At 46.6% G+C, this 40714-nt stretch carries 30 protein-coding genes (1 of these 30 running past the window's edge); 7 read left to right on the plus strand and 23 right to left on the minus strand.

Going from position 1 to position 40714, the window contains the following annotated elements; all coding sequences use genetic code 11:
* From IC230_RS21850 to IC230_RS21875, 6 genes are all read right to left on the minus strand, one after another.
* Positions 1 to 2804, minus strand: the 5' portion of a protein-coding gene (locus tag IC230_RS21850; protein WP_191041172.1) for a M14 family metallopeptidase. It extends 37 nt beyond the left edge of the window; 2804 of the gene's 2841 nt are visible here — the first part of the coding sequence; it begins with the start codon at positions 2802 to 2804; the stop codon falls past the left edge of the window.
* A 105-nt stretch (positions 2805 to 2909) separates the two neighbouring features.
* Complete coding sequence (locus tag IC230_RS21855; protein WP_191041173.1) at positions 2910 to 3536, minus strand: hypothetical protein; 627 nt, start codon at positions 3534 to 3536, stop codon at positions 2910 to 2912.
* 33 nt (positions 3537 to 3569) lie between these two features.
* Positions 3570 to 5168 (minus strand): SusD/RagB family nutrient-binding outer membrane lipoprotein, encoded by a 1599-nt coding sequence (locus tag IC230_RS21860; RefSeq protein WP_191041174.1) that lies wholly within the window; start codon positions 5166 to 5168, stop codon positions 3570 to 3572.
* Positions 5169 to 5199: 31 nt separating this feature from the next.
* Positions 5200 to 8445 (minus strand): SusC/RagA family TonB-linked outer membrane protein, encoded by a 3246-nt coding sequence (locus IC230_RS21865; protein ID WP_191041175.1) that lies wholly within the window; start codon positions 8443 to 8445, stop codon positions 5200 to 5202.
* 390 nt (positions 8446 to 8835) lie between these two features.
* Positions 8836 to 10119, minus strand: a complete 1284-nt coding sequence (locus IC230_RS21870) for an AGE family epimerase/isomerase (RefSeq protein ID WP_191041176.1) — start codon at positions 10117 to 10119, stop codon at positions 8836 to 8838.
* On the minus strand, positions 10112 to 11125 hold the full coding sequence (locus tag IC230_RS21875) for a bifunctional heptose 7-phosphate kinase/heptose 1-phosphate adenyltransferase (protein ID WP_191041177.1): 1014 nt from the start codon (positions 11123 to 11125) through the stop codon (positions 10112 to 10114). Before IC230_RS21875 ends, IC230_RS21870 begins: the two co-directional genes overlap by 8 nt.
* 121 nt (positions 11126 to 11246) lie before the next feature.
* Between IC230_RS21875 and IC230_RS21880 the strand changes: the two genes are divergently transcribed.
* The 4 genes from IC230_RS21880 (at position 11247) to IC230_RS21895 (ending at position 18582) form a co-directional block, all read left to right on the plus strand.
* Entirely contained in the window at positions 11247 to 12320 is a 1074-nt protein-coding gene (locus IC230_RS21880; RefSeq protein ID WP_191041178.1) for a phosphotransferase family protein, read from the plus strand.
* A gap of 1466 nt (positions 12321 to 13786) precedes the next feature.
* A complete protein-coding gene (locus IC230_RS21885) occupies positions 13787 to 16684 on the plus strand; it encodes an Ig-like domain-containing protein (RefSeq protein WP_191041179.1) in 2898 nt (965 codons plus the stop codon).
* A 739-nt stretch (positions 16685 to 17423) separates the two neighbouring features.
* On the plus strand, positions 17424 to 18371 hold the full coding sequence (locus tag IC230_RS21890; protein ID WP_191041180.1) for a T9SS type A sorting domain-containing protein: 948 nt from the start codon (positions 17424 to 17426) through the stop codon (positions 18369 to 18371).
* Between the two features lie 64 nt (positions 18372 to 18435).
* Positions 18436 to 18582: a hypothetical protein gene (locus IC230_RS21895; RefSeq protein ID WP_191041181.1), complete on the plus strand. Its 147-nt coding sequence runs from the start codon at positions 18436 to 18438 to the stop codon at positions 18580 to 18582.
* A gap of 148 nt (positions 18583 to 18730) precedes the next feature.
* Here IC230_RS21895 and IC230_RS21900 read toward each other — a convergent pair whose 3' ends face one another.
* From IC230_RS21900 to IC230_RS21910, 3 genes are all read right to left on the minus strand, one after another.
* Complete coding sequence (locus IC230_RS21900) at positions 18731 to 19684, minus strand: L-threonylcarbamoyladenylate synthase (protein WP_191041182.1); 954 nt, start codon at positions 19682 to 19684, stop codon at positions 18731 to 18733.
* Between the two features lie 93 nt (positions 19685 to 19777).
* Positions 19778 to 20245, minus strand: coding sequence for an FKBP-type peptidyl-prolyl cis-trans isomerase (locus tag IC230_RS21905; protein WP_191041183.1), 468 nt, complete (start codon positions 20243 to 20245; stop codon positions 19778 to 19780).
* Positions 20246 to 20829: 584 nt separating this feature from the next.
* The gene (locus tag IC230_RS21910) at positions 20830 to 21774 is read right to left on the minus strand and encodes a hypothetical protein (protein WP_223860759.1); all 945 of its coding nucleotides are present in this window, start codon (positions 21772 to 21774) and stop codon (positions 20830 to 20832) included.
* A 167-nt stretch (positions 21775 to 21941) separates the two neighbouring features.
* Between IC230_RS21910 and IC230_RS21915 the strand changes: the two genes are divergently transcribed.
* A complete protein-coding gene (locus IC230_RS21915; RefSeq protein ID WP_191041184.1) occupies positions 21942 to 22187 on the plus strand; it encodes a hypothetical protein in 246 nt (81 codons plus the stop codon).
* Positions 22188 to 22246: 59 nt separating this feature from the next.
* On the opposite strand, the gene IC230_RS21920 is transcribed toward IC230_RS21915, so the two are convergent.
* From IC230_RS21920 to IC230_RS21930, 3 genes are all read right to left on the minus strand, one after another.
* Complete coding sequence (locus IC230_RS21920) at positions 22247 to 24778, minus strand: DUF5686 family protein (RefSeq protein WP_191041185.1); 2532 nt, start codon at positions 24776 to 24778, stop codon at positions 22247 to 22249.
* A 517-nt stretch (positions 24779 to 25295) separates the two neighbouring features.
* Entirely contained in the window at positions 25296 to 26012 is a 717-nt protein-coding gene (locus tag IC230_RS21925; protein ID WP_191041186.1) for a DUF4405 domain-containing protein, read from the minus strand.
* Between the two features lie 181 nt (positions 26013 to 26193).
* Entirely contained in the window at positions 26194 to 29010 is a 2817-nt protein-coding gene (locus IC230_RS21930) for a TonB-dependent receptor domain-containing protein (RefSeq protein ID WP_191041187.1), read from the minus strand.
* 272 nt (positions 29011 to 29282) lie between these two features.
* Between IC230_RS21930 and IC230_RS21935 the strand changes: the two genes are divergently transcribed.
* Complete coding sequence (locus IC230_RS21935) at positions 29283 to 30743, plus strand: ArnT family glycosyltransferase (RefSeq protein ID WP_191041188.1); 1461 nt, start codon at positions 29283 to 29285, stop codon at positions 30741 to 30743.
* A gap of 41 nt (positions 30744 to 30784) precedes the next feature.
* On the plus strand, positions 30785 to 31468 hold the full coding sequence (locus IC230_RS21940; RefSeq protein WP_191041189.1) for a glycosyltransferase family 2 protein: 684 nt from the start codon (positions 30785 to 30787) through the stop codon (positions 31466 to 31468).
* A gap of 110 nt (positions 31469 to 31578) precedes the next feature.
* Here the strand turns inward: IC230_RS21940 and IC230_RS21945 are convergent, their stop codons facing one another.
* From IC230_RS21945 to IC230_RS21995, 11 genes are all read right to left on the minus strand, one after another.
* A complete protein-coding gene (locus IC230_RS21945) occupies positions 31579 to 32493 on the minus strand; it encodes an RluA family pseudouridine synthase (protein ID WP_191041190.1) in 915 nt (304 codons plus the stop codon).
* Between the two features lie 318 nt (positions 32494 to 32811).
* Positions 32812 to 33123, minus strand: a complete 312-nt coding sequence (locus IC230_RS21950) for a hypothetical protein (protein ID WP_191041191.1) — start codon at positions 33121 to 33123, stop codon at positions 32812 to 32814.
* Positions 33124 to 33359: 236 nt separating this feature from the next.
* A complete protein-coding gene (locus IC230_RS21955) occupies positions 33360 to 34151 on the minus strand; it encodes a LytR/AlgR family response regulator transcription factor (RefSeq protein ID WP_191041192.1) in 792 nt (263 codons plus the stop codon).
* A gap of 25 nt (positions 34152 to 34176) precedes the next feature.
* Complete coding sequence (locus tag IC230_RS21960; RefSeq protein WP_191041193.1) at positions 34177 to 34776, minus strand: 4'-phosphopantetheinyl transferase family protein; 600 nt, start codon at positions 34774 to 34776, stop codon at positions 34177 to 34179.
* Positions 34773 to 35030, minus strand: coding sequence for an acyl carrier protein (locus tag IC230_RS21965; RefSeq protein ID WP_191041194.1), 258 nt, complete (start codon positions 35028 to 35030; stop codon positions 34773 to 34775). The genes IC230_RS21960 and IC230_RS21965 overlap by 4 nt, the downstream gene beginning before the upstream one ends.
* A gap of 8 nt (positions 35031 to 35038) precedes the next feature.
* Positions 35039 to 36310, minus strand: a complete 1272-nt coding sequence (locus tag IC230_RS21970; protein ID WP_191041195.1) for a beta-ketoacyl-[acyl-carrier-protein] synthase family protein — start codon at positions 36308 to 36310, stop codon at positions 35039 to 35041.
* Positions 36303 to 36776, minus strand: a complete 474-nt coding sequence (locus IC230_RS21975) for a 3-hydroxyacyl-ACP dehydratase FabZ family protein (protein ID WP_191041196.1) — start codon at positions 36774 to 36776, stop codon at positions 36303 to 36305. The genes IC230_RS21970 and IC230_RS21975 overlap by 8 nt, the downstream gene beginning before the upstream one ends.
* Entirely contained in the window at positions 36754 to 37551 is a 798-nt protein-coding gene (locus tag IC230_RS21980; protein WP_191041197.1) for an SDR family oxidoreductase, read from the minus strand. The genes IC230_RS21975 and IC230_RS21980 overlap by 23 nt, the downstream gene beginning before the upstream one ends.
* Complete coding sequence (locus tag IC230_RS21985; RefSeq protein WP_191041198.1) at positions 37545 to 38597, minus strand: type III polyketide synthase; 1053 nt, start codon at positions 38595 to 38597, stop codon at positions 37545 to 37547. Before IC230_RS21985 ends, IC230_RS21980 begins: the two co-directional genes overlap by 7 nt.
* A complete protein-coding gene (locus IC230_RS21990) occupies positions 38588 to 39307 on the minus strand; it encodes a methyltransferase domain-containing protein (protein ID WP_191041199.1) in 720 nt (239 codons plus the stop codon). The genes IC230_RS21985 and IC230_RS21990 overlap by 10 nt, the downstream gene beginning before the upstream one ends.
* A 34-nt stretch (positions 39308 to 39341) precedes the next feature.
* Positions 39342 to 40484, minus strand: coding sequence for an NAD(P)/FAD-dependent oxidoreductase (locus IC230_RS21995; protein ID WP_191041200.1), 1143 nt, complete (start codon positions 40482 to 40484; stop codon positions 39342 to 39344).
* Positions 40485 to 40714 lie beyond the last annotated feature (230 nt).

The following is a 40714-nucleotide window of genomic DNA, read 5'->3' on the forward strand; positions in this document are numbered from 1 at the left end:
CTCTTACCTGTGTTATAGAGCTGATTGAAGAGGAACTTAAAGGTCCCCTGCGCCTGCGCCCGGAACGTAATTTCGGGTCCGAACGCGTAGAACTTACCGGAACCAACGGGGGCCATGAACGCAGCAACACCATCCTGCAAATACGATTGTCCCCAGGCCCAGCCACTACGTAGTGGTTTGTTCGTGTCGAACCAGGCGAGTGGTACTACGGTGCCTTTGGCAATCGCTTCGGGAGCCAGTTTGAAGACCGGGCTTGCGTCGAAATAAACGTCTGTCTGTTGGCCAAGACCCCAGGTTGCGTGCTGCGTAGAATCCAGGCTCACGCGCAAGACACTGCCAGGGATATAATATTTCTCACCAGGTAACGGTCTTTCAGTTCCCGTATTTGTCATTTCTGTCAGAGCATTCTTAACGGGTAAACCCAGGTGATACGCCAGATTTGTGCTGGTTCCGATCGTTACGACCGTTCCACCGGCTTCCATGAACGTTTTCAACTGCGGGATCGACTTGGCTGCGGTAATTTTGCCCAATCGTGACTTGTATTCGGCAGGCGTCGTTTCTTCTTTCGGTTCGCGTTCGAGGGCGCTGAAAATATCCTCTTCTCTGCCGCCAACGGCTGGGATCGCGCGGGTTACAAACACGATCACATCGTATTTCTTCCGCAAGTCACCGGCATCAATATCGCCAGGATAAATAACCTTCATTGGGAAGTGATACTGTTCCATCAACCAACGTACCCAGCCCGATGGCATCGAACCACCGTACGTGTCCCACAGCGCAATTTTCATTGGCGACACTTTGATCATGGATGCGGTGGGCTTCTTCGAAATCCCCGTTACTTCCAGGCCAAGGTCTTTCGCTGATTTGTCGAGCAGAGATTTCGCTTTTGCCGAAGCAGGAACGAAGAATGCACCTGATTCAACCGTCGATTTACCACCCGTTCCATTCGGTAAACGGAATACGTCAACACCTGATGCCAACAAATCGTTGACCGCAATAAATGAGTTATTAGCTTTGGCGCTCAATACGTAGCCAGCGCTCGGAGCACCATTAACATGACCCTCAGGAGACTGAAGTTCACCGTACGGCAGTTTCTTGAACGGACCATCGAAATTGTCTAAAATACGATCAAATTTCACATTCATCAGATAGGCCAGTGTCCAGCCAGCAGCATCGTAAGGACGTACGGGTGGGCCACCTGGATACTGGAAATCGTTCGGGTGATCCTGTGGTTCAAACATATCCAGCACGTGCGGACGGAATGCCTGATCGGTTTTCACGACGTAGGAACCGGCTGGATATTTTTTGCCTGCCACCGTGAAGTCGGCCGTAGCCTGCTGAATCTGAATACCCGTCCGGACCAGCGCATTGATAAACTTAGCGGCCGTCGCAAAATCAGGTTGGTTTGCCGGAATGATGAACCCACGCGGATCACGTAGCGTCGGCGCTTTCATGATCGTGTCGTAATATTTGGTTGGTATGCCACCTCCCCGCGGAACAAAGCCATATTGAGCCAAAGCGGCATTCGTGGGTACCGCAGGCTTTTTAGGGTCCGTCTGGAACGTATGCGTAATTGCGTCGATCTTCTTCGGCGACAGACCCCAGGTGTCTTTGCTGCCGCGTTCGATGGAGTTTTTACCCATCCGGTAGATATTGAACAGCACTTCATCGCGGTAACGGGCTGCATACCCCATTACGGCGTAGTTCAGCGAGACCGAATAATCAATGGATTGCTTGAAATGCCACTTTTGCGGTAGCACCGGGAAAGGCGTGTTGCCGTTCGGGATCAAATACTTTGCCACAACGGGAATATCTTCGGGAGTTGGACCACCGATGATTTCCGTCAGCAGACCAATCATGTTGTGGAAGTGCGTCGTAGTACGTAGTCCGCCGTTATACCAGGTCGAGAAAACCGAGCCACCCAGCCGGGTAAAACCGGGTTTGTTTTCCGAATTCAGTCGGTTGATCATGGCTGCACCGAGGGCATCGATACCCGTAATCATCAGTGGATCGAATACGTAGTTAAACGGATCGCGGTAAGGAGGACCCGCCAGTACCGATCCGGCCGGACCGCGCTGGTGGTGATTGTACATGATCTGCGGAATCCACTCAACAAACAACTGACGACCAATATTCTGGGTTTCCTTCATGTTCATGATGAAGAAGTCGCGGTTGTTGTCGTGACCAATGTATTTCTGATACAAACGAGGCAGGTTATCCAGTACCCGCTTTTCCGCTTTTGGCTCACGCATGTACCAGTTCGTGACAAGCTCTTGTCCGTCGGGGTTGGCGTGCGTCATCAGCAGGATATCATCATTTAGAATACGCATCGTTTCGGGATCTTTGCGGCTCACCAATTGCCAGATCGTTTCAATGAGTTGGTGCGTACCTACCGTCTCGCTTGCGTGCAGACCACCATCAATCCAGACAATGGCTTTGCCTTCATTGGCTAAAGCGTGGGCCTGTTCGTCGGATAGGTTTTCGGCGCGGGCGAGCTTCTGCGAAATCTCTTTGTAGCGATCTAACTTTTTTAAGTTCTCGGGCGACGAAATGATCAGCATCAACTGATGACGGCCTTCTTCGGTCATGCCAATGTCAACCAGTTTAACCCGATCGGAGGCAGCGGCAATTTTTCGGAAATACGCTTCGGTTTGCGTATACGTAGCGAGTTGATAATCATCGCCGATGTTGAAGCCAAAATGCTCTTTGGGCGAGGGGATGGCCGGGGTCGCGCTCGACTGAGCCAGAGCGGTGCTCAGACCGACCATCAGCAGAACAAGGAGCGAGTAAGGAGAATAACGCATTGTTGAGAGTTAATTGGGGTTTGTTTTTACGATTGATTATTGTGGCTTTGTTGTGGTATTAAGTGGTGTCGGGTTCTCAAACCCGACACCACAGTGACTCGTACATTATTTTCTTCGGAAGCGAACACCAACCCGGCAATCGCCAACTTCGCCCCGTGCTTCGTCGCATACGTTCTCCTGAAAGCCTTCGATTCGGCGGCCGTCTTTCAGGTTGAGTATAAATTTAAACAGGAAATAATCATTCTGAACGACCGTGCTGAGATTCGTGCCCGTAAAAGCGGCTAACTGAGCGGCCGTTACGGTAAAGGTCTTCGGGAATTCCGTTACGGTTGAATATAATTTATCGGACGCTCCAACCCGGCTGGGCAGCGGAAACTGGGTGACGCTCGGATATACCCCACCCGGCTGTGAAAGCACGATTGGATAGGCCGGATTACCGGAAGTGGGCGCTTTCACAAAGCCCAGATACACATCAATCGACTGAACTTCTGCCTTTCCGAAACCTTCCCATTTCAATACGTATTCAAACTCCTGACTCCCCAGGTTAGTGGCTCCTAAATCGAAAAATGACGTATTGGAGGTAGACACTGTCGGCAATGCCGATTTGGCCGTGTTGACCGCTACCAGCGGAACCGCCGTATAGGTCCAGTTCTCCCAAACGTAATTCTCTGTTTTGCAGGCATCAAGCGCAACCAGTAGCAGAAGAGAAAAATATAGCGTGATTTTTTTCATGACTTTCTATAGTGTTTCAAGTTCCGGTGTCAATTATTTATCCCAGAAAACGGGTGTTGTCTGCTGGGCGGTTTGTAATTGATCGGCTTTGTCCGATACGCTACCGTTGGTCGACAGCTCCGTTACGGAATAGGATAGACGTAGTGGAAAGGTATTCAGCGGAGCGATCGGTGCTGCCAGTGTAGGCAAACCCGTCCGGCGGTAGTCGTTGTACGACTCGATACCGTTGCCAAACTGAGCAATGTATTTCTGCGTCATTACAGCATTCAGTTTACCAGCAGCATCAGCGGCATCGTACTGCGCGGTCCGGTTAGCCACAAAGGCGGTCACCGTAGCCGTTGCCAGTGTTGGCGCTGAGTTGCCCGAACTTGTCGAAATGGTATTGACGCTGTTCAGGTGAGCCGTTATACCGTCCTGAAATAATTGTTTGGCGTCACCGGTTGTGCCGAGTGTCAGAGCCGATTCGGCCAGGATGAATTTGACCATGGCGTTCGTGATGAACGGAAACACACCCGCCCCCGAGCCATCGGTATTCGTCACCACTTTAGGCGTCGACGTAGCGCCCGAATTCGAGATGAATATGTTAGCCGCGGTTAGGTTATTGATGGGGGAGGCATCGTACAAACCACCCGCCGGATAAACACCAAACGTAGCTTTCAGGGCATTGTCGTTCGGGGAAGCCGTCGCATCACCGGTATAGCGGCCAAAATAGCCGTTTCCAGTGGGCGTGAAACCAACGGTATAGTTCGACGTTTGTCGGTAGAAGAAATACCGCATCCGGGGATCGTCGGTGCTGAATAACCGCTCGATGAAGTTCTGGCTCATGTAATAACTCTTGCTGGCCTGATATTCGGTACGGTGCCAGGGATGGCGGTTAGCCGGTGTTTCGGTTGTGCCGAAGCGGAACGCAAAATCCTGCGCATTGGTGGTGATGATCGGAGCATTGGCGCTTAATAAAGCCGCAATACCTGCCTTTGCTTTGTCGGGCTGAACGAGCCGAATCTGATTGAAGAGCTTCAATTTCAGCGAGTTTCCCATGCGAATCCAGGCTGCTTTATCACCTTTATAAATGATGTCGGCGGTGGTTGGCTGGATGGCGAAATTGCCTTTGTTGGCATCGGCCAGAGCCTCGTCGATCAACGTAAACAATTTATCGTAGATAGTGGCTCCGCTTTCAAAGACCGGATCAGAAACGGTTAGTCCTTTCGAGGCATCGGCGTAGGGAATGTCACCCCACAGATCGACCATGACACTGTAGATATACGCCTTCTCTAGTTTGGCAATCGCCGTGTAGTCCCACCGCTGTAAACGCGTGCCTTCCCGAATCACGATTTCGATGTCGTTGAGCACCTGCGTATATAAAGCATTCCAGGATTGCTGATAATCTGTACCGTCCTGAAAATTGCGGCTGGTATTGCTCGTATACAATTGCTGGGTCAGAATGGATGCACCAACATTCACGTCCCGCAGACTACCCGTCATCGATATTTGAGTTGCTGGTAGCAACAGTTCCAGTACGGGCGTAGTGGGGTTGTTTGGGTCGGCATTGATATCGACGAAATCTTTGCAGGCCCCTGCCAGGAATAGCAGCCCCAGCATCGAAGCCGTTCGTATGTTTTTGATGAATTGCATAAGTTGAAAATGAATATGATGTTTCAGATTCTTAGAAACTAAACCGAAGATTGACACCCAGACGACGCGTGGTTGGAATACCGATGAAATCGAAGCCCTGTGAATTACCCGTGCCTGTCGAGCTAACCTCTGGATCAAAATTCAGATACTTTGGAAAGTTGGGAGCCAGATACCAGAGGTTACGGCCACTGATCGATAGAAAAGCCGCGCCAAAGGGTGTCTTTTTGAGCCAGTTCTTCGGGAACTGATACCCAAGCGACACTTCGCGAAGCCGGAAAACGGTTGCATCGAATACGTTTACCTCAGCGGCACCACCCGGACCGAAACCACCCGTGAAATAGTAGTCGGCCACGCCAACACCAATGTTGTTCGGGATTTTCCTGCCTTCCCCGTCCAGCAGCGGTTTCAACGTATTCACATCACCCAGAACCCCTGGACCTATGATAATGGCTTCCCGCTCTTCGGTGTCTTTCGTTACGCCCCGGCTCAGCAGTTCATAAGCCGTGAACGAATACATATCACCCCCTTTCTTCCAGTCGAATAAGGCGCTGAGCGTAATACCTTTGAACGTAAAGTTATTGGTAACACCCAAAATGAAGTCAGGATTGGGATTGCCGATAGGGCTTACTTTTCCACTCAAAATGGGTTTGCCTGTGTTTGGGTTAACTAACGTATTGCCCTCATCATCTTTAGCGTAGGTCGATCCGCGAATCTGTCCATACGGCTGACCGGCAATGTGTACGCTGCCTAAATCCGAGAAACCACCGTAAGGAAGCTCTTTCAGATTGCCAATGTCGAGCACGATGTTTCGGTTAAGCGTAAAGGCTGATGAAATATCCCAGCGGAAACCATTCGCCAGTTTTATAGGATTTACGTTCAGGCCGATTTCAATCCCTTCATTGGAAGACCGGCCCAGGTTAATCACCTTCTGTGTGTATCCGGTAGACGGAGCGGCATTAACGGTAAAAATCTGTGACGTACTGATCTTCTTGTAGTACGTAACATCCAGGCCAATACGGTTATTGAAAAACTGTAATTCGGTGCCTAATTCAAGTTCCGTAATAAACTCCGGCTTCAACTCTGAGTTGGCCAGCAGATCCGATTCTGTTAATGTACTCTGCCCGCTGAACGGCGAAGCAATGGCTCCTGTCGTTGAGCCAGCGCCTAATACGGGATTAGCGATATAAACCGTTTGGGTTTGATACGGTGTCGCTTCGTTGCCTACCCGTGTGTAACCAGCCCGGAATTTACCGAACGACAACACATTCTTAGGGATGTTAAACGCTTCCGTAAAAATCAGCGATGCACTGGCACCTCCGTACAAATAACTCCGGTTGCTGACGGGTAGGGTAGATGATACGTCGTTGCGGGCAACGATATTCAGGAACGCCCAGTTTTTGTAATCCAGCGAAATATCGGTGAAGAACGCAAAGTACCGTTGCTTGAAGTTGTTCCGGTTGTTCGGTAGTACGCGGGGAATCGTTACGCTGGTATTGTTCAGGGAGTTGATGCCCCGGAAAATGATCCCGTCGCCAAAAACAACCTGCCGTTCGGTCAGCCGCTGGTTAACATTGTTCCCCAGAATCACTTTCAGCCCGAAATTCTCGCTGAGCGGCTTTGTTGCCGTTACAAGCAACGTATTGTCTAGTTCCTGCCGGTAAATGTTGTCGTTCGTAATGTTGCCGTTCGGGAAATAGTCGCCACCTTTTCCATTCACAACCACGCGTCGGTCAGTGTAGGCGTTGAATCCAATGGTGTTCTGGACATTCAGCCAGGGCAGTGGGTCGAAACCAAGAACGGCATTCCCATAATACCGGTCTACCTTGCTGGTAGTAGGACTGTTCACAACCGACCAGTATGGGTTATCGGTACCTACCCGGTCGTATACGTTATTGCCGTTAAGTGGGTTCGTATTTGGGAAACCCGTTAAATCGAAGCTGGTGGGCACGAACATCAGGATGTCCAAAATGGAACTACCACTACCGTTAGCCGCCGTCAGCTGAGGAGAGACCTGCTCAGTGTTGACATAATTAAGCGCGCCACTGACATAGAATTTGTTGTCTAATTGCGCGTTGCCACCAATGTTTATACCCGTACGGGTAATCTTGTTTTCAGGAACCACGCCCTGATTACCGGTGCGTGACAGCCCAACGGTAAGGCTACCTTTCTCGCCACCTGTCGATACAGAAAGAGCGTTTTCAAAGACGTTGCCCTTACGAAAGAAATTTTTGGCGTTATACTGCGAATACGATTGGTACGGTACCTGAATTGGTGTCACGCCATCGGCCTCATAAAACTGTGGGAACACGGACGAGGGATACCGGTTGTTGGTCGTGAGCGGATGCGGAATGGTTGCCCGCGTAGGAATCAGGCTGGTATAGCCCGCATAAGGAGGACCCCACGAACCGAATACCCCACTCCGATAATCGAAGTTAGTTCCCTGACCGTACTTGGTTTGGTACTCCGGCAAACCCGCTACGGTTTCTGTCGCGTACCCCATGTTATAGGTTATTTCCAGTCCTTTCCGACTCTGGCTTTTACCGGCTTTGGTCGTTACGATGATAGCGCCGTTGGCGGCCCGTGAACCGTAAAGTGCCGCTGCCGCTGCACCTTTCAATACGGTCATTGTCAGAATATTATTCGGATCAAGGTCAAAGGCACGGTTCGTAATGGTCGAGCCGCCGACGGTGCCATCCGTACTGCCAAAACTGGAGTTATCGAACGGTACCCCATCGACCACAAACAGGGGCTGGTTGTTGTTTCCCAGCGATGAGTTTCCCCGAATTGTGATATTTGTCGCGCCACCCGCAGCTCCCCCAGAGCCCTGAATATTTACCCCGGCTACTTTACCGGTCAGGGCGCGAAGTGGGTCTGGTTCTGACCGTTGTGCCAGCTTGGTAGCGTCTAATGTACTGACGGAATAACCCAGTGCATTCTTATCGCGCTTGATACCCGCGGCCGTCACGACAACTTCACTAAGCTGCTTGGTATCCGCTACCAGCACAACATCGATAACTTGCTTTGATCCAACTGTAACTTCCTGTCCCTGAAAGCCAACCGCCGAAAAAACAAGCGTAGCATTTTGGTTAGGAACGTTTAGTTGATACGTTCCCTGAGCGTCAGATACGGTTCCTAGCGTAGCGCCTTTTACCGTTACGGTTGTGCCTGGTAGAGGCTCCTTGCCAGCGGCATCAGTAATTTTTCCCTGGACAGTGCGCTGCTGGGCGAATGAGAGAAGCGGTAAAAACAGGAGAAGAGCAAATAGCCGTTCTTTCATAGAGTTTTGAGTAGAGATTGAAATAGAAGAATCTTGAATAATTTAAAATACAATTATAATTTAAAAAATTTTATAAATAACAGTTTAGGCAAAATTATATATTATAAAAAGGTTTTAATAAAATATAATATTCTTTAAATTATATAAAATAAAGTGTAATTATTTTTATAATATTTTGTAGCCATTTGGGACTAGTAAAACATGAGCTGAATAGGTAGACTCATATAGTTAGACTTAGGCGCTTAATTGGTATTTAGATGGTAAAAAATTGTCCTTGATTGTGTGAAAGCTGTTTTCACACAATCAAGGACAATTTTTTAATTTTCAGATGGAAGAAAGACAAGAGATGGTATACTCAAGTCGAAATCCCGGAAAGAGTTATACAGGGTGTTAGCCGGAAAAATTTCTGTTTTTCAGTAACAGATCCAGCCGACGAATCGACTGCACCATCGACCGAACGGTATGGTAGTTGATTTTCCAGGAATGGCTCATGTGCGTCCAAATCGGAACGCCCTGACGAGTCATTAGCGGCCACCACTCGCCCACAGCATGGTTCACCATTTTGTCCAGCACAAAACGGTGAACATTACTATACGCTTTCCAGTACGTCTCATCGCTAAACAATTGGTAAGCATCCAGGAGTCCAATGAGCACTTCAGCCTGTTGCCAGAATTCTTTTTCACGGTCATAGACCTGACCACTATGCGATCCTTCAACGAAAACTCCGCCAAATTCCCAGTCTATTCCGTGATCGACGGCATGACTAAATGACTTTATAAGTTGATCTCGATACGTTTCCGGGAGTGTTCCGAGAATAGCCAGGGCATGAAGCAGGAGCCAGGCAAATTCAACATTATGGCCATAACTGGTATTGTCTTCGGCAGCTCGTTTCACGCCATCTTCGGTGAAGCGGTCCCACCCCCAGATCACGTCAAATTTAATCTGTGGAGCCACCTGCCAATCAGCCCAGAATTGGGGTACACCCGTACCATAAGTTGGATGCATAATTTTGCCGACTAACAGATCAATGACTTCCTGTAGCTTCCGGTGATGAATTGGCTGTTGAGTACATTCATACAACGTAGTGAAAGCTTCCATTAAGTGCATGTGGGCGTCGAGGGTTTTGCGATCACCCCCGGCTGGGCCGGGTCCTTTGAGCGTCCAGTCGCGGTGGAACATTTCAAAGTATCCTCCATAACACGTATCGGCTGCGTATTTCTGCAATAGATCAAATACCTTTTGGGCATATTCAACGCCACGAGGATCACCCGTTGCTAATGTATATTCGCTCAGGCAATAAATCGCGAAACTTTGCCCGTATACAATTTTCTGGTTGTTTAACACCTCACCTTTTCGGTTAGTCATCCAGTAAAAACCTCCCTGCTCCTCATCCCACATTCGGCTTAGTAGATAGTCTACACCATGTTTGGCTAGTTCCGCCAGCTTTCCATTGCCGTAACCGGCCCGATGCGCTGAAGAGTACGTATAGATTGACCGGGTTTGTGCGATGAGCGATTTCTCGTCTTCGCCAGAGTCATTTCCAAACTGGTCGAAGTGTGTAATGAAACCACCGTTTACGTAGTCAGCGGCTCGTGACGTCCAGAAAGGAAGCAACTCATTGGTAAGATGATCGTACAGTTCCTGACGATGTTGTTGAAGAGTTTCGTTAGTCATGGACAGCATAAGTGTGATGCAGAGCAAGGATTTCGGATAAGCTGGCGGTGCCGGTCTGGGCCAGTTTTTGAACGGTTACGGCAGCGGCAAGGTTGGCGACAACTAAGGCCTGCTTCGGTGTGGCACCCGATCCCAGACAAGCCGCCCAGGTCGCCACAACCGTATCGCCCGCGCCAACGGTATCAAGCTCGCCCTGTAAAGCCAATCCATCGATCGTCTGGATGCCGTGTTGATCAATATAGAGTATACCGGCCTGACCGCGGGTGATTAGAAGCGGCCCACCGCTACGTTGCCGGAACGCATTACCCTGGCTGACGCACCAGTCAAGATCGGGGTGATCGGGATGTTCGATACGTAGAAAACTGGCTAGTTCAGCGGTATTTACTTTGAGGATAGATTCCCGAACATGCATGCCCACATCGCGCATGTCGGCCACGAAGCAAACATTTGGAAAACGGGAAATGAGGTTATTGAGGCTAGTGACGCGTTTTTCAGAAAGGAGGGGATGAGCAAACTGTTGATTAATAATTAATACGTCGAGATCAGGTAGTGACTTCTCTAAGTCAGCTACCAGTTCGGTAAATCGCTGGTCAGACAACGTATTGGCGGTTCCAAAATCGATTCGGTTTGCTTCCAGACCCGCCCGGTTCGGTTTGGTATATACGCAGGTATCCCAGTCTTCAGCAATTACGTGCAGCTGTTGGGTATTCACTTTCAACGTAGCAAATAGATGTTGCATTTCCCGCCCGAACAGGTCATTACCGACACAGCCGATTACCTGAATATGCGAAACGCCTAAGGCTGCCAGATTCTGCACGACATTCCCCGCGGCACCCAGCGACGCGCGGGGATGGCTTCCCCAGAATACATCCTGTCCCGTTTCCAGGGAATGTTCGCCTGTTTCGGTTTGAATAGTATAATAAAGATCAACAGCAAAGTCGCCGATCACACCGACTCTCAACTGGGCGAACCGTTGAAAAAGAGCCTTGATTTCGGTGGTGTCCATTAGGGCAGTATACGATTTATTAGTAGGTTGGGCGAATAAGTAAGCTAGTAAAGTCGGTAAGCAGGCGTTGGCTACTCAATTCATTACGTAGGTTTATTGCTCAACTCAAAACAGATACCTTATGCTGGCCCCTGATGCGCCACAGCCTATCCGTGCTGGTGAAGAATTTGATCTGGGTCGCCTGAATGAGTACCTCCGTGAACATGCGCCTGAAATCGGTACTGTTCTGGAAGTCCAGCAATTTCCGGGCGGTTTTTCGAATCTGACGTACTGGCTCAAAACGACTAACCAGGAATACGTATTACGTCGGCCACCGGTTGGAGCGAATATCAAAGGGGGGCACGATATGGGGCGCGAGTTCAACGTGCTTTCGCTGTTGAAAGGCCATTACGCGAAAATTCCGGAACCCGTTATGTATTGCGAGACTTCTGACGTACTAGGTGCTCCTTTTTACGTAATGAAGCGCGTGCCGGGCATCATTCTACGGGCCTCGATGGCACCTAAGATCAATTTTGCTCCCGAACGGATGCGCCGGTTATCTAAAGCGCTGATCGATAATTTAGTAACGATACATAAGGTAAACATTGAGGGAAGCGGCTTGGCTCAGTTGGGTAAACCCGAAGGATACGTTCAGCGGCAGGTAGAAGGTTGGATTAAACGTTACCGAGCGGCTGAAACGGACAAACTAGTAGCAATGGATTACATCGGCGACTGGCTGCAACATAACTATCCTACTGAACAAGCCCCGGCGTTTCTGCACAATGATTACAAGTACGATAACGTGTTGCTGGCTCCTGATAAAACTTCAGGAGAGCCGACGCCAGTCATTACCGGTGTGCTCGATTGGGAAATGGCAACCGTAGGCGATCCATTAATGGATCTGGGCGCTACGTTGGCGTATTGGTCAGAAGCGAGTGACAGTCCTGCCTATCGAAACTTCAATTTAACCTGGCTCCCCGGTAATCTGACGCGCCGTGAGGTTGTGAGTCGATACGCTGTTCAAAGCGGGCGTAATCTTTCACAGATTTTGTTCTACTACGTATTTGGTCTTTATAAAAACGCTGTGATTGCTCAACAAATCTATGCCCGCTGGAAACAAGGCTACAGCCGGGACCCTCGTTTTGGTCATCTGCTCCCGATGATAATTGAGGTGGCTAATAAAGCAGTTGATTCAATAAATAGAGACGAATTTTAATGCAGATTATGTTCGACGCGGATTGAAGTAGGTTTTAAGGTACAAATGAACAGCTTGGAATTGCCCAGATGATTTATACGGGCAATTCCAAGCTGTTCATTTATACTGATCCGCCGATTGATTTGTACTTACTTTTTTAGTCAAAAATATACCCAGTAGAAGCTTCACCATAACACGAAAATTGAGAGAATTCACTGGATAGTCCACCAGTCAATAAGCGTGAAGCACAGATTTCAACCTATTAGAGCAAATAGTGATTCATGATTTGTACACTACCATTCTTCATATAACTCTTCAGCCTTCCTTTGTTAATAATCAAAATGCTGATTTCTACTTGATAACGCGTTGGTAGTCTGAATGTTAATGTTATGAATTTTGTTGTCGATTCCTGCAAAATAGGCTAGCTATAGAAAGCAAATAGCGATCAAATAGTATTGTTCCTAAGATTGGAATAATATAAATTACATAATGTTAATATGTTAATAATTTTTGAATTGATATATGAAAATGGTACGAATAATAAATTTTACTTGATCAAAGTATATTTATGCTACCTTTGAGAGAATTAGAGTAACAAAAGTGACACCATACAATTAAAGTGTGTTCATAAATTCAGCTTTTGATTTACAGTAATATTTATTTAAGGGTGTAATATTCTTCATTGTAGTATTTCGAAGGATATTGTGCAGGTGAAAGCATTAATTTTTATCGATTGAGTACTAGTAATTAATCTTAAAGCGAATCCTTTCTTTTCATTTTAAATACTGGTTGGATTATTCAAATTAAGTTCACTTTAAATTCTCAGCTGTATGAGACAATTGTCTATTAATCTATTGACCAGGAATTTTCTAGCTCTATTTTCCTGGTGTCTTGTTTTTGCACTGGTGTTAGGATCTACTGCTACATGGGCTCAGCAGACCCAATTGGTTTGTAATACATATACGCCCCTCGTCAGTACTACCGCTATTAGCGCTGCTACACCTTCTAGCTTTGCTAGTTTGTCCGTTACCTCCGAAAGATTTGCTGGTTTTGATTTATTCACTAACAAAAACAATCTTATCGACAATAGCCTGGATAATTCTGCCAACTATACTTTTGTAGCCGCTGGCTCTGCATACATAGAAGTAAAAGACCTTGGTGCAACAGGAGCTAATGTTTATCCAGCTGGTAGCTTTGCAGGCTTTGCAATTAACGATAATACCCTTCTATCTGCTTTTGGTACCGTAACGATTACGACTTATAACAGTCTTTCGGGAACAGCAGCAATTGAAACAAGGACTAGTAGCTCGCTGATTTCTACAGGTATTGTAAGTGGTGTTGCCAGAGCTGGATTCATAACGTCAAAACCTTTTGACCGGATTCGGATTGATTTTTCTGCTTTAGGGGCAGGAACAATCAGGGTATATTACGCAGTCGTTGAGAAGTTTTGTGCTGGTAACCCATTAGTATGCAATACGAGAACACCGATGGTGGGGTCAACCTATCCTGTTTCTGGTACAACGAATATAGGAATTCCGGCTGCTATTGAGACTACTCATACCGGAGTTAGCGGGGTCAGTACGTACACTGTTGTGAACGGCGATAACGTAACTGATTCAGATCTGACTAATTATGCGTCTATTCGGTCACCGCTGGCTGTTAATGTAAGTGGGTTCAGCAGTGTTTCATTAGCAATAAAAGATCAGTCGACTACGGATTACCCGGCCGGTACGTTTGCGGGTTTTGACATACAAAACTCGGAAGTAGTTGGCGTGTCTCTCCTAAGTTCAACAACCATTAAAACGTATTTAAACGGAGTGGTTAGTGAAACGGTATCCGGCGCTTCATCGCTGGCATCGGTTCCACTTTTAACGGCTACAGGGCGTCAAACGGTTGGGTTTGTAACGAGTCAGCCTTTTGACGAAATTCAGATTGTTTTCAGTTTTCCCGCAACTGTGAATGCTGGTGAGACAAGAATTTACAGTGCTGTTCTTAAAAGCCTGTGTGCCGGTCCTACTATTGCCTGTAGCACAAGCGCAGTGACCCCGTTAACCAATACCAGTTTTCCAGTGTATATAAACAATAGTCGTACAGGTACTGGATCTTCGTTGGCGTGCGTGGGCTGTGCTATTAATAATGCAGATAATGTTATCGACGGCTCCAGTGCGGCTCCTGCTACTATTTCTTTAGGAGCAGCCGTATCTGCTACAGCCCGACTGTCGGTCGCCAACCCTATTGATACATACCCTGCCGAATCATACATCGGGTTTGATATTGAAAGCAGTACATTAGTAGGAGTAAGTCTGTTAGGCCGTACCCGAATTACCTTATATAATAATGGAACCGCTGTGCAGACTGGAAGTGGTGCTTCTTTACTGGCAGGAGCCACGTTACTGTCGGGTAGCCGTCAGACAGTGGGAACTATCGCTCAGGTACCATTTGATGAGGCTGTAATTGAATTTGAGCAGTTGGTCAGCGCTAATCCCTTAGGTACAGTCAACATCTATCGGGCAGTGATTCAGAAAGCCTGCGTAACGCCAGTAACGTGTAATCAGACCAGGTTCCTGAACAGGCCTGAATTCTCTTCGTTTATCGAAGGAACCAGAACGGGCTTCTTTGGAACTGTATCTGCTGATTTGGCGGGTAGCTCGATCCAGGACCCAGGTAACGTAATTTCGGCCAGTACAACTGATTTTGCCCGTATCAGAAACGTATTAGGTGTTGGCGTAACGGCTTCCATCTCCGTAGCTGACCCCGCTGATGTTTATCCCGCTGGTACGTTTGCCGGATACACGATTAGCAAAGCAAACTTGCCTGTGTCGGCAAGTTTGTTCTCGAACCTTACCGTGAATACGTATCTAAATGGCGTACTTCAGGAAAGTAGCGCAACAGTTGGTAATCTAATCGATCTGTCGGTCTTCTTACAGATTTTTGGCGGAGTACCCAGTGGCACACTTTCTAATGTAGGCTTTGTCGCATCGAAACCATTTGATGAAATTCAGCTTGAAGTAGGCTCATTTGCCAGCGCGCTAAATTTTGTAGACGTATATGGAGCCTTTATTGATACGCGTTATTCTGTAAACGCAGGCGGTCTGGTTTGTAACCTCAACCCAGATTTCAACGTAACAGCAAAGAATGCGCCTGTATCGGGTAATGTGAGTACGAACGACAAAACACCGGCTGGAACGACTTATGGCACACCAGTAGCTAGTGCTAATAACCCAGCAGGAGCAACCATCACGATGACTACGAGTGGGGCTTATAGTTTCACGGCCACGAATCCTGGTACGTATACACTCACAGTACCGGTTTGTTCTACAGGTCAAACAAGCTGCCCATTAGTACCATTGATTATTACGGTACTGGATCAGTTTGCTACGGCGAATCCTCCGGTTGCTAATCCGGATTACGCTAGTGTACAGAGTTCAACCGCTACTGCAGCTAGTGTGACCATAAACGTGGTTGCTAACGACGGTGCAAGTAATACGGGCGGCACATTAAACATACCTACTATCGTAACAAATCCTGCTCATGGTTCGGTATCGGTAAATGGAAGCGGCAATCTTGTATACACACCAGCCACAAATTTTATCGGTGACGATGTCCTAACGTATCAAGTGTGTGAAACGCCCGGCGGACAATGTGCGCTGGCTCAGGTGACAGTACACGTACTAGCGCCAGGAGGCAGTACCGTTAGCGTCGATGATGATTACGCCAAAACAAATCCTCAACAGTCGGTTAGTGGTAATGTGTTAACGAATGACGTTGGGACAGGTCTTACGGTTTCAAACCCGGTTACATCCATCACTTCATCGGGTACGCTGGTCCTCACAACAACAGGTAGCTATACCTTTACACCAGCATATGGATCGACGGGACCTGTCAGCTTTACCTACACAGCATGTGACAACTCGACGACAGCTGTTTGTGGAACCGCTACGTTACACATATTGGTAAATCCTATTCCTGATTTGTCACCTATTACGTATGCGCGTCCTACGTCGGTTTATAATAACTCTGATATAACCGTTGTCGTTGATGTGTTGGAACTGAACTTAGTTGCAACTAGTGGGCAGATCACAGTTCGGGTAACTAAGGACCCAAAGGCTAGTCTGACCTTCTCGCCAACGGCGACCAATGTGGGCAACCGATCAGTTCAAAATAGTGCCTGGACGTTTGATAACTCGAATGGCAACTATTATATTCTAAGAACGAATCAGCCAGTAGCTCCCGGAGACAGACTTTCGTTTGGGTTTACAGGTACGTTGGCGCCAGGAGCAACAACAGGTGTAGTGACGGTTAGCTCTGTTATTACTGGGATTGCAGGCGAGGTAAAAGCCAACAATAACATCGACGCCGACAAAATAGATTACTTTCAGCAATAGAATTTGTTTTTACAACAAGAGGCTTACAAAACAAGCCTCTTGTTGTAAAAAACTACATCTCTGTCTGTAAATCGACTGTACGTTTCGTATGAAGGTTTGCTATATGATTTTAATTTCATTAATATTGCTTTTGTAAAATCATCTCTTCTGAAGACAAAAGGTTGACTAACAGTGTTTTAATGTAGGTTGTGTACATTCATTTCCCAACCAGATATAGGAATTGTTGACATAGTAGAGTCCACTTAAGTGCTAAGAGGCTTCTCATCCAAGAAAAAAAATAGTGACGTAAAGTAAATCTGATTAAAATTTAATTGACTTATTGCTTTTATTTAATATTTTTGGGACCAGGAATGGATTATACAACAGCACTAATAGTATTAACTTAAAGACATTTGACAAAATCTAAACCCTAAGGTGTGTTTTGTCGTTCTTACAGAAAAGTCTTTAGTTACTTTATTAATGCGACTGTGATACTTCTAGTAAGAACAAGCGTCAAAGCAATATTCGAAGTTATAAAATAAATTTTCCAACAAATCAATTCCATTAATCAACCAGGCGGGGGCTGAATAGCCAAAACGCTAAAAACCTGAAAATTATGATTAAGATTAAATTTACTCTGCTTTGGGTATTCACAGTGCTAGTAAGTCTGACGAGTTTCGGTCAGAGCGGGGCGGACCCGGCAGTAACGAGCCGAAACTTGGAGCCAGCTCCTCTTGCCAATGTGGGCTCCCCATTTAACATGACCTTCACCATCGGTAACAATGGAACAGTACCGATCAGTGGCAATGGCTTTGCCAATCAAATGCAGTGGTCTATTTGCTTAGGTAAATGTGCTCCTAATAATGCTAATCCGCTTGCAGCGCTATCGGGCGACCTACTTAATTATTTCAATGTTTCTTTTACCCCACCAGCGAGCACAACAAACCAACAGGGGGGCTGCTTCGAGGCCACCCAAAAGCCTGGTGTAGCAATACCAGAAGTGTCTGTTTATAATGTCGTTATCGCTGCTGTAGTTACTAGAGCATCTACTACCACTACCGTTAACGATATTGGTGCTTCCTGCAACATTGCTCCTAATGGAACGGCTAATCCACAGCCCACGGATAATGACTTTGCCTCTATCTATACACACACCAATACCTTAGCTATGCCTGTTGCGCTTGTAGACTTTAGTGCTCAAGCACAAGAAAATCGTACAGTGCTGGTCAATTGGAAAACTTCCTGGGAGAAGGCTAACAAAGGATACATTGTTGAACGTAGCAAAGACCTGAAAAGCTTTGAAGCTGTTGGCGAAGTAAACGATGTGGCAGGTACCAGCAACAGCATTAGTTCGTATCGTTTTGTCGATAACGCGCCTTATCGGGGAACAAGCTACTACCGGTTACGTCAAGTTGATTTAGATGGCACGAGCCAAACTTTCGATGCTAAATCAGTAGTTATTGATGGGAAATATGGTGTATATCCGAACCCAGTAGTTGGCCAGCAGTTTACGTTAGAACTAGATGAGCCCACTCAAGCTGTGTTGCATTTATATAACGCCAGTGGTAGCGAATTGGGAATAAATAAGTTGGATCCTACGGAAGTGAGCACCAAGGTTTCGCCTTCTTCGAAACTATCTACTGGGGTATATATCCTGACGGTTGAAGAGCGGGGCATAACACGTAAACACCGCTTAGTAGTCCAATAATTCTGATTTTCTTGTAGGTGGCCTAAGGGCGAACCAATTACGAACCTCAAAAAGAAATAAGCAAATGATTAAGAACGTGCAAAACAAAAAACATAATTCTGCGAAGAAGGCTTACCAAAAACCGCAATTAAAAACGCTGGGTAGCGTGCGGCAACTGACCCTAAAACTAGGTTCGCTTACTGATAGCGGACAAGCGGGTCAGTTCGTGTAGGAATCTTGCTTATTAGTAAGTCATTCGTTGAAGTCCGATATGCCATATGGTATATCGGACTTTTTATTTAAAGAAAAGAAAGGGCTATTCAAGTGTAGATTGTAGCTAGTATACAAAGACGAAATTAAGTTGAGCAAACAATAATAATCTACTGACGCACAGATGCTCGGCGAAGCCGATCGTTTATAGCCCAGCCTAATCCTTCGTTGGGTAGTGGTTCAGTGTAAATAACATCAATGGGTAAGGCGTCTAAAGTTCTAAGGTGAACAAAGAGGTTTTTGGCAGCCTCGTTCAAGTTACCGGTGGGAGAGAGGGTACGCTGGTACTCGGTTCGTATTCCACTAAACAGTTCTCGGAATACCAATGCTCCAGCTCGCATGTTAGGCTTGGGAGACTCGCCAGGTGGTAAAAGAATGAGCGGTTTGCGAGGGGCATAATGGCTGCTTAGCATACCAGGCGCTTTCGGATTAGATGTTGAATGCGTTCGAACCGAAACGGAGCCAATCACTTCTTCAATATGATCCAAGGTCATTCCTCCCAGCCGAAAAACGATAGGTTTATCGTTTTCGAACCCAATGATGGTCGATTCAAGACCGATAGTAGATGAGCCACCATCTAAAATATACGGCACTAGATTACCCAATTGGTCAGCTACATGCTGGGCCGTCGTTGGACTAATGTAGCCAAACGGATTGGCGCTCGGCGCTGCTAACGGGAAATCAAGCGAACGTAGTAAATCAAGGGTGAGCGGATGATTCGGTATACGAACTGCAACAGTTGGTAGCCCAGCTGTAACAAGGTCAGAAATAAGATCGCGTTTAGGGAGTAGTATCGTCAAAGGACCTGGCCAGAAGGTTTTAGCTAGTAGCAAGGCTGGGCCGGGTATAAATGTTACGAACTGATCAAGTTTTTCAAGAGAATCAGTATGAACGATAAGTGGATCAAATGATGGTCGATTCTTTACTTGGAAAATTTTCAACACAGCATCAGGATTGAGAGCGTTGCCTGCTAACCCGTAAACTGTTTCAGTCGGAATACCAACAACATTTCCTGCATCTAAAAATTCTTTTGCCCTCTGCCTGTCTGTACCAATTTGTGCCATAACGCAAAGATAGTAAGGAAGCAGAAAAGGATAAGGGAGACAAGAATGTGCCAAACTGTACATCTTATCTCCCTTATCCTTTTTTATAGTCTGCTAATGATGTCCGCCTGGACCATGAACGTGTCCGTGAGCTAATTCGTCAGGAGTGGCCTCACGAACGTCAATAACCTCTACGTCGAAATGTAAGTCCTGATCTGCCAATGGATGATTAGCATCAACAGTGACGGTCTGCGGTCCAACCTTCGTAACGGTAACTACCTGGCCATCGTTTGTTTCAAACTGCATACCAACATCTATTTTCTGACCTCCGAAAGCACGTAGCGGTACTTCTTCCACAAGTTTCGGATTATGTTTGCCATATCCTTTTTCTGGAGTAACGTCCAATTTGAGTTTATCGCCTGTTGTACGACCTTCGAGACCCTCTTCCATACCTGGAATAAGGTTCTGGGCACCATGAAGATAGTATAGGGGCGTTTTCCCTTCACTGGAATCCAGTACGTTACCCTGGCTATCGCGCAGCGTATAATGGATCGCTGCTACTTTGTGTTTTGTAATATTCATAATTCGTTTTCTCTAACTCGCCTTACCATTTTTTTAGTACAACCTCTAAATGTGTGAAGTGACTTTTATTTTCGACATAATTTATCCGAAATGAGTTTCATCACTCGCCCAAATCTGTACCAAAAAAGAAGCCAATTCAGACCAGATCTTTTTCGTAGAAAATCTTCGCTTCGTTCGTCTTACTGACGAAAACGTATTAATCACTCCTGTAATCAGTCAAATACTATGAACAAATTCATGCTTATTTCTTGCTTGACTTATTCCCAGGAAATGGGTTATTGGGAGTGTTCGCCTAAAGCGATGCAAGCTTAAATTTAGAAATGGAATAATTGGATAAGTGCTCTTCTTGTTTGAGAGAAGGTACGCCATCAACGACTGAAAAAGAATTACTGCAACTGAAGCTGAATCGTTTATAAATAGAGTCTCCGTTGGAAATGGCTATCTTTGTTTCATGAATGAGCGGTTCAAATATTGGCTTAAACGTGTCGGATGGCTAGGTTTTCTATTTTTTCTGGTCAAAGGGCTCCTTTGGCTTCTGATTCCCTACCTAATCGCCAGAGGTTTTTTAGCCAAATAATAGCTCATTAGCGTTGAGACACTGCTAGGACTAAGCTCTGCAAGTCCTGATTAATGGAACGTATCGACGATTGAAGTTGATTGAGCATATCTGCCCGGTTATGCAAATCATCGGCCTGATAGTTGCCGGTTTCGCCAAAATACAATTGCAGCCTATCCTCCGACGCTTCATTGAGAACATAGTTTTTCCAGCGCTGACGTGTATTGTAGCTAATTGAATATTGGTCGTCGTTGCTGAAAAGTTTCTCATTTAATACGTACCAGATCATCGGCGGATAAATCGAAGACTGCTTATGTTGGTACCAGATATCCGTCAGCAGGTTACGAGGATGGCTGAACTGAACAACACGATCAGACGAAAAAGCGGCCAGACCGCCCAAACCAGCACTGACAACGCCACCTCCAATACCAACCACTTTAATTGCATTATCAGCATGAACGAGGGACGTAACAACAGTTGTAACTGCCCCGATAACGACGGAAAGAATGGTTAGTCGCCGGATACGTCGGGTATCGCGTTGGTCCAGATACGTTGCTATCTGATCTGCCTGTTCAGCTTCGCAATCCAGCTCGGCGGCAAAACCCGAAATCTGGGTGGAGACAAGCAAAAGTCGGTTGAGAATCTGTTGCCGTTTACTGATCATTTCCAAACGAGCATTGAGTTGATTACTCGTCTCAAGGGCAATCAATTCACGTAGTAAGGGTAAAATGCCAGCGGCATTTGCCAGCAACAGATCATGTTGAGAGTAACGGCGGGTTAAACTCGTATCTGTTTTTAATAGGCTTCCAATATTCGGTCTTGGCAGATACGTTGAATCGTAGTTATATTGAATAGGCGGCTCGCAATACGTATCAGTCACTCTGACTAACGGTTTTTGCCGAAGCGAGTGGCAAGCAGTCAAGAACGTAACAAGGCAAACAAACCGAAGAGCAGAGTTTGGTACTAATTTCATTTTATAGCCGGTCATGATTTCCGTCTCATAAAATTACCAGAAGGCAACCGGTTGGAACTACAAATCAGTGATTTTTAACGTAACAAATTGCTTTGTGTTGAACAATGCAGGCTATTTACGGTTAGAGAAACTAATAAGATTGACCTAAAACCAATAAGGAAAACGTTATGGAAAATCAGGAAAAAGAAGATATTATCCGGGCTAAACAAGCCATTTCTCCGGCTGGACTGGCTGATCAGTCAGCAGAAGGAACTAGTGGGCCGGGTAGTCAGATTGACCCCGAAGATTTAGCGCCTGATGCCTTAGAAGATGAATACATGGATGGTGATAAACCAGGAGCTAACGTGCGCATGAAACACCCCAACCGAAACCCGAATCCCAAACCGGATATCGATAAACCAGCATACAGTTAAACATAAAACGAGCAGCTCAAGTTGAGCTGCTCGTTTTATGTTTAACTAGTTGTAAAGCATCACAACGACATCCAGCCAGAAACTTTAATCGCGAAGGGAGTAACCGGTATACCCGTCCGTCCGACATTATCGCGATACGTAAGCCGATGAATTGCATCGACACGTAGCACTTTGAAAATATTGTTGATACCGTAGCCTACTTCAAGATAAGGCGTTTGTTTAAGGGAGCTGAATCCTTCAACGGCCTGGCCTGCTGCATTGGTGGCCGGAATCATGGCTAAGTTGTCTGCCGTGACACTGCCAACTAAAACTTTGGCTGTAATGAGTTCCCGCCATTTGAGCTGGCGAAGTAATGGAATTCTATTAAAAAGTAGACCACCAAAGTTATGCTCAAACTGCACCGATGCCCAGCGGTCATTGATAAATTCAAAATAATTCATCAGGTTATACGCATTTCCAACGTAGAAGGACGATTCGTTCCCCAATGGACTATACAGAAGCGGGTAGGGGACTGTAGCAGGAATAATACCCGCACCGATCGAGTAATACGTACGCCCTAAGACACCTACCCGAAATGAATGATTCATTCCCAAAGCGATGCGTTGATAAGCAAAGTCGCCACCCATTACGTTCCGAAGTCCCAGCGTGTATCGTAACGTATAGATTGGCTTTCGCACGGCACCCGCACTAACACGTACATTGTCGTTCTGGAGAAGTACTTCGTCAGGAGCAAAGCGCGTTTCTGAAATCAGTTCCGTTGTCGTATACGTACTCCGAACCCGCTGGTCATCATCTTTGGCCTGTGGCTGGAAAGCAAAAGGAAACAGAGGTTCGAAACTGCGGTTGCGCAGAGCTAGTGTTTGGGTAAAACCCCGTCCCATTTCGCGCCGAATGTAGAATAAATTCTCGTCCTGGAAATAAGGTCGTCGGATCGTGCCGAAGCGAGAATAGGCTGCAAACAGAGAATTGTTTCCGATGTTATCGCCTGAAACACCGATACGTTCCAGATCATACGTATGCCGGAAGCCAACCACAGTCCAGGGTTTTCGACTTAGAATGTATTCGATACTTGCGTTGTATTTAAACTGCTGGTCCTGTGTGCCGTAGGCCAGATAGCCACTCAACAGCCATTTGCGACTAAAGCCTGTATTTGTTCGCAAACCGAGCCGGAAGCGTTGTCCTTCAACATTATTACTGGCATACGAATACAGCAGCGGACCAAGTTCAATATTGAGTTTGCCCAGTGGCTTATAACCAAGCACACCAAGTTTAATTATTTCACCCGCTACCTTCATGAATGGCACGTTGCGTACCGAATCAACGACATTGAGCGCACGCAGCTCATTGGGTGATAGTGCATCAGGCCGAACATGTTGCCAAAAATTTGGATCGGCTTCGCGAAAATCGTCGGCTAATTCGATAGATGGATTGTAAAAGCCAACTTCTTTGGGCTCATTTTCTGTGATGTTTTGAGCCGTAGTAAGGAAACGGATGACAGCACCCGGCGAGCGTGGAGTCGGTTGCTCTGTATCAATGGTTAACTGAGTCTGAGTTGGAAAACGCAGACCAGAAGGTAACGTTTCCCAATCCTGCTCGACCCGTAGTTCATCCACAAAATTTATATTCGCCTGTTTGCCCACCCGTGCGTCGATTTTACTTAGCGACATCGAGAGCGTATCAATCCATACGGTTCCGGTAAATGCCAGATCCGTAACGCGTTTGGGAGTAAATTCAATTTCGTAGCAGGTTGATTGGCCAAGGGCAATCGTATCCTTCATACGGAACGTGTAAATGGTTTCCCATTGCTTGCCGATGGGTGATGCGATGTCTTTCCGGAAAACGTAAAGCGAATTGCGGTAGAAATTGTACTGCTGAAACGATGCGCCAGTCAGTTGGGAAATCAGTCCGCCATCGCTTACGCCTACGCCCGTTACCCGCGATTTCTGAACGTATTCTTTTATTTTATCTGGATTGCTACGAGCGTAAAAATTGGAGAACGTTTCTGAGACGAAGACTGGAATAGCGGGCTTCCCGTTCGCGTCAGTAATGGCTGGAAGCCTACCTAACAACCGGTTGATCGGACCGGGCTTTTTACCATTTTTTCGCTGCTGGGCAAAATTATTAATGTATCCCTCGATTTTAGTATAACTATCGTACTGATAACCCAGCAATTGAACGGGGTTGAACTGATCCCGTCGTCGAACAACTTCGCGTATGACGCGGTAAGCCGGATCGCCCCCTTTTGCATAAACTTTTACTTCCTGCAATTTGGTTGCTGCGGCCTGTAACTGCGCGTCAATTACTTGCTTAGGTTGCTCTAAAATTGGATAAGAACGTGTACGATATCCTAGACTCAGGATTAGTAGTGAATCAGATAGTTGCTTGATTTGTAGCGAATAACGCCCGTTGACATCTGACGTCGTTCCTGTAGTCTGCCCTTTTACAGCAACGCTAACGAACGGAATTCCTTCCCCCGTAGCAGCGTCCGTTACCTGGCCCGAAATTGTATAGAAACTCTGCGCCACGGCCGGAATAAAACAGGCATATAGTAGCAGATTACCTATAACTGTATTTCGTAAAAAATGCTTCATTCAGTCAATAATGGCATGTGGTATGGTGGACTAACTCTAAAATAGTCAATAGAGTTTACTACTTCGGGAGAATTGAAAAAAAGTCCAACTATTTAGTCGGTAAATACTCAAATGAAGGAAATAGGCTTAGGAAAATAATATTGAAATCTAGAAAGAGTTGCCTCTGACAAGTAGTACGTCCGCTAGATTAATTTCGTTGCGGCTATGGAAGACAATATACCTGTAAATAGCTTATATATAGTCAATAAACTGCCAGTCTAATTAAAGTAAATAGTTGATTATCTGTTCGTTATTTTAATGCAATAGCACGTTTAGAACCCTGAAAAGCCTTCTTGTTAAAATTTCAGAAATGTATTCTCCGGGCTAGTGAATGTATCCGCGCCGACAAGACCACCGACAACATTGATAGATGTCAAAATAGTGCGAATTGACTTCTGGCTGCCATTACGAAATAGTACGTATCGCCGATAACCAAGTTGGGTTCAGCGATAACAAAAACGAAGCGAAACGTAATGATTTACTGAACCGAAGGAAAAGCTCGTTGAGCGGCCACAATCTGCCACTTTTTATTTTGCTCTTTCAGTACGTGGGTATAAACAGATGGTGTCGTAACGGTCGAATTGGTAAATGTGCCCCGTACAATAATTAAATGATCATCGAGGGCTTCAGCGTTATCAACCTTAGTTTTTATCACTTCAGGCGCTGTCCGTTTTAAGATATTTTGCTGTAAATCCGAACCGCGCAGAATCGTTCCGGCCTCGGTCGTAACCGCCGTTTTTACCGGCATAATGGCGGCCAATGCTGCCGTGTCACCTTTCGTATAAGCGTTCGCGTAAGCCGTTTCGACCGAGTTGGCAATCGAGTCGACGGTCGACTGTGGCATTGATTCCGGGCGGGGTTTGTCGCCACGCATCAGGTTTTTGCCTGCATTAGCTAATTTATCGAACACCGGTACGTCGAACCCAATACCAGCTGCAAATACAATGGCTACGATGGCTGGCGCCACAAATTCTTTTTGAATACCACCCGTTCGGCGATTTTTGGTATACCCTTTCAGCGATGACCAGTTATTGACAATATGGAAGATAGCTGCTGTGACAAATAGAATGCCGAACCAGGCGTGGGTATGATCGACGATATGAGAGCCCTGACCAAAATAAATTAAGAGACCTGTTACGGCCAGGACAAGAAAGATGACGGCAACAAAAAGACTAACTAAGTTTTTGGATTTCATGCAATTCGCCGATTATTATCCGAAGAGGCTAAAATACGGTAGAAATTAATTTAGAATAGAATAAAAAAGAGGAGTTTTCACTTTATACTAGCCTTTCCGACTAGAGGAGTATAAAAACAAAGAATCCCTCCGGTAGCTACTGGAGGGATTTCTCGCACCCTAATCTTAAAATCCAATTAAGCTACTGTCTTGAGCGGCCACCACCCGAACGGCCACCGCGTCCGCCACCCGATGGTGATGATTGTTGTTGCTGACCGCCGTTGTTATTATCGTTACCGCTATCGTCTCCTTTTAGATCATCATCGACTGATTTTCCGCGTTTCTGCGGCTGATCAAAGCTCATTTTACCCAGTTTGTAACTGAACGTCAGTCGAACACCAGCGTTGTAGAAACTGGTCTGGCTGTTCTGCGTCAGGATAGGAGAAGCCAACTCTGCCCGCTGAGTGAAGGGGTGGTTGAGGAAGTTCTCGCCAGCAAGCCCTAAACTGGCTTTTTTGTTGTTAAACTCTTTCCGAACACCAAAGCTGTAGAAATACATGCTGCTCTGATAGCCCTGCAACTGAACCTGGTTACCCCGAGCTCCGCCGAAGAGTTGAAAACCCCAGCCGTTGCTGAGCGACAAGCTGCTTTGAATACGACCACCAATGACCCAGCCTGAATTAGAAGCCGAGTAGATCGGGTTCGCATTGTTATTCGTCAGATTAACGTGGTAAAAATCAATGCCACCGCCCAGCTGTAACTTGGAAAACAACGTACCGTTCCCGAACAGGTTAACCCCCACGGCGTCCTGGTGACCAACGTTCAGATACGTAGTACGAATGACCTGCTGTAACGTTGAGCTGGTCACATCGCCAAACGATTGCAGTGATACGTCACGCACGGCTGTGATTTCATTATTGGTACGGCGAGCAAATAAGGAGGCATTCAAATACAAACCTTTGATGTTGCCACTGGTACTGAACTCGACATTGTCCGTTAGTTCAGGCGATAGGTAGGGGTTACCAATGGTGATGTTGGTTGGGTTAGCTGTATTAACGTTTGGATTCAGGAACTGAATACCGGGACGCTGAATCCGACGGTTATAAGCCAGCTTAACAATACGTCCTCCTTTCAGGCTTTTCGAAATATTAATGCTTGGTACGAGATTGCCGTAGTCAGGAATCTGGGAAGCCTGTCCGGCTGATTCGTTGCTGAATTTGGCATCAATAAAGGTGTATTCGTACCGGGCGCCTGCTTTAATGGTATACTTGCTTTTGGTTGTTAGCGTGTATGATAGATACGTACCGGCAATATTTTGATCATAGAACAACGTATTGCCAAGTCGGCTCGGATCAATCTGGTAACCACCTTCGGCACCGGTAGCTAAATAATACTGATATTCACTATTCACTTGCCGGAAAATACCCTTTGCCCCAAATTCAATCAGTTGGTTGGTTTTGATGGGTTTTTGATAGTCGATCTGAATCGTTGATTGCTGATTGTAGCTGAGGTTGTCGTTTTTCTGGCGAGACGTAATGGTTTGAAAATCAGCGTTACTTAAGATGTCAGCCACGAAATTGTTGGTCCGGTTGTTACGGCTGTAAAGAGCCATTATACTCAGTTCCTGCTGCGGCTTATACGTCTTCGTATATGTTACGTTCGCATCAATCGTTCCCGACAGATCTTTGGTATCTACGTTCCGGTTGGTAATGTTTGGGAAAAAACTGGTAGGCGTCGTTGTTTGCGTATACAGGTTGTTTTGCTGCTGAAGACCGTTGCGAGCGCCATATCGGATACTAGCCGTCAACGAGGTATTCTTATCGATGTCGTAATCCCAGCCTAATTGATAGTTGCCGAATATTCGCTGACTCAATGTACTGGCAGATTGAATGGTACGCGTACTGGCCGAATACGTATTGGTTGTGGCATCATAGGTGCGGGTCGTCTGATCATTCATAAACGAACCTTTCACGTTATATTCTGCCCGACCGAAACCGCCAAGTGAAAAGCCCATTTTGCCAGTCCGATAATTACCGTTTAGTCCAAGGTTGCTACCCCGGTTGCCCACGCCCCCGTTTACGTCGAGGGTCATGCCTTGTAAGGTTGTTTTCTTAGTTACGATGTTGATAATCCCGGCAGAACCTTCGGCATCATACTTGGCTGATGGGCTGGTGATTACCTCCACCGTTTTGATCATATCAGCCGGAATTTGCTTCAGCGCGTCGGCTACACTGCTGGCGACAATTGTGCTGGGTTTGTTGTTGATCAAAACTGTTACGTTGCTGCTACCCCGTAGGCTAACGTTCCCGTCAAGGTCTACAGAAAGCATGGGGACCTTCCGCATGATATCGGTTGCATCGCCCCCTTTAGCCGCAATGTCTTTATCGGCGTTATATACCAGCCGATCCACTTTCTCTTCGATCATGGCGGCCTGGCCCACTACGTTCACTTCTTTCAGCGTACGAACATCAGCGGATAGTTTAACCGTACCCAAGTTGATATTACTGCCCCGATCGACGGTAATCACGCTGCTACGTTTGTCTTTGTAGCCAATGAACGTATACAGAATCCGGTATTTTCCTGGCGCCAGTTTGTTGATGGTAAACTTACCATTGGCGTCGGCTGTCGTACCATTAATAGGTTTGTTAGTGGCTATACTCAGTACGGCAATCGTAGCGAACTCAACGGGTTTGTTACTGGCTGAGTCGATCAGGATACCGCTGACCTTGGCATTTCCCTGAGGAAGAGGTTCCGATTCGGATGGCGTAGCACCCGGCTGAGGTTGTACACTAACTGCCGCCGGTTCATTGATCTGGGTTTGTCCACCCGGTGCTGTGAAATTGGTTGGGGCCGTATTGTCTGGCGTCTTACCAAATGGGTCCGGTAACGTAGAAGGGGGAGGAGTTGCAGCGGGGCTCGGGGTTGTTGTTGAGCTGCCTGGCACAGTTGGCGTAGCCGGAACCTGGGCCTGAGCAACAGTCGAACTAACGACGAGTATAGAAAGTAACAACGATTTCATGATAGTCCAAATTAGTGTTCAAAGGTGCAATGGCATCGCTAAACCGGAAAAACTATCTGGTCGAATGCCCGTTTTTGGTTGCTGAATACAGAAAATAGGGTTGGGAAGAAGCGGGGTTTAACAGACATTGTTTTGATAGATTGGGCTTCCTCTGATCGGTAAACAATACATTTACGCACAATAAAAAGCCCTCGGCTGGGATAGGGACCTTGTTGGTAAACCAGTACCTTTGTCCGTAATACATACCATGCAATGCGCTGTATCAAAGTTTTATGACGCGTTTTCTTATTTTTTTGGCTTTTTTCTGCCCTGTTTTCTTTCTGTTTGCCTACAATTCCGGCTATGGTTACGACGCCTACGAATACTTAATCATTGCCCGATCACTCGACCGTGGCCACGAGTTGTACGATTTCATTCCGACGAAATCATACTTGCTTTATTCCTCAACAAACGTATTGCTGGATTTACTCGGTGGGTATAATCATGTCAGCGTTTCGGCATTGATCACGCTGCTGGCTGGTGGGGTATTGGTATCAACCTACTGTGCTGGTAGATTGTTTAGCGAACGAGCAGCCCTGATAGCCGTTGCTCTGAACGCGGTTTGCTGTTGCTTCATGGAAATGAATTTCCTGGAGCCTGAAAGCTGGATTGCCATCTTTGGCCTGAATGCCTTTACGCTGGTCGTTGCCCGGCTGAACGGACCGTGGTGTCGCTGGTTGGGAGCAGGGATTCTACTCGGTCTGGCTATGTGTTTTAAAAGCGTAGCGGCCTTCTACGTAGCAGGTTTTGGCGCTTTTATTGGGCTATTGTGGCTGACAGGACGGCTAACCTTCTGGCCAATGGTTGTTCGGGGAATGCTGGTGTTATTGGGTTTTGCGATTCCGCTGCTGCTGTCAGCCGCCTATTTTTATGCAACCGATCGGTTAGATCAACACCTTGAATGGACGTACATTTATCCATTTGGCGGATACCCATCGCACACGCTTTTTCTCACCAAGTTTCTGATAAAACTGGGGTGGTTGTTGCTACTATTACTCGTCTCATTTGTGCTGGTCGTTCAGCGGCCTTATCGAGACATTTATTTGCGCACACCGGCCCTCTGGCTAGCGCTGATTCTGGCGGCATTTGCCAGTATTGCCATGCTAAAAACCCAGGCTAGTCATTATTTCTTTCCGGCTGCGGTTTTCCTGTCGCTTCATCTCGGATTTTTAGCTGATCAATGGCTGAAAAACCAGCTTCCTGAACGGCAGGGCATACCGCGTCGACTGGTGATGGGTGGGGTATTGGCTGGTCTATTAATGGTTGTCAGTTTGCTCTTGTACCGTCCGAATGCCGCTAAGCGACTCGTTAGCGTGGCTAACTATGAGGGCGAAAAGGGAGCTGGTGATTTTATCCGTCGATTGGCCGGACCAAATGGCAAGGTATTGCTCATCGATAATGCCATGATGTTGTATTATCTGTCGGATCGGGAGCCAAACGTGCCATTCATTCATACGGAAATGCAGACCACTCATTACGTGAAATCGCACCCCGATACGTATGGGAAAGCACTCGCCGATACCAACCTGAAGCTGGTCATCTTTGGAAACCGATCCAATATTATTGATGATAGCACGACTGTAAAACAACCCGCCAATGCGTACGCGCTTCAACAACTGCGAACTGGACTGAAGCAACATTTTGTTCCTGTAACAGATTCAGGATTTGGCATGACCTATTGGGTCCGCAAGTAAACTGTATCGTCGTTGGCACCTTTTCGCTTATCTTTGTTTATATGTTACTATCCGTTTTAATTCCCGCCTACAACGAAATTAAGTCTATTGATACGTTACTTGAGAAAGTCCAGGCTGTTCCGCTAACCAAAGAAATCATTATTGTTGACGATGGCTCTACCGATGGTACCCGCGAAAAGCTGGCTACGTATCAATCTGTGCCAAATATTAAGGTATACTATCACGAGCATAATCAGGGCAAAGGCGCTGCTATTCGTACGGCTATCCAACACATGACCGGCGATATTGCCATTGTGCAGGATGCTGACTTAGAATATGAGCCGCAGGATTATCTGGCTTTAGTGCAACCGATTGTCGAAGGAAAAGAAAAAGTCGTCTATGGCTCCCGGTTCCTGAAATCCGAGAATCGACATTCATACATGAGTTTTTACATTGGGGGACAGGTGGTTACGTTGCTGACGAATATCCTGTATAATCAACGACTTACGGACGAACCTACCTGCTACAAAGTATTTGATACGAATTTTTTGCGCTCAATCCCTCTTGAGTGTACCCGGTTTGAATTCTGTCCGGAAGTGACGGCCAAAGTGGCTAAACAGGGAATTCGTATTAAGGAATTACCGATCAGCTATTATCCTCGCTCAATTTCAGAAGGTAAAAAAATATCCTGGTTTGATGGCATGGAAGCCATCTGGGTGCTGTTTAAATACCGGGTCTTTAAATAAAAGACGATAAGAACACATTGAAGGGTAGTAACCACAGAGTCACGGAAATCACAAAGCACTTATTAATTCTGTGATCTCTGTGACTCTGTGGTTATTGCTTTTTTAGCCAACTATTCCCGTTCTTTCACTACGCTCAGGAACGACTTGGGTACGGGAGCGTCAAAACGCATGTGTTCACCCGTAATGGGGTGCTCGAAAGCCAGCACCTGCGCGTGCAAACCTAGCCGACCGATTGGGTCCGTTTGTGCACCATATTTAGTGTCGCCGACAATGGGATGGTGAATGTCCTGCATGTGGACCCGGATCTGATTTTTGCGTCCCGTTTCCAATTCCAATTCTAAGAGTGCGTAACCGTTGGCTGCTTTGACTACCGCATAGTTTGTAATGGAAAATTGCCCATTGTCGGGGCTCTGACTTGAATACACGATCAGGGCTTTGCTTTCCCGCAGATAGGATGAAACGACCCCTCGTTTTGGCTCCGGTACGCCTTCGACCAACGCTACGTATGTCCGCTGCTTCGTCGTGGCATTCCAGGATTCCTGCATTAGTTGCTGTACTTTCTCGCTCCTGGCGAACATCATAACGCCCGATGTTTCGCGATCGAGCCGATGAATGATAAATATTTTATTATTAGGGTTTTCTTTCTTGACGTAGTCGCTCAGAATACCGTAGGCCGTACGGTCGCGCTCTTTGTTGGTAGCCATTGACAGCAAACCCGCCTGTTTATTGATAACAATCAAACTGGAGTCTTCGTACAGAATTGTTAAACCGCGATACTGGCTGGTTTCAGGAGCGCGATTGGCTGCTACGGTAACAACCTGCCCAGGACGTAGTGGATGATTGAACTGCGTATAGACTTTGCCGTCGATCAGAACCTGTTTGTTACGTAACAGCGATTTGATGTTGTTCCGGTTTTTATGCGGTAACTGTGCAAGCAAAAACGTCATCAGTTCGGCGGGTTCCGAAACGGTAAGTTGAGTAGCGCTACGTTGACCGCGTGGGCGGGGCTGGTTGGGTGTCTCCATCGTGCAAAGGTACGTATTGTTTCAGACACCGGACGGAGATCTGTATGCAACGCGTAAGAAGACGGATGATTTCTAGACTTAATCGTGCCTGATAATAAGTGTGTTGATTAAAGCTGAAAAGGCACCAGGTACCTGGTGCTGCCAACTGACTTGGTTAACTAACGGACGTTTTACTCTTGTCTGATGGATTTACTAATGATCCAGTGACCGCTGCGATAGACCGGTCTACCTGTTGATGGGGAGCTACTTGACACGGTGCAGACACTTCTTGAAGTTTGTTTTACCAGTAGAACTGTATAAATAATTCTTAAACGGTGTTTAACGGCTCATCAATCCTAAGCAGAGAAAGGTTAAACCAAGAAGAGATGCTCCACCGCAAGTAAGGAGATAGGCTTTATATAACTGGCTCTGATTTATCGGGTGAAACAAAGATTCCAGTTGCAAAAGCCCATAAGAAACCAGTGCAAAGATTCCAGTAATGGCCACCACCATACCACCAAAATCATCTTTATTCAACAGTTGATCTGAACTGGCTGTATGAATGACTACTACAGCAGGTATTTTTCTCCAAAGCAAATCCACTGCGCATAAGGGTAAGCTTAAGATAAAATAAGGAACATATTTTTTCATACTCCACTCTGTTATAGAAGGTTCTTACTCCAACGAGGTAGATAGATATACCAAGAAATGCCTTTTATGGTTAAATCAAATAGTACACCACTTTGAGGATGTGTGGTTTAACTTTGGGTGCGCACACTATACTTAACCTTCCAACGGACTGCCTATTTTCACTGCAATATGGTCCATAAAGAGAAGCTTCGATACGTAGATCGTAGTGCGTATTTATAACCTGAAAGGAGAAATTATTATTTCCCTAACCATTCTTTAAACTCGGTCATTCGGTCGCCACTGACGAATACTTCCTGGCGAGATTTGGGAACCAGATCCAGTTTGAGTTTGCCTGCCGAAAAAGCGTGGATGGTCTGGATGGCGGGTAACGAGACCAGAAACTGACGACTGATGCGGAAAAACTGGCGGGGATTCAGTAATTGCGTCAGCTTGTCCAGACTATAATCGACGGGGAGCGTCAGGCCGTCTTTTGTCACTAAAAAGACAACTTTCTCTTCCAGGTAAAAATAAGCAATCTCGCCTGTTTCGATGCTTCGGATTTTAGTGCCTACCGTGATCATAAACCGCTCTTTATAATCGGTCTGCTTTGATCGGCCGATCAGGTTTAGCAGGGTTTCCAGGTCCGGAGCGGCTGGCGGAGTTTGACCAAACTGTTTTTTCAGCGCCTTGAATTTTTCAATAGCTGCTACTAGCTCGTCGTAGTTAATGGGTTTAAGCAGATAGTCGATGCTATTGACCTTAAAGGCCTGAATCATATACTCATCGTAAGCCGTGGTGAAAATGACCGGCGTGGTTAGCTGTGCCTGTTCAAAAATCCGAAAACCCAGATCATCTTCCAGGTGAATGTCCATAAACACCAGGTCGATGGGTGAGGAGGGCATCGTACGATCGTACTCGCTGAACCAGGCTACTGCTTCGGCCACCGATGGAATCCGGGCCAATACGTTAATGGCTGGATCGTATTTATTGAGCATACTTTCGAGTCGTTTGCCCGTCAGGTTCTCATCTTCAATGATTACTACGTTCATGCGTGTGGGTAAAGGTTACGTTCGTTTAGTAGAAACTGGCAAAGGCACCGTAATGCCCGTGATGGCTCAAACTAATGGGTTTATGTATCGTCTTTCCGGAAAGATCGCTACCCGTCAGCGTAGGTGTACCCGTTTTATCCTTTCGAATATGAATATTGCTTCCAGCGTTGGGAAAGAGCGTTACGTAATGCTGGTTGATTTTTTCTCGAATTCTCGTGTGTTGATGTTGGTAATTCGTGCGATCGAACGTAACGATTTCGTGCGTAAAAACTTGGTCAGGATTCTCGGGAAACGCAACGCTGGCTACGTAATGCGTCGTAATTATTGACTTCGTTGCATACGTTTTCTGGTAAAAAACGCTCCCTTCAGCCATGTTGGTCTGGATGTTAGCATAATGACAGGCCAGTTTCTGAGGAGCGAAAAAGCGTTGTCCAGTTTCGCGCACGATTACTTTGTAGGCACTCTCTTTCATGCTCCAGAGCAACCAGACCAGTACGTCAGGATTGCTGGATGATTGAATGAGCTGTTGCTCTGAATCGGTAAAAACTTTCGCCAGGAACCCTTTGCGTCGCCAGTTGCTTTCCCGACAGGCCTGCGCCAGATCGACAATGTCGTTGCCAATCATTTCTCGGCCAGCTTTTGGGTGATGATGTCAACGGCTGAGCCAACGGTTAACATCCGTTCCATCGATGCATTGTCGATCTCGATGTCGAACGCTTCTTCGACGTCCAGCGCAATGTCGACCAGGTTGGCTGAATTGATTTTTAAATCGTTGATGAAGTCGGTTTTTTCGGTGACGTTTGCAAAAGCCTGTTCATCCTGAACATACGGTTTCACAATCGTTTTCAGCGTCGCTATCAATTCATCTTTCGTCTGCATAAGTCGTGTTAGGGTTGAAACTTCGTTAAAATTACACACGCATTGACATCCCCAAACCCAAAATTAGCTTTTGCAACTACGTTTATGTCTTTACGGATACGTTGCTGTGGAATTTTCTCCGGAGCAATCATCGCCGTGATGTCCGGATGTAGGTCTTCAGCATTAATGGATGGGTAGATAAATCCTTGGTGTAGTTCCAGAACAGCCGCAACGGATTCGATACTTCCAGCCGCGCTCAGGCAATGTCCAACCATTGATTTCAGTGAATTGATGTAAGGGAAATCAGCACCGCTACGTTGCAGGGCATTAACCCAGCCTCTGACTTCATCGGGATCTTTCATTGTAGCTGTCAAGTGGCCATCAATCACGTCAATATCGCTCACTTGAATGCCGGCTTGTTCTACCGCTTTTTGAATGCATCGTTGAACGGCCATCGAATTGGGGGCTGTCATAGACCCACCGTTACGTTGCCCGCCGGAGTTAACATGCCCACCTAATACTTCTGCATAAATCGTCGCGTTACGTTCCAGCGCACTTTCCAGCGATTCGAGCACTAAAGCACCAGCCCCGCTTCCGGGAACAAAACCACTGGCCGTCGCACTCAGTGGGCGGGACGCCCGCTTGGGCGACTGATTATATTTGTAAGGCAATACGCGCATGGCATCGAAGCCGCCCCAGATATACGGACCATGATCGCTGCAACTACCCGCCAGCATTCGTTTGGCCGATCCCGTGACAATCCGATCATAGGCCATCAGTAGGGCTTCGGTACCGGTAGCGCAGGCCGACGAGTTCGCCGTGAGCTGATTGCCACAGCCCAGCATACCGCCCAGGTAGGCGCTCACACCACTGGTCATTGTCTGGATAACAACCGTACTGCCTAAGCGTCTGACCTGTCCCTGGTCAACTTTATAGATGGCTTCCCGAAACTTATCGACGCCCAGCATTCCCGTTCCAAACACGATACCACTATCCCAATCCGGTTCTTCGCCCGCGACGGAAAGGCCCGCGTTTTGCCAGGCTTCTATACCCGCGACAACACCGTAAACCACGCCACTGCTATTCAGTTGGTGCAGTTGCAGATCGCTGAAATACTGATGCTTGATTTCTTCGGTGATGGGAGGGATGCCGCCAATCTGGCAGGAGAATTTCAAATCAGCTAAGTCCGGCTGAAATGTAATGCCACTACGTCCTTCCTGAATAGCTTTTGAGAACTCGGAAGTACCGATGGCATTTGGCGCTACGACGCCCAGGCCAGTAATAACCACGCGCTTACGCATTCGTTTTCGCGTTCATCATTCCTGAAATGGTACCCCGGCAAACCAGCGCCCCCTGACTATTCAGCATCTCTACGTTACATTTTAGTTTATGAAACCGAAAATACACTTTCGTGGATCGGACTGTAACAGTTTCGCCCGGAAAAACAGGTAGATAAAAATCAATTTGCGTTGAGGTCATGGCGATGCCAATATCGTTTGTCAGTGAATCGCCCAGCAAAAAAATCCCCAGGCAGACAACGCCAATCTGAGCCATTACTTCGGTGAGAATGACGCCCGGTGTTACGGGGTTTCCGGCAAAATGCCCTTCATAAAAATACGAATTTTTGGGGAACATGTAGCTGCCTTCAACGCCATTTTCGTTAAGGCTCTGTAACTTATCCACAAACAGAAACGGCTTGCGGTAGGGAAGCTTTTCGAGGATATGGTCAACGTTCGACACGTAGTTATTGTAGATGTTCTCCACCATTTACCGGAATCACTGCGCCATTAATCCAGGCGGCTTCGTCTTTACAGAGCAAATATGCCACATTCGCTACGTCCTCGGGCGTTGTCAATCGGGAGAATGGATTCCGCTGCTGGCTGTGTGTGATTAATTCATCAGAACCGGGAATCATTCGTAAGGACGCTGTATCGGTCACGCCCGCCATGATGCAATTGGCCCGAATGCCAAACGGTGCTAACTCCAGCGCCATACTCCGGGAGATGGATTCTAAAGCTGCCTTAGCGGCCGAAACAGCTGCGTAATTTTTCCAGGCCTTAGTGCTGCCTTCGCTGGTAAAACTAATGACCCGGGCGTCGGCAGCAAACAACGATGCAGTCAGTACGTCCTTTGTCCAGTCGTATAAGCTGATGGCCATAGCCTCAATCGTTAACTCAAAATCGTCATGCCTGAGATACGGTTGGTCGGTTGCGGTCATTGGTTTTAAATTGCCTTTGGCAATGCTATGAACGAGTGTTCGTACGCGACCTGTTTTACCTAATTGCTGCTGAAGATCAGCGATAACGTACTGACGTTTGTCGGGATTCGTAGCATCAATATTATACTGCTTCAGCATGACCCCTTGGTTTTCAATAGCGCTAAACGCCGTTTCGGCTTCAGGAAGGTCAGTTTTTCGGGTGCGGTGGACAATGCAGATATTCATCCCATGCTGAGCCAGTTTTTTTGCCGTAGCCAAACCTAATCCGCTGCTTCCGCCCAGGATAATGGCCCAATAGTGTTTGTCTGTAAAGTCGCTTACCACTGCAATAAAACGCGCTGAGCTGAAAATCCGGGACCGAAACTTAGCATGAGTCCGTACGAATCTTTTTCGGGCTTTTTCTCCATAAAGCGTTCTAGTACGTAGAGAACCGTAGCGCTTGACATGTTCCCGTAGAGCCGCAATACTTCTTTTGTATCGTCGATATTCTTACCCAGTCTCCCAAAAAGATCCTGTATGACTTCCACAATTTTTCGCCCACCCGGATGAAAAATGAGATGGGAAATGTCTTCGATTTTTAGGCGATTTTTTTCCAGAAAAGGATGAATGATAGCCGGAAAATGAGTGGCAATGGTGTCGGTTACGTCTTTGTCCAAAATCATTTGTAATCCGCTATTTGCCAGGCTAAAGCCCATCATGTGAATGGCGTCATAAAAATGATACATTTCTTCGGCGACAACTTCCGGGCCTTCATCATCGTCGTTCGAAGATAACAGCACGCAAGCTGCACCATCGCCAAAAATAGCCGCACTCACGACGTTTGCCATCGAAAAATCATCTAGTTGGAACGTAGCGGTTGGCGATTCAACGGCGATCAGAGCCGCTCGTTTTCCTGGGTTCGCTTTTAAAAAATTCTTAGCATAGATGATCCCGGAAACGCCTGCCACACAACCCATTTCGGTTACAGGTAAACGGACTATATCCTGTCGCATCTGCAACTTGTTGATCAAGTAAGCATCCAGCGATGGAATCATGATACCCGTGCAACTAACCGTGATCAGAAAATCAATATCCGTCGGTTTCCAGTCTACTTTGGCTAACGCGTTGGTAAAGGCAGTTTCACCTAATTTGATTGTTTCCCGGATAAAAATGGCATTTTTTTCGGCAAACGAAGTCGGGGTAAACACCTCCGTCGGCGACATGATCGAATAGCGTTTGTCGACAGCTGCATTCTCGAAAATCTTCCGCACTTTTCGCTGAAACCGATCTTCCTGTCCGTCTAGCCATGTATCCAGAAAAGGTATAATTTCATTCGTTTCTCGCCAGTAAGGGGGTAATGCTTTTGCCGCAGCTGTTATTTTTACACACATAAGTTTTTGATAATCCATTGATAGCGAAAAGCCCACCGCCAGTTAATCTGGTACGTCTTAAACTGTAATTGTTGGGAAAAGGATACGAGCTCATGCTTTTTGAAACCGCGTAAAATGGAAATCAAACCATCCTCCCGCGACAACTTATTTAGCCGAAAGACAAAGCAGATGAGTTGAAACAGCCGGTACGCTAAAGCACTACGTTGCAGGTCATTGATAACAATACCTACTTTCGCTTTGTTGGCGAACAGGCTCATCAGCTGACGGATTTCCGGATCGGTAAAATGATGGAGTGTTAAGGTACACAATGCAATGTCGTATTCCAGAGCCGCAAAATCTTCATCAAAGACATTCACCACGGCATACGATATGCCTGGATACGCTCTGGAAATGGCTTCGGCATGATTGACAGTATATGGATTGGCGTCTACACCTAAAATCCGAAAGTGCAGCCCATGGCGTTGACCGAGTTCGGCAACGGCCCGGCACATGTCGCCATTGCCACAACCTACGTCAATGATCGAAACCGGTTTTTCTTTCGGCCAGTCGGTCAGCAATTCGTTTATGCCATTAAGTGTGACGTTGTTGCCGCCTAACCAGCGATTAATCAAAGCAATTTTATCTAAAGCATCCCGTAACTCTTCGCCTTTTAACGAAAAATTATCCAGCTCTTCTTCTTTCGATGTACGGTGCTTTGTATTTAAAAACATGAGTTAAACGATACGTAATTCCTATGCGTGAGACTCAACTCACCGCGTGGTTAACAACTAAAGGCTTGCCATGAGTTTGTTTAATGAGTACGGGTAAAGCTCCCGGAACGAATCGTAAGCTGTTAATCAGAACCGAAGCTATTGTCGGGCTTTGTAAGAGCGACTGAATAAACCGGCCCATAGCCAGGCGTTTTTTAAACTGAGCATTCCAGGCAATGGTATAAGCGTTTTCCAGTTGAGACCGGCTTTTCGGTTCACTCTGAAAAAAGCCTATGATCAGCTCCGACGCTAGTTTTGCGCTGTGAATCGCCATGGCCATTCCGTTTCCGCAAAGCGGATGAATAACCCCCGCCGTATCACCACACATCAGGATGTGTTGCTCAACGGGTCGCTTTTGCGCAAACGAAATCTGACTAATGGTCAAGGGCTTATCGAACAGGGGAATGGCTTTCGTAAAAAAATCCTTCAAAAAAGGATTCTGGCTCATGATCTGCTCCTGAAACGTTACTACGTTCTTATGCTTTTTAAAACTCTCATAGCTGGCTAAATAACAAGCATTCACTACGTTGTTTTCAACCTGGCACAAGCCGCAATAACCACCCTCGAAATTGTGCAGCGACACTAAATCATCGGGAAAGCTGGCCTGGTAATGCGCTTTGACACCAATCCAGGGCGATTCTTTCGCAAAAAAATCACGGTGAAGTTGTTTATCCAGAACGGAACGTTTACCATAAGCGCCAATAACGAATGGGGCTGTATATATTTTCTCTTCAGCTGTCTTAACGATGAAAGCGTCGTTCTGAAATTGCGTATCAATGACCTGATCCTGACAGAAATGAACGCCTGCCAAAAGAGCTCTCTGGTATAGAAGCTCATCGAACGTATAGCGGCTTAAACCAAACCCACCCAGGGGCAATTCACTCTCGATGGTTTTTCCAGAAACGGTGCTGAATAAAAAACGATGAATACGCGAAGGGTTCAATGCATCAACGTCAATGCCCAACTGCTGTAAATACGGAAGCACTTCGTTGGACACGTATTCACCACAGACTTTATGATGCGGGTACGTGTGTTTCTCGATGATCGTTACCCGTAAGTTATGTTGAGCCAGATGTATTCCTGCTGTTAATCCTGCTAATCCGCCACCAATGATAAGTATGTCAGTATCACAAATCATTCGGGCTTTTTATCGGATTTGGGAAGGTTGATTACTACGTTGGTCGGGTACAATTAATCTGTGATTAATCATTCTGGTACAACACACGTATCAGGCAACATGTTTCAAGGTGGCGGGTTTTAGGGAAAGGAAATGAAATATGCCGGTTAGAAACGGGATCGGGTGGTGGTGGTGGTTCGCGTGGTGTCAGGTTTTCGAACCTGACACCACGCGAACCACCACCACCACCC

Source organism: Spirosoma validum (assembly GCF_014699035.1).
Classification (GTDB): Bacteria; Bacteroidota; Bacteroidia; order Cytophagales; family Spirosomataceae; genus Spirosoma; species Spirosoma validum.

Excerpts from the sequence above, each read along its gene's own strand:
- IC230_RS21855 (WP_191041173.1), bottom strand. The coding sequence starts at position 3,536 with ATGAAAAAAATCACGCTATATTTTTCTCTTCTGCTACTGGTTGCGCTT.
- IC230_RS21860 (WP_191041174.1), bottom strand. The coding sequence starts at position 5,168 with ATGCAATTCATCAAAAACATACGAACGGCTTCGATGCTGGGGCTGCTA.
- IC230_RS21865 (WP_191041175.1), bottom strand. The coding sequence starts at position 8,445 with ATGAAAGAACGGCTATTTGCTCTTCTCCTGTTTTTACCGCTTCTCTCA.
- IC230_RS21870 (WP_191041176.1), bottom strand. The coding sequence starts at position 10,119 with ATGACTAACGAAACTCTTCAACAACATCGTCAGGAACTGTACGATCAT.
- IC230_RS21875 (WP_191041177.1), bottom strand. The coding sequence starts at position 11,125 with ATGGACACCACCGAAATCAAGGCTCTTTTTCAACGGTTCGCCCAGTTG.
- IC230_RS21880 (WP_191041178.1), top strand. The coding sequence starts at position 11,247 with ATGCTGGCCCCTGATGCGCCACAGCCTATCCGTGCTGGTGAAGAATTT.
- IC230_RS21885 (WP_191041179.1), top strand. The coding sequence starts at position 13,787 with ATGGTGGGGTCAACCTATCCTGTTTCTGGTACAACGAATATAGGAATT.
- IC230_RS21890 (WP_191041180.1), top strand. The coding sequence starts at position 17,424 with ATGACCTTCACCATCGGTAACAATGGAACAGTACCGATCAGTGGCAAT.
- IC230_RS21895 (WP_191041181.1), top strand. The coding sequence starts at position 18,436 with ATGATTAAGAACGTGCAAAACAAAAAACATAATTCTGCGAAGAAGGCT.
- IC230_RS21900 (WP_191041182.1), bottom strand. The coding sequence starts at position 19,684 with ATGGCACAAATTGGTACAGACAGGCAGAGGGCAAAAGAATTTTTAGAT.
- IC230_RS21905 (WP_191041183.1), bottom strand. The coding sequence starts at position 20,245 with ATGAATATTACAAAACACAAAGTAGCAGCGATCCATTATACGCTGCGC.
- IC230_RS21910 (WP_223860759.1), bottom strand. The coding sequence starts at position 21,774 with ATGAAATTAGTACCAAACTCTGCTCTTCGGTTTGTTTGCCTTGTTACG.
- IC230_RS21915 (WP_191041184.1), top strand. The coding sequence starts at position 21,942 with ATGGAAAATCAGGAAAAAGAAGATATTATCCGGGCTAAACAAGCCATT.
- IC230_RS21920 (WP_191041185.1), bottom strand. The coding sequence starts at position 24,778 with ATGAAGCATTTTTTACGAAATACAGTTATAGGTAATCTGCTACTATAT.
- IC230_RS21925 (WP_191041186.1), bottom strand. The coding sequence starts at position 26,012 with ATGAAATCCAAAAACTTAGTTAGTCTTTTTGTTGCCGTCATCTTTCTT.
- IC230_RS21930 (WP_191041187.1), bottom strand. The coding sequence starts at position 29,010 with ATGAAATCGTTGTTACTTTCTATACTCGTCGTTAGTTCGACTGTTGCT.
- IC230_RS21935 (WP_191041188.1), top strand. The coding sequence starts at position 29,283 with ATGACGCGTTTTCTTATTTTTTTGGCTTTTTTCTGCCCTGTTTTCTTT.
- IC230_RS21940 (WP_191041189.1), top strand. The coding sequence starts at position 30,785 with ATGTTACTATCCGTTTTAATTCCCGCCTACAACGAAATTAAGTCTATT.
- IC230_RS21945 (WP_191041190.1), bottom strand. The coding sequence starts at position 32,493 with ATGGAGACACCCAACCAGCCCCGCCCACGCGGTCAACGTAGCGCTACT.
- IC230_RS21950 (WP_191041191.1), bottom strand. The coding sequence starts at position 33,123 with ATGAAAAAATATGTTCCTTATTTTATCTTAAGCTTACCCTTATGCGCA.
- IC230_RS21955 (WP_191041192.1), bottom strand. The coding sequence starts at position 34,151 with ATGAACGTAGTAATCATTGAAGATGAGAACCTGACGGGCAAACGACTC.
- IC230_RS21960 (WP_191041193.1), bottom strand. The coding sequence starts at position 34,776 with ATGATTGGCAACGACATTGTCGATCTGGCGCAGGCCTGTCGGGAAAGC.
- IC230_RS21965 (WP_191041194.1), bottom strand. The coding sequence starts at position 35,030 with ATGCAGACGAAAGATGAATTGATAGCGACGCTGAAAACGATTGTGAAA.
- IC230_RS21970 (WP_191041195.1), bottom strand. The coding sequence starts at position 36,310 with ATGCGTAAGCGCGTGGTTATTACTGGCCTGGGCGTCGTAGCGCCAAAT.
- IC230_RS21975 (WP_191041196.1), bottom strand. The coding sequence starts at position 36,776 with ATGGTGGAGAACATCTACAATAACTACGTGTCGAACGTTGACCATATC.
- IC230_RS21985 (WP_191041198.1), bottom strand. The coding sequence starts at position 38,597 with ATGTGTGTAAAAATAACAGCTGCGGCAAAAGCATTACCCCCTTACTGG.
- IC230_RS21990 (WP_191041199.1), bottom strand. The coding sequence starts at position 39,307 with ATGTTTTTAAATACAAAGCACCGTACATCGAAAGAAGAAGAGCTGGAT.
- IC230_RS21995 (WP_191041200.1), bottom strand. The coding sequence starts at position 40,484 with ATGATTTGTGATACTGACATACTTATCATTGGTGGCGGATTAGCAGGA.